At 74.0% G+C, this 56,474-nt stretch carries 49 protein-coding genes, 1 tRNA gene, 3 pseudogenes and 3 riboswitches (2 of these 56 running past the window's edge); of the genes and pseudogenes, 18 read left to right on the forward strand and 35 right to left on the reverse strand.

Annotation, left to right across the window (positions count from 1 at the left end):
* Positions 1-297, reverse strand: partial view of an aminoglycoside phosphotransferase family protein gene (locus tag KRR39_RS13200; RefSeq protein WP_254185120.1) — the start only. The gene continues 636 nt to the left of window position 1, outside the view; 297 of the gene's 933 nt are visible here — the first part of the coding sequence; it begins with the start codon at positions 295-297; the stop codon falls past the left edge of the window.
* A 69-nt stretch (positions 298-366) separates the two neighbouring features.
* A riboswitch (cobalamin riboswitch) is annotated at positions 367-545 on the forward strand.
* Between the two features lie 25 nt (positions 546-570).
* Between KRR39_RS13200 and KRR39_RS13205 the strand changes: the two genes are divergently transcribed.
* The 5 genes from KRR39_RS13205 to KRR39_RS13225 are packed head-to-tail and all read left to right on the forward strand — an operon-like array spanning position 571 to position 4,109.
* Positions 571-765: a CbtB domain-containing protein gene (locus KRR39_RS13205; RefSeq protein ID WP_216937515.1), complete on the forward strand. Its 195-nt coding sequence runs from the start codon at positions 571-573 to the stop codon at positions 763-765.
* Positions 766-770: 5 nt separating this feature from the next.
* Complete coding sequence (locus tag KRR39_RS13210) at positions 771-1,520, forward strand: CbtA family protein (RefSeq protein WP_216937517.1); 750 nt, start codon at positions 771-773, stop codon at positions 1,518-1,520.
* Positions 1,517-1,879 carry a hypothetical protein gene (locus KRR39_RS13215; protein ID WP_216937519.1) on the forward strand — a complete coding sequence of 121 codons (363 nt, stop codon included), beginning with the start codon at positions 1,517-1,519 and terminating at the stop codon, positions 1,877-1,879. The genes KRR39_RS13210 and KRR39_RS13215 overlap by 4 nt, the downstream gene beginning before the upstream one ends.
* Positions 1,876-3,375, forward strand: a complete 1,500-nt coding sequence (locus KRR39_RS13220; protein ID WP_216937521.1) for a cobyric acid synthase — start codon at positions 1,876-1,878, stop codon at positions 3,373-3,375. Before KRR39_RS13215 ends, KRR39_RS13220 begins: the two co-directional genes overlap by 4 nt.
* The gene (locus KRR39_RS13225; protein WP_216937524.1) at positions 3,372-4,109 is read left to right on the forward strand and encodes a cobalt-precorrin-6A reductase; all 738 of its coding nucleotides are present in this window, start codon (positions 3,372-3,374) and stop codon (positions 4,107-4,109) included. The genes KRR39_RS13220 and KRR39_RS13225 overlap by 4 nt, the downstream gene beginning before the upstream one ends.
* Here the strand turns inward: KRR39_RS13225 and KRR39_RS13230 are convergent.
* From KRR39_RS13230 to KRR39_RS13245, 4 genes and pseudogenes are all read right to left on the reverse strand, one after another.
* A complete protein-coding gene (locus KRR39_RS13230; RefSeq protein ID WP_216937526.1) occupies positions 4,060-4,956 on the reverse strand; it encodes a cobalamin biosynthesis protein in 897 nt (298 codons plus the stop codon). The two genes, KRR39_RS13225 and KRR39_RS13230, sit on opposite strands and share 50 nt — an antisense overlap.
* Position 4,957: 1 nt before the next feature.
* Positions 4,958-7,352: pseudogene (cobBC, locus tag KRR39_RS13235) on the reverse strand (bifunctional hydrogenobyrinic acid a,c-diamide synthase/histidinol phosphate aminotransferase CobBC).
* Complete coding sequence (gene cobO / locus KRR39_RS13240) at positions 7,346-7,942, reverse strand: cob(I)yrinic acid a,c-diamide adenosyltransferase (RefSeq protein WP_216937528.1); 597 nt, start codon at positions 7,940-7,942, stop codon at positions 7,346-7,348. The pseudogene cobBC and the gene cobO overlap by 7 nt, the downstream one beginning before the upstream one ends.
* Before the next feature lies 1 nt (position 7,943).
* Positions 7,944-9,866, reverse strand: a complete 1,923-nt coding sequence (locus KRR39_RS13245; RefSeq protein WP_216937529.1) for a magnesium chelatase subunit D family protein — start codon at positions 9,864-9,866, stop codon at positions 7,944-7,946.
* Between the two features lie 31 nt (positions 9,867-9,897).
* Positions 9,898-10,090, reverse strand: a riboswitch (cobalamin riboswitch).
* A gap of 85 nt (positions 10,091-10,175) precedes the next feature.
* Between KRR39_RS13245 and cbiE the strand changes: the two genes are divergently transcribed.
* Complete coding sequence (gene cbiE, locus KRR39_RS13250; RefSeq protein WP_216937531.1) at positions 10,176-11,393, forward strand: precorrin-6y C5,15-methyltransferase (decarboxylating) subunit CbiE; 1,218 nt, start codon at positions 10,176-10,178, stop codon at positions 11,391-11,393.
* Entirely contained in the window at positions 11,390-12,190 is an 801-nt protein-coding gene (locus tag KRR39_RS13255) for a cobalt-precorrin-4/precorrin-4 C(11)-methyltransferase (RefSeq protein WP_216937532.1), read from the forward strand. Before cbiE ends, KRR39_RS13255 begins: the two co-directional genes overlap by 4 nt.
* Here the strand turns inward: KRR39_RS13255 and KRR39_RS13260 are convergent.
* The 3 genes and pseudogenes from KRR39_RS13260 to KRR39_RS26140 form a co-directional block, all read right to left on the reverse strand.
* Entirely contained in the window at positions 12,147-13,649 is a 1,503-nt protein-coding gene (locus tag KRR39_RS13260; RefSeq protein WP_216937534.1) for a precorrin-2 C(20)-methyltransferase, read from the reverse strand. The two genes, KRR39_RS13255 and KRR39_RS13260, sit on opposite strands and share 44 nt — an antisense overlap.
* Positions 13,646-14,296: a precorrin-8X methylmutase gene (locus KRR39_RS24860; protein WP_254185735.1), complete on the reverse strand. Its 651-nt coding sequence runs from the start codon at positions 14,294-14,296 to the stop codon at positions 13,646-13,648. Before KRR39_RS24860 ends, KRR39_RS13260 begins: the two co-directional genes overlap by 4 nt.
* Positions 14,297-15,013: 717 nt before the next feature.
* A pseudogene (locus KRR39_RS26140) lies at positions 15,014-15,196 on the reverse strand (hypothetical protein); the annotation flags it as partial.
* Positions 15,190-15,335: riboswitch (cobalamin riboswitch) on the forward strand. Its footprint overlaps the pseudogene before it by 7 nt.
* 31 nt (positions 15,336-15,366) lie before the next feature.
* Here KRR39_RS26140 and cobN point away from each other — a divergent pair.
* Positions 15,367-18,972 carry a cobaltochelatase subunit CobN gene (gene cobN / locus KRR39_RS13270; protein ID WP_367303667.1) on the forward strand — a complete coding sequence of 1,202 codons (3,606 nt, stop codon included), beginning with the start codon at positions 15,367-15,369 and terminating at the stop codon, positions 18,970-18,972.
* The gene (cobF, locus tag KRR39_RS13275) at positions 18,969-19,724 is read left to right on the forward strand and encodes a precorrin-6A synthase (deacetylating) (RefSeq protein WP_254185121.1); all 756 of its coding nucleotides are present in this window, start codon (positions 18,969-18,971) and stop codon (positions 19,722-19,724) included. The genes cobN and cobF overlap by 4 nt, the downstream gene beginning before the upstream one ends.
* Here cobF and bluB read toward each other — a convergent pair.
* On the reverse strand, positions 19,694-21,442 hold the full coding sequence (gene bluB / locus KRR39_RS13280; protein ID WP_216937540.1) for a 5,6-dimethylbenzimidazole synthase: 1,749 nt from the start codon (positions 21,440-21,442) through the stop codon (positions 19,694-19,696). The two genes, cobF and bluB, sit on opposite strands and share 31 nt — an antisense overlap.
* Positions 21,443-21,446: 4 nt before the next feature.
* Complete coding sequence (lepA, locus tag KRR39_RS13285; RefSeq protein ID WP_216937542.1) at positions 21,447-23,363, reverse strand: translation elongation factor 4; 1,917 nt, start codon at positions 23,361-23,363, stop codon at positions 21,447-21,449.
* A gap of 87 nt (positions 23,364-23,450) precedes the next feature.
* Here lepA and KRR39_RS13290 point away from each other — a divergent pair, with 87 nt between their 5' ends.
* Together KRR39_RS13290 and rpsT are read left to right on the forward strand one after the other, a co-directional pair.
* A complete protein-coding gene (locus tag KRR39_RS13290) occupies positions 23,451-24,416 on the forward strand; it encodes a phosphotransferase (protein ID WP_216937544.1) in 966 nt (321 codons plus the stop codon).
* 178 nt (positions 24,417-24,594) lie between these two features.
* Complete coding sequence (rpsT, locus tag KRR39_RS13295; RefSeq protein ID WP_216937546.1) at positions 24,595-24,855, forward strand: 30S ribosomal protein S20; 261 nt, start codon at positions 24,595-24,597, stop codon at positions 24,853-24,855.
* Positions 24,856-24,933: 78 nt separating this feature from the next.
* On the opposite strand, the gene holA is transcribed toward rpsT, so the two are convergent.
* The gene (holA, locus tag KRR39_RS13300; RefSeq protein WP_216937548.1) at positions 24,934-25,920 is read right to left on the reverse strand and encodes a DNA polymerase III subunit delta; all 987 of its coding nucleotides are present in this window, start codon (positions 25,918-25,920) and stop codon (positions 24,934-24,936) included.
* 98 nt (positions 25,921-26,018) lie between these two features.
* Here holA and KRR39_RS13305 point away from each other — a divergent pair, with 98 nt between their 5' ends.
* The gene (locus tag KRR39_RS13305; RefSeq protein ID WP_216937550.1) at positions 26,019-27,449 is read left to right on the forward strand and encodes a serine/threonine-protein kinase; all 1,431 of its coding nucleotides are present in this window, start codon (positions 26,019-26,021) and stop codon (positions 27,447-27,449) included.
* Here KRR39_RS13305 and KRR39_RS13315 read toward each other — a convergent pair.
* From KRR39_RS13315 to KRR39_RS13325, 3 genes are all read right to left on the reverse strand, one after another.
* Positions 27,435-29,861, reverse strand: a complete 2,427-nt coding sequence (locus KRR39_RS13315; RefSeq protein ID WP_254185122.1) for a ComEC/Rec2 family competence protein — start codon at positions 29,859-29,861, stop codon at positions 27,435-27,437. The genes KRR39_RS13305 and KRR39_RS13315 overlap by 15 nt on opposite strands.
* A complete protein-coding gene (locus KRR39_RS13320; protein ID WP_216937553.1) occupies positions 29,861-30,817 on the reverse strand; it encodes a helix-hairpin-helix domain-containing protein in 957 nt (318 codons plus the stop codon). Before KRR39_RS13320 ends, KRR39_RS13315 begins: the two co-directional genes overlap by 1 nt.
* Positions 30,818-30,912: 95 nt before the next feature.
* Positions 30,913-31,773: a DegV family protein gene (locus KRR39_RS13325; RefSeq protein ID WP_216937555.1), complete on the reverse strand. Its 861-nt coding sequence runs from the start codon at positions 31,771-31,773 to the stop codon at positions 30,913-30,915.
* Between the two features lie 88 nt (positions 31,774-31,861).
* Here KRR39_RS13325 and KRR39_RS13330 point away from each other — a divergent pair, with 88 nt between their 5' ends.
* Positions 31,862-32,506 (forward strand): NAD(P)H-binding protein, encoded by a 645-nt coding sequence (locus KRR39_RS13330; RefSeq protein ID WP_216937557.1) that lies wholly within the window; start codon positions 31,862-31,864, stop codon positions 32,504-32,506.
* 24 nt (positions 32,507-32,530) lie between these two features.
* Here KRR39_RS13330 and leuS read toward each other — a convergent pair whose 3' ends face one another.
* The 4 genes from leuS to KRR39_RS13350 form a co-directional block, all read right to left on the reverse strand.
* A complete protein-coding gene (gene leuS, locus KRR39_RS13335; RefSeq protein WP_216937559.1) occupies positions 32,531-35,020 on the reverse strand; it encodes a leucine--tRNA ligase in 2,490 nt (829 codons plus the stop codon).
* Positions 35,021-35,204: 184 nt separating this feature from the next.
* Positions 35,205-35,669, reverse strand: coding sequence for a MarR family winged helix-turn-helix transcriptional regulator (locus tag KRR39_RS13340; protein ID WP_216937560.1), 465 nt, complete (start codon positions 35,667-35,669; stop codon positions 35,205-35,207).
* Positions 35,670-35,794: 125 nt separating this feature from the next.
* The gene (locus KRR39_RS13345; RefSeq protein ID WP_216937561.1) at positions 35,795-36,091 is read right to left on the reverse strand and encodes a hypothetical protein; all 297 of its coding nucleotides are present in this window, start codon (positions 36,089-36,091) and stop codon (positions 35,795-35,797) included.
* A gap of 10 nt (positions 36,092-36,101) precedes the next feature.
* Entirely contained in the window at positions 36,102-37,796 is a 1,695-nt protein-coding gene (locus KRR39_RS13350) for a sodium:solute symporter family protein (protein ID WP_216937562.1), read from the reverse strand.
* A 158-nt stretch (positions 37,797-37,954) separates the two neighbouring features.
* On the opposite strand from KRR39_RS13350, the gene galE reads away from it, so the two are divergent.
* The 3 genes from galE to KRR39_RS13365 are packed head-to-tail and all read left to right on the forward strand — an operon-like array spanning position 37,955 to position 40,292.
* On the forward strand, positions 37,955-38,923 hold the full coding sequence (galE, locus tag KRR39_RS13355) for a UDP-glucose 4-epimerase GalE (RefSeq protein WP_216937563.1): 969 nt from the start codon (positions 37,955-37,957) through the stop codon (positions 38,921-38,923).
* 38 nt (positions 38,924-38,961) lie between these two features.
* Entirely contained in the window at positions 38,962-39,723 is a 762-nt protein-coding gene (locus tag KRR39_RS13360; RefSeq protein ID WP_216937564.1) for an SDR family NAD(P)-dependent oxidoreductase, read from the forward strand.
* 59 nt (positions 39,724-39,782) lie between these two features.
* Positions 39,783-40,292, forward strand: a complete 510-nt coding sequence (locus tag KRR39_RS13365; protein ID WP_254185123.1) for a YflT domain-containing protein — start codon at positions 39,783-39,785, stop codon at positions 40,290-40,292.
* Here KRR39_RS13365 and KRR39_RS13370 read toward each other — a convergent pair.
* The 17 genes and pseudogenes from KRR39_RS13370 to KRR39_RS13450 form a co-directional block, all read right to left on the reverse strand.
* Positions 40,289-40,762: an SRPBCC family protein gene (locus tag KRR39_RS13370; RefSeq protein ID WP_216937565.1), complete on the reverse strand. Its 474-nt coding sequence runs from the start codon at positions 40,760-40,762 to the stop codon at positions 40,289-40,291. The two genes, KRR39_RS13365 and KRR39_RS13370, sit on opposite strands and share 4 nt — an antisense overlap.
* A 94-nt stretch (positions 40,763-40,856) precedes the next feature.
* Positions 40,857-40,930: transfer RNA gene (locus KRR39_RS13375), tRNA-Ala, on the reverse strand.
* Between the two features lie 93 nt (positions 40,931-41,023).
* Positions 41,024-41,290, reverse strand: coding sequence for a histidine phosphatase family protein (locus tag KRR39_RS13380; RefSeq protein ID WP_216937566.1), 267 nt, complete (start codon positions 41,288-41,290; stop codon positions 41,024-41,026).
* A gap of 34 nt (positions 41,291-41,324) precedes the next feature.
* Positions 41,325-41,675 (reverse strand): annotated as a pseudogene (locus KRR39_RS26145) (histidine phosphatase family protein); the annotation flags it as partial.
* Positions 41,672-42,052 (reverse strand): ribosome silencing factor, encoded by a 381-nt coding sequence (gene rsfS, locus KRR39_RS13390; protein WP_216937568.1) that lies wholly within the window; start codon positions 42,050-42,052, stop codon positions 41,672-41,674. The gene rsfS and the pseudogene KRR39_RS26145, both read right to left, overlap by 4 nt.
* A complete protein-coding gene (nadD, locus tag KRR39_RS13395; RefSeq protein ID WP_302053500.1) occupies positions 42,049-42,708 on the reverse strand; it encodes a nicotinate-nucleotide adenylyltransferase in 660 nt (219 codons plus the stop codon). Before nadD ends, rsfS begins: the two co-directional genes overlap by 4 nt.
* Before the next feature lie 21 nt (positions 42,709-42,729).
* Positions 42,730-42,876 (reverse strand): hypothetical protein, encoded by a 147-nt coding sequence (locus KRR39_RS13400; protein ID WP_216937570.1) that lies wholly within the window; start codon positions 42,874-42,876, stop codon positions 42,730-42,732.
* Between the two features lie 32 nt (positions 42,877-42,908).
* On the reverse strand, positions 42,909-43,529 hold the full coding sequence (locus KRR39_RS13405; RefSeq protein ID WP_216937572.1) for a CDP-alcohol phosphatidyltransferase family protein: 621 nt from the start codon (positions 43,527-43,529) through the stop codon (positions 42,909-42,911).
* A gap of 9 nt (positions 43,530-43,538) precedes the next feature.
* The gene (locus KRR39_RS13410; protein ID WP_216937574.1) at positions 43,539-44,735 is read right to left on the reverse strand and encodes a winged helix DNA-binding domain-containing protein; all 1,197 of its coding nucleotides are present in this window, start codon (positions 44,733-44,735) and stop codon (positions 43,539-43,541) included.
* Positions 44,736-45,974 (reverse strand): glutamate-5-semialdehyde dehydrogenase, encoded by a 1,239-nt coding sequence (locus KRR39_RS13415; RefSeq protein WP_216937576.1) that lies wholly within the window; start codon positions 45,972-45,974, stop codon positions 44,736-44,738. It abuts the gene before it with no gap.
* A gap of 13 nt (positions 45,975-45,987) precedes the next feature.
* On the reverse strand, positions 45,988-46,338 hold the full coding sequence (locus KRR39_RS13420) for a DUF8830 family protein (protein ID WP_216937578.1): 351 nt from the start codon (positions 46,336-46,338) through the stop codon (positions 45,988-45,990).
* 163 nt (positions 46,339-46,501) lie between these two features.
* Positions 46,502-47,626, reverse strand: coding sequence for a glutamate 5-kinase (proB, locus tag KRR39_RS13425; protein ID WP_216937580.1), 1,125 nt, complete (start codon positions 47,624-47,626; stop codon positions 46,502-46,504).
* Positions 47,623-49,176, reverse strand: a complete 1,554-nt coding sequence (gene obgE, locus KRR39_RS13430) for a GTPase ObgE (RefSeq protein WP_216937582.1) — start codon at positions 49,174-49,176, stop codon at positions 47,623-47,625. Before obgE ends, proB begins: the two co-directional genes overlap by 4 nt.
* A gap of 121 nt (positions 49,177-49,297) precedes the next feature.
* Entirely contained in the window at positions 49,298-49,555 is a 258-nt protein-coding gene (rpmA, locus tag KRR39_RS13435) for a 50S ribosomal protein L27 (RefSeq protein WP_216937584.1), read from the reverse strand.
* A 55-nt stretch (positions 49,556-49,610) separates the two neighbouring features.
* Positions 49,611-49,919 (reverse strand): 50S ribosomal protein L21, encoded by a 309-nt coding sequence (gene rplU / locus KRR39_RS13440; protein WP_216942632.1) that lies wholly within the window; start codon positions 49,917-49,919, stop codon positions 49,611-49,613.
* Positions 49,920-50,116: 197 nt separating this feature from the next.
* Positions 50,117-53,401, reverse strand: a complete 3,285-nt coding sequence (locus KRR39_RS13445; RefSeq protein ID WP_216937586.1) for an Rne/Rng family ribonuclease — start codon at positions 53,399-53,401, stop codon at positions 50,117-50,119.
* A gap of 233 nt (positions 53,402-53,634) precedes the next feature.
* Positions 53,635-54,375 carry a TIGR03936 family radical SAM-associated protein gene (locus KRR39_RS13450; RefSeq protein WP_254185124.1) on the reverse strand — a complete coding sequence of 247 codons (741 nt, stop codon included), beginning with the start codon at positions 54,373-54,375 and terminating at the stop codon, positions 53,635-53,637.
* 52 nt (positions 54,376-54,427) lie between these two features.
* Between KRR39_RS13450 and KRR39_RS13455 the strand changes: the two genes are divergently transcribed.
* Positions 54,428-55,651 (forward strand): CynX/NimT family MFS transporter, encoded by a 1,224-nt coding sequence (locus tag KRR39_RS13455; protein WP_216937590.1) that lies wholly within the window; start codon positions 54,428-54,430, stop codon positions 55,649-55,651.
* Positions 55,652-55,794: 143 nt separating this feature from the next.
* On the forward strand, positions 55,795-56,474 hold the 5' portion of the coding sequence (locus tag KRR39_RS13460) for a phospholipase D-like domain-containing protein (RefSeq protein ID WP_216937591.1). It continues 472 nt past the right edge of the window; only the first 680 of its 1,152 coding nucleotides appear in the window; the start codon lies at positions 55,795-55,797; its stop codon lies off the right edge, out of view.

A 56,474-nucleotide genomic window follows, 5' to 3' on the forward strand; every position in this document is an offset into this window, starting at 1 on the left:
GTCGGCGCGCAGCAGCTGGACCGCGCCGTCGCCGTGCCAGGCCCGGAGCCCGAGGTGCTCGTGCTCGGCCTCGTCGTGCGGGTAGGTCACCTTGAGCACGGCGGGCCGGCCGCAGGCGGTGCGCACCGGCACGACGAGCGCGCACTGGCCGTGCCAGGGCGGCCCGTCGTGCGTCAGCTGCCACTCCGAGACGAGCTCGTCCACCAGCCTCGGCAGTCCCGCGAGGTACGTCGCGAAGCGCTCGCCCCGGCCGGCGTACGCCGTGAAGGTCGGCGGGATCGCGAACGGCAGGGGCACCGGGCCATCCTGCCCGGTGGGCGACGACGCTCGTGGACGGGTGCTTCCCGGCGACCAGCGAGTGTGACAAGGTTCCCCCCAAGCTGCAGTTACGGGAAGTCGGTGTGAATCCGACGTGGTCCTCGCCACTGTGACCGGGGAGTCCCCTCCCACTTTTGCCACTGGTGTCCGTCTCGACGGGTGCTGGGAAGGCGGGAACGGGACGACGATCCGGAAGCCAGGAGACCGGCTGCAGCGTGATCTGTCCACGAGGTATGGAAGAAGGGGTCTCCCATGACCAACTCTGTTTCCGTCGCGCCCGCACCCGTCGTCGTCCCTGTCTGGGCCTGGGCCCTGGCCGCACTCGCGTTGCTCGCGATGTACGTCCTGCTCCAGGAGAACGGCGCGCTGCTCACCGCCGACCAGGCGATGTACGTCCACGAGATCACCCACGACGCGCGGCACGCCCTCGGCGTGCCCTGTCACTGAGCCCGATGCGGTTCCCACAGCTGCTGCGGGCCGGAGCGATCTCCGGCGCCGCGGCGGGAGTCGCCGCTGCCCTCGTGATGTGGCTGCACACCGAGCCCGTGATCCGTCGAGCCCTCGCCGTCGAGGACGCGCGGGCGCACGCCGGCGGCGCCCACCACCACGAGGAGGAGCTGGTCTCGCGCACCGCGCAGGTCTTCTTCGGCGCCTGCACGGCCGCCGTTGCGGGGTTGCTGTTCGGCCTGGTCTTCGCCGTGGTGTTCGCGAAGGCGCGGCACCGGTTGCCGGGGCTCACCGACCAGGGCCGCGCGCTGTGGCTGGGCGCGCTGGGCTTCGGCGTGTTCACGCTGCTGCCCGCGCTGGCGGTCCCGGCCAACCCGCCGGCGGTCGGAGACCCGGCCACGGTCACCCAACGGACGTTGACCTACGTGCTGACCGTGCTGGTCGGGCTGCTCGTCATCGGGCTCGTCTCGGGCCTCGACCACCTGCTCGGCTCGCGCGGGACGACTCCGCCGGTCCGGCTGGTCACGGACCTGGTCGGCGCCGCCGTGCTGGTGGTGGTGGCGCTGTGGCTGCTGCCCGCGAGCCCGGACCGCATCCCCGCGGACGTGCCGGCGGACCTGATCTGGGACTTCCGGGTCGCGTCGCTGGCCCAGCTGGGCACGATGTGGCTCGTGCTGGCCGCCCTGTTCGGCCTGCTGGTCAGCCGCCGCGCGGGCGTCGTCGCCCGCGAGGCGGAGCCCGTCCTCACACCGTGACCCGGCCACGCGTGCGGGTGTGCCGGGACTGCTGCTGCGGTACGTCGCGCAAGCACCCGGGCGTCGACCACGACGCGCTGCTCGACCTGCTCGTGACCTCGACGACGGGGGTGGCCACGGTGGACGTCTCGCCCTGCCTGCTGGCGTGCGAGAAGTCCAACGTGGTGGTCGTCCAGCCCGGGCCGACCGGGCGGCGGGCGGGCGGTCGGCCGGTGTGGCTGCGTGAGGTCCTCGACCGCACCTCGGTCGAGGCGATCGCGACCTGGCTGGAGGCGGGCGGGCCGGGCCTGTGCGACGGACCGGCGTCGTTGCGGCCGCTGGTGACCACGCCGGGCGTGCTCGGCGAGGCCGTGCTGTGACCGGGTCGCTGCTGGTCTGCGGCACGACCTCGGACGCCGGCAAGAGCGTGGTGACCACCGGGTTGTGCCGGGCGTTCGCGCGCCGCGGCCTGCGGGTCGCGCCCTACAAGGCGCAGAACATGTCGAACAACTCGATGGTGACTGCCGACGGCGCCGAGATCGGGCGCGCCCAGTGGGTGCAGTCGGTGGCGGCGCGGGCCGAGCCCGAGGCGGCCATGAACCCGGTGCTGCTGAAGCCGGGCAGCGACCGGCGCAGCCACGTGGTCGTGATGGGCCGGCCGTTCGGGCACCTCGAGGCGAACGAGTTCGCGGGCGGCCGGACGGCCCTGGCGGAGGCTGCCTTCGCGGCCTACGACGACCTGAGCGGACGCTACGACGTGGTCGTGTGCGAGGGCGCCGGCAGCCCCGCGGAGATCAACCTGCGCCGGCACGACTACGTCAACATGGGGCTCGCCCGGCACGCCCGGATCCCCACGGTCCTGGTCGGGGACATCGACCGCGGCGGCGTCTTCGCCGCGATGCACGGGACGCTCGCGCTGCTCGACGCCGCGGACCAGGCGCTGATGGCGGGCTTCGTGGTGAACAAGTTCCGGGGCGACGTGTCGCTGCTGCGCCCCGGTCTGGACACCCTCGAGCGGTTGACCGGGCGGCCGGTGCACGGGGTGCTGCCCTGGCTGCCGGACCTCTGGCTGGACTCGGAGGACGCGCTGGCGCTGCGGGACCGGGCCGCCTCGGCGCCGGACACCGGCGGCGTGACCGACCGGCTGCGGGTGGCGGTGGTGGTGCTCCCCCGCATCTCCAACTTCACCGACGTCGACGCGCTGTGCCTGGAGCCCGGTCTCGACGTGGTGTTCGCCGACGGCCCGCGGGCCCTCGCGTCCGCCGACGTGGTGGTGCTCCCCGGCACCCGTTCCACCCTCGAGGACCTCGCCTGGCTGCGGACCCGGGGGCTCGCCGACGCGCTGGTCACGCACGCCGCGCGCGGCGGCGCCGTGCTCGGCATCTGCGGCGGCTTCCAGATGCTGGGCCGGGAGATCTCCGACCCCCACGGCGTCGAGGGCACGCCGGGTGCGCGGGCCGACGGGGTCGGGCTGCTCGACGTGCGCACCGTGTTCACGCCCGAGAAGGTGCTGCGGCTGCCGACCGGGTCGGCGCTGGGGGTGCCGGCATCCGGGTACGAGATCCATCACGGCCGGGTGGTCGTCGAGGCGGGCGAGGCGTTCCTCGGCGGCGCCCGCTCCGGCCCGGTGTTCGGCACCATGTGGCACGGCAGCCTGGAGGGCGACGCGCTGCGCCGGGCCTGGCTCGCCGAGGTCGCCGACGGCCTCGCCGTGCCGTTCGCCGCCGGCGAGCAGAGCTTCGCCGCCGTCCGCGAGGCCCGCATCGACGCGCTCGCCGACGCGATGGAGGAGCACCTCGACCTCGACGCGCTGCTCGACCTCGTCGCCTCGGGGGCGCCCGTCGGCCGGCCGGTCGTGCGCGGCGGTCTCGCGTGAGGCTCCTGCTGCTCGGGGGCACCGGGGAGGCCCGGTCGCTCGCCGAGGCGCTGGTCGCCGACGGCGTCGACGTCGTGTCGTCGCTGGCGGGGCGGGTGCGGCGGCCCCGGCTGCCGGTGGGGCGGCTGCGCGTCGGCGGCTTCGGCGGCGTCGACGGGCTGCGCGAGGAGGTGCTGCACTACGACGCGGTCGTGGACGCGACGCACCCGTTCGCGGCGACGATCTCCGCCAGCGCCGCGACCGCGTGCCGCGCGACCGGTGTCCCCCTGCTGCGGCTGGCCCGCCCCGGCTGGTCCGGGCACCCGGACGCCGGGGCGTGGCACTGGGTGGGCTCGCACGAGGAGGCGGCCGGCACGGCGGCGTCCCTGGGCTCCGCGGTCTTCCTCACCACCGGGCGGCAGACCCTCCCGCGGTTCGAGGCCGCGCTGGCCGGGCACCGGGTGCTGGTGCGCGTCGTGGACCCGGTCGACCAGCCCGTGCCGGCGGCCTGGACGGTGCTGCTGGCCCGTGGCCCCTACACGCGTGCGGACGAGGGCCGGCTGATGCGCGAGCACGGGATCGACGTGCTGGTGAGCAAGGACTCCGGCGGCGAGCAGACCCGCGCCAAGCTCGACGTCGCCGCCGGGCTCGGCGTCGCCGTCGTCGTCGTACGTCGACCCACGGCGCCGGAGGGCGTCCCGGAGGTCAGCGACGTCCCCGGCGCCGTGCGATGGCTCCGAGCACGGCGAGGCTGAGCGCCGCCGCGCCGACCCGGTCGGCCAGCACCACCGCCCTGCCGATGTCACCGGGCGCCGGTGGCCGACCGTCGCCGAGGAACCCCCGGTCCTGGACCTCCTCGCCGTAGCGGTTCCGCCCGCCGAGCCGCAGGCCGAGCGCTCCCGCGAACGCCGCCTCCACGGGACCGGCGTTCGGGCTCGGGTGCCGGCCGGCGTCCCGTCTCCAGGCACGCAGCGCCGGGCCCGGGGCCCCGGTCGCCGCGAGCAGCGCGGTGACTCGCGCGGGCACCAGGTTCGCCGCGTCGTCCAGGCGGGCCGAGGCCCAGCCGAAGCGCAGGTAGCGCGGGCTGCGGTGCCCGACCATCGCGTCGAGCGTGTTCACCGCCCGGTAGCCCAGCAGCCCGGCCGGCCCGGCGACCGCGCCCCACAGCAGCGGCGCGACCACGGCGTCGCTGGTGTTCTCGGCGACCGACTCGACGGTGGCCCGCGCGACCTCGTCCGGACCGAGCCGGGACGGGTCCCGTCCCACCAGGTGCGTCACCCGCTCGCGGGCGGCCGGCAGGTCCCCGGCCTCCAGGTGGGCGGCGACCGCGGCGGCCTCCCGGGCCAGGGACCGGCCGCCGAGCACCGTCCAGGTGCAGAGGGCGGTCACCAGCGTGCCCTCGCGCAGGGTGCGTGCGAGCAGGACCGTCCCGCCCACCACCACCAGGCTGTGCAGGCCGCCGGCGGCCCGGTGGTCCGCGTAGGTCCGGGACTCCACCGCCAGCGCGAAGCGGCCGAAGCCGGCCACCGGGTGGAAACGCCGCGGGTCGCCCAGCAGCCGGTCCGCGGCGCAGCCGAGCACCAGCCCCGCGACCCGTCCCACCTCAGACCGTCACGGCGAGGCGACCGAGCGCGTCGTCCAGGGCGTCCGTGGTCGCGGGCTCCCGCACCGCGAGCCGGACCCACTCCGGGCCGAGCCCCGGGAAGGTGTCGCCGCGCCGGACCGCGAAGCCCCCGGCCCGCAGCCGGTCGCGCAGCCCGAGCGGCCCGCGCACCAGCACGAACGGGGTGGCCGGCGTGCCCACCACGTCGAGACCGTGGCCGGCCAGGGTCGCCACCAGGTGGTCGCGCCAGCCGCCGACCAGCACCGCCCGGCGGGCGGCCTCGCGCAGCGCCTCCTCCCCGCAGCAGGCGACCATCGCGGCCGCCGCCGGGGTGGAGACGGACCACGGCGGCTGCTGCCGGGCCAGCTCGCGCACGAGGGCCGGGTCACCGGCGACGTACCCGGCGCGCAGGCCCGGCAGGGACCAGGTCTTGGTCAGGCTGCGCAGCACCACGAGCCCGGCGACCCGGCTGCCGGCCAGCGACTCCGTCTCCCCCGGTACGGCGTCCATGAAGGCCTCGTCCACGACCACCACGCGACCCGGCCGGACCAGCCGCTCGAGCAGCGCGCGGGGGTGCAGGACACCGGTCGGGTTGGTGGGGTTGCCGACGACCACGAGGTCCGCGTCCTCGGGGACCTGCGCAGGGTCCAGGGCGAACCCGTCCTCGGCGCAGAGCAGCACCCGCGTCACCTGGTGACCGGCCGCCCGCAGCGCCGCCTCCGGCTCGGTGAACTGCGGGTGCACCACGACCGGCCGGCGCCACCGGCGCATCCGGGCCACCAGGGTGAAGGCCTCCGCGCCGCCCGCCGTCGGCAGCACCTCGTCGGTGCCGCGGCCGTGCCGGCCGGCCAGCGCCGCGCGCGCCGCGGACGGGTCGGGGTAGGACGCGAGGTCGTCGAGGGACCGGCGCAGCGCCCGGTCGAGCCAGTCGGGCCGGGCGCCCGGGTGCACGTTGACCGCCAGGTCCACCAGCCCCGGGCCCACCTCGCGGTCCCCGTGGTGGTGCAGGTCGGGCACCGGCGCGGGGTCCGTGGCGGCGAAGCCCCACGCGGCGGCGGCGAACCGGGCCGCGAGCCGGGGGAAGCCGGCCCAGTGCGTGTGCAGGTACGACGCGTGCAACGTCGCGCCGGCGAAGCCGGCCGGCTGCTCGCCGATGGTCCAGGCCGGGGCGCCGCTCGCCGGGACCACGGTGGTGCGGTGGAACTCGTGGCCGGTCACCCGCTCCCCCGCCCGGGTGAGCAGGCTGTCGTGCGCCTTGCCGGTGCGGTAGCCCAGCGTGAGCCCCGGTGTCATCGCGCCCGACGCGGCCAGGGCCGCGCTCATCGGCGACCCGTCGACGCTCTCGCAGAGGTAGAGCAGCCCGGCGCACTCCGCGACGGTCGGGACCCCGTCCCGGACCGCCTCGCGCACGGCGGCCAGCAGGGTGGTGTTGGCGCCGAGCTCGGCGGCGTGCACCTCGGGGAAGCCGCCGCCGAGGTAGATCGCCGCCGTGCCCGCCGGCAGCGCGAGGTCGGTCAGCGGGTCGAAGACCTCGACCCGGCAGCCGGCGGCCCGCAGCAGCTCGTCGGTCTCGGCGTAGCGGAAGGTGAACGCGCGGCCGCCGGCGACGGCCACCACGGGTGAGCCGGGGCTGACCGGCCGGGCCGCCTGGCCGAGCGCGGCGGCCGGGTCCCAGGGCTCGGCGCTCAGGTCGCGGGCCGAGCGGGCGATCTCGAGGACCGCGGTGAGGTCGACGTGGTCCGCGACCTGGGAGGCCAGCCGGGCCAGGGCGGTCTCGGCGTCGGGGCGCTCGCCCGCGGGCACCAGCCCGAGGTGCCGGGACGGCGCGGAGATCCCGTCGTCCCGGTGCAGCACCCCGAGCACCGGGATGCCCAGCCCCTCCACGGCTGCCTGCGCCTCGGCGGCGTGCCGCGCCGAGCCCGCCTTGTTGAGCACCACGCCGGCGATCCGGACCGCGGGGTCGAAGGTGGCCATCCCGTGCACCATCGCGCCGACCGACCGGGCCGCGTGCGAGATGTCCACGACCAGCAGGACCGGCGCGTCGAGCTCGGCGGCGACGTGGGCCGTGGAGGCGAACCCGCGGCGGCCGAGCGCTCCGTCGTACAGCCCCATCACGCCCTCGACCACGGCGACGTCGGCCGGGACCGGGGTCGCCGCACCGTGCAGGAAGAGCGGCAGCACGAGGTCCTCGCCGACCAGGTGTGGGTCGAGGTTGCGGCCCGGCCGGCCGGTGGCCAGCGCGTGGTAGCCCGGGTCGATGTAGTCCGGGCCGACCTTGTGCCCGGACACCTCGTGCCCGGCCGCGCGCAGCGCCGCCATCAGGCCGGTGGCGACCGTGGTCTTGCCGTGCCCCGAGGCGGGGGGCGGCGACCACGAGCCGCGGGATGCTCACCATTCGATGCCCCGCTGGCCCTTCTGGCCCGCGTCCATCGGGTGCTTGACCTTGGTCATCTCGGTGACCAGGTCGGCCACCTCGACGAGCTTGGGGTCGGCCCGGCGCCCGGTGATCACCACGTGCTGGTGGCCGGGCCGGTTCGCCAGCGTCTCCACCACGTCGTCGACGTCGATCCACCCCCAGTTGACCGGGTAGGTGAACTCGTCGAGCAGCAGCAGGTCGTGCTGCTCGCTCGCGATGCGGCGCTTGATCTCGGCCCAGCCCTCGGCGGCCGCGCGGGCGTGGTCGTCCTCCTCGCCCTGCTTGCGGGCCCACGACCACCCGGAGCCCATCTTGTGCCACTCGACCGTGCCGAATCCGTCGGGCAGCTGCTCGAAGGCGGTCTGCTCGCCGAGCCGCCACTTGGCGGACTTCACGAACTGGAACACGGCGATCGACCAGCCCTGGTTCCACCCGCGCAGCGCCAGCCCGAAGGCCGCGGTCGACTTCCCCTTGCCGTCTCCGGTGTGCACCACCACGAGCGGCCGGTTGCGCCGCTGCCTGGTGCTCAACCCGTCGTCGGGGATCACGAGCGGCTGTCCCTGCGGCATCTCAGGCCACCTTTCGCTTGATGTGGCTGGTGATCGCGTCGGCGCTGACCTCGCCGACCGGGACGTGCTCGGTGCCCAGCCGCTCGGCGAGCCGGACCGCGAGCCCCATCCGCAGCCGGCCGGTCTCGCAGTCGATCACCACGCCGTCGACCCCGTCGGCGGCGAGCCGGTCGGCTGCCTGCCCGGCCCGGGCCACCGCGTCCGGACCGTGCGTCGCCCGCCCGTCGGTGACCACCACCAGCAGGGCCCGGCGACGCGGGTCCTTGAGCCGTTCGCGGTCGATCGTGCGGGACGCCTCGAGGAGGCCCTCGGCCAGCGGCGTGCGGCCGCCCGCGGGCAGCGACGCCAACCGTCGCGCGGCCAGGTCCACCGAGCCGGTCGGCGGCAGGACCAGGTGCGCCTGGCCGCCGCGGAAGGTGATCAGCCCGACCTTGTCGCGCCGCTGGTAGGCGTCGAGCAGCAGCGAGAGCACGGCGGCCTTGACCTGCTCCATGCGGCGCTGCGCCGCCATCGAGCCGGACGCGTCGACGCAGAGCAGGACGAGGTTGGACTCGCGGCCCTCGCGCAGCGCGTGCCGCAGGTCGTCGGGCCGGATCCGGCCGGGGTGCTGGGCGGCCGCGCGCAGGGTGGCGGGCAGGTGCACCGGCCCCGCGGGGAGACGGGTGGCGCCGACCGTCCGCCCGCTCGTCGTGCGGGCACGGGAGCGGCGGCCGGCCTCCCCGGTCCCGGTGCCGCGCGCGGCCAGCAGCCGGGCCCGGTAGGGCTCCCCCGCTTCGGCGACCGACGTCGGCGCCGGACCCGCGTCCGCTGGCCCGGGGTGCGCGTCCCCCTCTGCGCCGGCGTCGCCCTCGGGCGGCCCCTCCGGTGGACCGTCGGGTCCGCCCTCCGGCGGCTCCGGGTCGTCCGGGCCCTCCTGCTGGTCGGGCGGCAGGGTGTCCTCGATGGTCCGGTCCTCCAGCCCCGGCTCGTCGAACGGGGACCGGCGACGCCGGTGCGGGATCGCCAGCCGGGCGGCCACCCGGACGTCCTCGCGGGTGACCGCCGTGCGGCCGCACCAGGCGGCGTGGGCAGAGGCGGTGCGGGCGGTGACGATGTCGGCGCGCATCCCGTCCACCTCGAACGCCGCGCACACGCGGGCGATGTCGAGCAGGGCCTCGTCGTCGAGCAGCACGTCGGGCAGCAGGGCCTGTGCCTTGAGGATCCGCTCGGCCACCGCCCGCTCGTCGTCCTCGTAGCGCGCCGCCATCGCGGCCGGGTCGGCGTCGTAGGCCAGCCGGCGGCGCACCACCTCGACGCGCGTCTCCGGGTCGCGGGGTGCGGCGATGTCCACGCTGAGCCCGAACCGGTCGAGCAGCTGCGGGCGCAGCTCGCCCTCCTCCGGGTTCATCGTGCCGACCAGCACGAAGCGCGACGCGTGGCTCACCGAGACCCCGTCCCGCTCCACGGTCGAGCGGCCCATCGCGGCGGCGTCCAGCAGCAGGTCGACGAGGTGGTCGTGCAGCAGGTTGACCTCGTCGACGTACAGCAGACCGCGGTGTGCGCGGGCCAGCAGCCCCGGGTCGTACTCCGTCACGCCGTCGCTCAGCGCCCGGCCGAGGTGCAGCGAGCCGATCACCCGGTCCTCGGTCGCCCCCACCGGGAGCTCGACCAGCCGGGCGGCCCGGGTGACACCGGTGACGCCACCGCCGTGCACGCCGTCCGGGCAGGTGGGGTCGGGCGCGGCCGGGTCGCAGGAGAACCGGCAGCCCTCCACGACCGGCACGTCCGGCAGCAGGGAGGCCAGGGCCCGCACCATCGTGGACTTGGCCGTGCCCTTCTCGCCGCGCACGAGCACGCCGCCCACGCCGGGCGAGACCGCGCTCAGGGTGAGCGCGAGACCGAGGTCGTCGGCACCGACGACCGCGCTGAATGGGAAATGTCGCACTGATCCTCCACAGGCTCCCGCTGGGATGGTTCCGTGGCACAGGACCAAGGCCGGTCTTCGGACTTCCTGATCAACACCGGTCCGATCGCCTTCCCGGACTCACGTCCAGTGGCTGCGCTCTCGCGCCGATCGGCGGCTCCCAGGTCACCGCAGCGGGCCTGTGTCGGACTCTCACCGACTTCCCGATTATCCCCGTGAGGGGCACCTCGGTCTTTGACTGCCGGGGTGATCGTAGCGCGCGCCGGCCGGTTGTCGAGGGGCCGTCTCGCCGGCGCGCCCGGCCCGGCGGATGCCCTACTGTTGCCGCCCATGACTGCTCTGGCGACCCCGCGCGTGACCGTGGTCGGTCTCGGCGCCGACGGCTGGGAGGGGCTCGCCCCGGGCGCCCGGGAGCTGGTCCTGGACGCCGAGGTGCTGCTCGGCGGGCCCCGCCAGCTCGCGCTCGTCCCGGCCACCGACGCGGTCCGCGAGCCGTGGCCCTCGCCGCTGCTGCCGGCCCTGCCGCGGCTCCTCGCGACGTACGACGGGAGGCGGGTCGTCGTGCTCGCCTCGGGCGACCCGCTGCTGTCCGGGATCGCGACGAACCTCGTTGCCCTGCTGGGATCCGAGCACGTGGAGGTGCACCCGGGCATCTCGTCGGTGTCGCTGGCCCGGGCCCGGATGGGCTGGTCGGCGGAGTCCACCGACGTGGTCACGCTCGTGGGCCGCGAGCACGACGCGGTGCGGCGGTGCTTCGGACCCGGCCGGCGGCTGGTGGTGCTGTCCTCGGACGGCGCCACCCCCTGGGCGGTCGCCGCGATGCTGGTCCACGACGGCTACGGCGACAGCACCCTCAGCGTCCTGTCGGACCTCGGGTCCCGCTCCGAGGCGCGGACCGACGCGACGGCGTCCACGTGGCGGCACGTCGAGTCGCCGGCCCTCAACGTCGTCTGCGTCGAGCTGGTCGCCTCCCCCGACGCGCTCGTCCTGCCGCCGCTGCCCGGGCTGCCGGACGAGGCCTACGAGCACGACGGTCAGCTGACCAAGCGGGACCTGCGCGCGCTGGCCCTCTCCCGGCTGGCGCCGAACCCCGGCGAGCTGCTGTGGGACGTCGGCGCCGGAGCCGGCTCGGTCGGCATCGAGTGGATGCGCACCGACCCACGGTGCCGGGCGGTCGCCGTGGAGTCGTCGCCGGAGCGGGCCGCGCGGATCGGCCGCAACGCCACCCGGCTCGGGGTGCCGGGACTGGAGGTGCGCAACGGGTCCGCCCCGGAGGCGCTGGCCGGCCTGCCCGGCCCGGACGCGGTCTTCGTCGGCGGCGGGGCGACGGTCCCGGGCGTGCTGGACACCTGCTGGGACCGGCTGCGTCCGGGGGGCCGGCTGGTCGCGCACGCGGTCACCCTGGAGACCGAGGCGGTGCTGGCGTCCTGGTGCAAGCGGGCCGGCGGCGAGCTGACCCGGGTGTCGGTCGAGCAGGCCGAGCCGCTGGGCTCGTTCACCGGCTGGCGCCCCGCACGCCCGGTCGTGCAGTGGGCGGTGGCCCGGTGACGGTGCACTTCGTCGGGGCCGGCCCGGGTGCCGCCGACCTGCTGACCGTCCGCGCCGTCACGCTGCTGCGCGAGGCGCAGGTGTGCGTGTTCGCGGGCACCTACGTCGACGACGCGGTGCTCGCGATGTGCGGCCCGGGCACGCGTCGGGTCGACACCCAGCACCTCGACCTGGACGCGATCACCACCGCCCTCCTCGAGGCGCACGCGGCGGGCCTCGACGTCGTACGCCTGTGCTCGGGGGACCCCTCGCTGTACTCCGCGCTCACCGAGCAGACCCGGCGCCTCGACACCGCGGGCGTGCCCTGGGACGTGACCCCGGGCGTGCCCGCCTACGCCGCGGCGGCCGCGGCCCTCGGGGTCGAGCTCACCGTCCCGGAGCTGGTCCAGACCGTGGTGCTCACCCGCACGCAGGCCCGGTCCACGTCCATGCCGGAGGCCGAGTCGCTTGGGTCGACGGCCGCGATCGGGGGCTCCCTGGTCCTGCACCTCGGCATCACCCGGATCCGCGCCCTGGCCGCGGAGCTCGCCGACGCCTACGGCCCGGACTGCCCGGTGGCCGTCGTGGCGTTCGCGTCGCAGCCGCGGGAGGTGGTGGTCCGCGGCCGGCTCGACGACATCGCCGACCGGGTGGAGCCGCTGGGCCTGCGGCACACGGCGGTGATCATCGTCAGCCGGGCGCTGACCGCCCGCTCGGACGCCGCCTGCGTCGCCGAGTCGCACCTGTACGACGCGGCCCGGGACCGTCCCGGCGTCACCGCACCGAGCGACGTGTCCAGACCCGGCCGCCCGGGCTGACCGTCGTACCGCTGGAGCCGACGATCAGCAGGCAGCGCATGTCGATGGTGGCGGGGTCGAGGTCGCCCAGCGTGCTCACCTCGAGGGTCTCGCCCGCGCGACCCACGTCGCGTCCCACCACCACGACCGTCCCGGGATCCCTGTGCTGCAACAGGATCCTCTGCATCTCGGCGACCTGCGTGGTCCGGGAGCGGGACGCCGGGTTGTAGACGGCGAGGACCAGGTCGGCCTCCGCCACCGCCGCCAGCCGGCGCTCGATCACCGGCCACGGCTTGAGCCGGTCGGACAGGCTCAGCACCGCGAAGTCCCCGCCGAGCGGCGCGCCGGCCCGCGCGGCGACGGCCTGCACGGCGGTCATCCCGGGCAGCACCCGGACGGGCACCCCGGCGTACCGCTCGTCCTCGGCCGCCTCGAAGACCGCCGACGCCATCCCGAACACGCCGGCGTCACCGCCGGACACCACCGCGACCCGCTCCCCGGACCGGGCCAGCCCGAGGGCGAACGCGGCCCGGTCGACCTCGACGCTGTTGCCGCTCGAGTGCCGGTGCAGGCCCGGCCGCTGGGGCACCCGGTTCACGTAGGGCGCGTAGCCGACCACGTGGTCGACCTCGGCCAGGGCCGCGGCCACCTCGGGGGTGAGCCAGTCGTCGCCGGCCGGGCCGAGGCCGACCACGAGCAGCTCCCCCGGCACCGCCAGGCCGGTCGCGGCGGGCCGTGGCTCCTCGTAGCGGGCGGCGTCGCCGGCGGTGTCCCCGGCGACGACGATGATCGAGAAGTACGGCACCGTCGTGGGATCCACCTCCGCGACCGGCAGCACGACCTGCCGGCCGGTGGACGCCCGCTCGACGTACGACGCGTCGCCGAGCCGGCCCGCGGCCTCGAGGGCCCGGCGGACCGCGGGGAAGGTGCGGCCGAGCTTCATGATCACCGCGCCCTGGGTGTCGGCGAGCCGGCGGGCGAGCTCCGGCTCGGGCAGCGTCCCGGGCAGGATCGTCAGGACGTCGGTCTGCCGCACCAGCGGGCTGGACACCGCCGCCGAGGCAGCCGCCACCGAGGTCACGCCGGGCACCACCTCGGTCTCGAAGCGGCCGGCGAGCCGGTCGTGCATGTACATGTAGGACCCGTAGAACAGCGGGTCGCCCTCCGCGAGCAGCACCACGTCCCGGCCGGCCTCGAGGTGCGCGGCGAGCCGGGCGGCGGACTCCTCGTAGAAGTCCGCCATCGCGCCGGCGTAGCCGCCCGGGTGCTCCGCGGTCCCGGTGGTCACCGGGTAGACGAGCTGCTCCTCGACCACGCCTGCGGGGATCAGGTCGGCGGCGATCCCCCGCGCGATCGAGCTGCCGTGCCGACCGGCGTGGTAGGCGACCACGTGGGCGTCACGGATCAGCCGGGCCGCCTTGAGGGTGATCAGCTCGGGGTCGCCGGGGCCGAGCCCGACGCCGTACAGCCGGCCGCTCACTCCGCGTCCCGGGCGAGCGCGTTCAGCGCCGAGGCGGCCATCGCGGAGCCGCCGCGCCGGCCGTGCACCACGAGGTAGGGCACCTGGCCGGGGTGGGCGGCGAGCGCCGCCTTGGACTCGGCCGCCCCGATGAAGCCCACCGGCACGCCGATCACCGCCGCGGGCCGTGGGCCGCCGGCGTCGATCATCTCCAGCAGGTGGAACAGCGCGGTCGGGGCGTTGCCGATCGCCACCACCGCGCCGGCCAGGCGGTCCTCCCACAGCGACACCGCGGCTGCGGACCGGGTGGTGCCCCAGGCGCGGGCGAGGTCGGGCACCCGCGGGTCCCGCAGCAGGCAGACCACGTCGTTGTCCCGCGGCAGCCGGGCCCGGGTGACGCCCGAGGCGACCATGTGGGCGTCGCAGAGGATCGGCGCCCCGGCCTGCAGCGCCGCCCGCGCGGCCTGCACCAGCTCCGGGTGGATCCGCAGGTCGCGGGTGAGGTCGGTCTGCCCGCTGGCGTGCACCATCCGGACCGCGACCTTCTCGGCGTCCGCGGGGACCCCGGAGAGGTCGGTCTCCTCGCGGATCGTCGCGAACGACGCGCGGTAGATCGCGGCCCCGTCCCGCTCGTAGCCGTAGGTGCGCGGGGGCGGCTGGACGGTCATCGGTCCTCCAGGTCCGGCAGCAGCAGGCTGCGCCAGGGGGTCACCACGACCTCGGTGCCGGCCCGGTCGAGCACCTCGGCGGCGGCCCCGGGCGACAGCACCCCGTCGGGTACGTCGACGTGCTCGACGACCCGGCCGTCGTGCTGCGGGTGCCGACCGTACGACGGACGCCCGCTCGTCACGTGGCTGCGCGCGTCGCGGGTGCCGTCGAGCAGGGGGGGTGTCCAGCTCGTCGACGTGCCAGGCCGCCGTCGCCCCCGTCCCGCGGGCCAGCAGGAAGCGTTTCGTCAACGTGTGAAGGGCTCTGGCGGTCTCGTCGATCGTCAGCACGTCGCCCCACTGGTCGGACCCGGCCCGCAGCTGCACGGTCCGGCCGTCCAGGGCGACGGCCGCCAGGTCCGACGTACGCCCGACCAGGTCGCCGCGGCCGTCGTCGAGGGTGAACAGGAACCGGCCGGCCAGGTCGGCGCACTCCGGGTCGGCCAGCAGCAGCCGGTCGAGCTCCTGCGCGACGGGCCGCAGGTCGGCCCGCCCCCCGGCTCGTCCGGACAGCGGCGAGACCATCACGTTGCGGACCAGCTCGTGCGAGGTCGAGGGCAGCAGACCGGCCGCCCGGACCGCGGCCACGAAGCCGTCCGGCAGCTCTCCCTCGGTGTGCGGGACCGCCCGGACCTGCACGTTCGCCCGCTTGGTCAGGTGCAGGTCGCCGTCCCCGTAGGTCGCGGACAGCGCCACCAGAGCGGCCAGCGCCTCGGTGCCCAGGACCCCGCCGACGAGCCGGATCCGCACCAGGGCCCCGTCGTCCGCGAGCCATGGACGGGTGACCCCGGGGCACCGGTCCGGGCGCAGCCGGGGGGTCGTCTGGTCGAGCACGGGCACAGGATGGCACACGGTCGGCACCCGGTTCGCAGGGTCTATGCTGACGGCTTCGTCGTCGTGACCTCAGGAACCCGGTGTGACTCCGGGGCGGTTCCGCCACTGTGATGCGAGCTCGACCAGAGCCCGCCAGCCAGACACTGACCTCGATGACTCCTCACGAGCTGGAGCGAGAACTCCACGAAGGAGCATCAGTGCCCCGCATCGCCCTGCTGTCCACCTCGGACACCGACCTGCTGTCCGCCCGCGCGTCCGGTGCCGACTTCCTGCTCGCCAACCCGGGCCGCTCGTCCCACGCCGAGATGGCCGGGCTGGAGCACTGCGACCTCGTCGTCGCCCGCATCCTGGGACGCCCCGAGGACCTGTGCAGCGGGTTCGAGCGGATCCGCGACGCCGGCGTGCCGATGGTCGTGGTGGGCGGCGAGCGCGAGCCGAGCGCCGAGCTGATGGAGCGGTCGACGGTGCCGGTCGGCACCGCCGTGCAGGTGCACCGCTACCTCGCCGAGGGCGGGCCGGCCAACCTGGCGCAGCTGCACGCGTTCGTCTCGGACACCGTGCTGCTCACCGGTGACGCGTTCGAGCCGCCGGTGGCGCTGCCGTCCTGGGGGGTGCTGCCCCGCGCGTCGACGGCGACCGGTCCGCGGGTCGGGATCCTGTTCTACAAGGCGCACTTCGCCTCCGGCAACGACGCGTTCGTGCACACCCTCGCCGACGCGGTCGACGCCGCCGGTGGCGTCGGGGTGCCGGTCTACTGCTCCTCGCTGCGCGGGGCGCCGGCGGAGCTGCTGGCCGAGCTGGGCACGCTCGACGCGCTGGTCGTCACCGTGCTCGCCGCCGGCGGGACCAAGCCGGCGACCTCCAGCGCCGGCGGGGACGACGAGGCCTGGGACGTCGAGGCCCTCTCCGCCCTCGACATCCCTGTGCTGCAAGGGCTCTGCCTCACCTGGGACCGTGCGACGTGGGCGGCGTCCGACGACGGCGTCTCCCCGCTGGACGCGGCGACCCAGGTGGCCGTCCCCGAGTTCGACGGCCGGATCATCACGACGGCGTTCTCGTTCAAGGAGACCGACGAGGAGGGCCTGCCGCGCTACGTCGCCGACCCGGAGCGCTGCCGTCGGGTGGCGGGCATCGCGGTGGCGCACGCCCGGCTGCGGCACACTCCCCCGGCGGAGCGGCGGATCGCGCTCGTGCTGTCGGCCTACCCCACCAAGCACAGCCGGGTCGGCAACGCCGTCGGCCTGGACACCCCGGTGTCGGCGGTGCGCCTGCTCCGGGCGATGGCGGCGCGGGGCTACGACCTGGGCGAGGGCCTGCCCGGTCTGGACCGCAAGGACGACGCCGAGGCCGGCAACGCCCTGATCCACGCGCTCATCGACGCGGGCGGTCAGGACGAGGACTGGCTCACCGCCGAGCAGCTGTCCGGCAGCCCGGTGCGGATCCCGGCAGCGACGTACCGGAGGTGGTTCGCCGAGCTGCCGGCCGGGCTGCGCGAGGGCATGACCCGGCACTGGGGCGAGGCACCCGGCTCGTTGTACGTCGACGGGGACGACCTCGTGCTGGCCACCCTGCAGGCCGGCAACCTGGTGGTGCTGATCCAGCCGCCCCGCGGCTTCGGGGAGAACCCGGTCGCGATCTACCACGACCCGGACCTGCCGCCCAGCCACCACTACGTCGCGGCCTACCGGTGGCTGGAGAACGAGTTCGGCGCCGACGCGGTCGTGCACCTGGGCAAGCACGGCTCGCTGGAGTGGCTGCCCGGCAAGACCCTCGCCCTGTCGGACGGCTGCGCGAGCGACGCCGCGCTCGGGAACCTGCCGCTGGTCTACCCGTTCCTGGTCAACGACCCGGGTGAGGGCGCCCAGGCCAAGCGCCGCGCGCACGCCACGATCGTGGACCACCTGGTCCCACCGATGGCCCGGGCCGAGGCCTACGGCGACATCGCCCGGCTCGAGCAGCTGATGGACGAGCACGCCAACATCGCGGCGATGGACCCCGCCAAGCTGCCGGCGATCCGCGCGCAGATCTGGACGCTGATCCAGGCGGCCCGGCTCGACCACGACCTCGGGCTTGGTGATGCAGCCGCACGACCCAGCGACTCAGCGTTCGACGACTTCCTGCTGCACGTCGACGGCTGGCTGTGCGAGATCAAGGACGCCCAGATCCGGGACGGACTGCACGTCCTCGGGGACCCGCCGGTGGGCGAGGCACGGGTCAACCTGGTGCTCGCGATCCTGCGGGCCAACCAGGTCTGGGGCGGTCAGGCCAACGCCCTGCCGGGGCTCCGGTCGGCGCTGGGCCTGAAGGACTCCACCACGGGCTCGGGACAGGCGAGCACCGCGGAGGTGGACGCCGCCGAGGCGCTGGCCCGGGCGCTCGTGCTCGCCATGGAGGCCGGGGGCTGGGACGCCGCGGCCGCCCCGTCCGTCGTCGCCGAGGCCCTCGGGCACGACGAGGTCGTCACGGCGGTGCTCGAGTTCGCCGCCATCCAGGTCGTCCCCCGGCTGGCGCGCACCACCGACGAGCTCACCGCGGTGCTGCACGCCCTCGACGGCGGCTACGTCCCGGCGGGTCCGTCCGGGTCGCCGCTGCGTGGGCTGGTCAACGTGCTGCCGACCGGCCGGAACTTCTACACCGTCGACCCCAAGGCGGTGCCGTCGCGGCTGGCCTACGACACCGGCCTGGCGATGGCAGCCTCGCTCGTGGACCGCTACGTGACCGACACCGGCGGCTACCCCCGGTCGGTCGGCCTGTCGGTGTGGGGCACCTCGGCGATGCGCACGTCGGGCGACGACATCGCCGAGGTGCTGGCGCTGATCGGCGTCCGGCCGCTGTGGCAGGAGGAGTCCCGCCGCGTCGGGAGCCTCGAGGTCGTCCCGCTGGCCGAGCTCGGCCGCCCGCGGATCGACGTGACGGTGCGGATCTCGGGGTTCTTCCGGGACGCGTTCCCGCACGTCGTCGCGATGCTCGACGACGCGTTCACGATGGTCGCGGAGCTCGACGAGCCCGACGAGGACAACTACGTGCGCGCCCACACCCGGGCCGACCTGGCCGAGCACGGCGACCGGCGCCGCGCGACCACCCGGATCTTCGGCTCCAAGCCCGGGGCGTACGGCGCCGGCCTGCTGCCGCTGATCGAGTCCGGCAGCTGGCGCACGGACGAGGACCTGGCGGAGGTCTACACCGCCTGGGGCGGCTTCGCCTACGGCCGCGGCCTCGACGGCGTGGCCGCCGGTGACGACATGCGCGCGAACTACCGGCGGATCAACGTCGCGGCCAAGAACACCGACACCCGCGAGCACGACATCGCCGACTCCGACGACTACTTCCAGTACCACGGCGGCATGGTCGCGACGGTCCGCTCGCTGACCGGGACGGCTCCCGCGGCGTACATCGGCGACTCGACCTCGCCGGACGCCGTCCGCACCCGCTCGCTGACCGAGGAGACCGCCCGGGTCTTCCGGTCCCGGGTGGTGAACCCGCGGTGGATGTCCGCGATGCGGCGGCACGGCTACAAGGGCGCCTTCGAGATGGCCGCGACCGTCGACTACCTCTTCGGGTACGACGCCACCGCGGCGGTCGTGCCGGACTGGATGTACGAGTCGCTGGCGCAGAGCTACGTCCTCGACCCGGAGAACCAGGCGTTCCTGCGCGAGGCCAACCCGTGGGCGCTGCACAGCATGGTGGATCGGCTGTCCGAGGCGGCCGAGCGCGGGCTGTGGGCCGAGCCGGACCCGGACACCATGGACGCCATGCGGCAGGCCTACCTCGACGTCGAGGGAGACCTCGAGGACCGCCGGTGAGACGGCTGCGGGTGATCGGGATCGGTCCCGGCGGCCCCGACCAGCTGACCGTCGAGGCGGTCGCCGCGCTCAACGAGGTCGACGTCTTCGTGGTCCCCGTGAAGGACCGCGGGGTCGACGACCTGGTCGCGGTGCGCGAGGAGATCTGCCGCCGGCACGTCACCGGCGCGCACCGGATCGTGGAGGTCCCCGACCCGCCCCGGGACCGGTCCCCCGCCGACTACGAGGCGACGGTCTCCGCCTGGCACGAGGCGCGCGCGGTCGCCGTCGAGACGGTGCTCGCCGGCCTCGGCGCGGACCAGGTCGCCGGCCTGCTGGTCTGGGGCGACCCGTCGCTCTACGACAGCCACCTGCGGATCGTCGAACGGATCCTGGCGCGCGGCGTGCTGAGCTTCCCCTACGACGTGGTCCCGGGAGTGAGCTCCGTGCAGCTGCTGGCAGCCCGGCACCGGATCGTCCTGCACCGGGTCGGGGAGCCGGTCACGATCACCACCGGCCGGCGCCTGCTCGGCACCGTCGAGGGCGGCGCCGACAACCTGGTGGTGATGCTCGACGGCGACCTCACCTGCCGGCGGCTGTCCGGCGACTGGGAGGTCTGGTGGGGCGCCAACCTCGGTACGGCGGCCGAGGTGCTCGTCCACGGGCCGCTGCGCGACGTGCTGCCCCGGATCGAGGAGCTGCGCGCGCGGGCGAAGGCCGAGCGCGGCTGGGTGATGGACACCTACCTGCTGCGGCGCTGCCCCTCGGGCTGAGCCGGGCCCTGCGGCGTCGTGCGGCCGATGCCGTGCCGCAGCGCCAGCGCCTGGAACAGCAGGGACGAGGCCATCGCGGCGCCGACGCCCTCCCCCGCCCGCAGCCGCAGGTCGAGCAGCGGCTCGAGGCCGAGGTGCTCCAGGGCGGTCGCGTGCGCCCGTTCGCGGCTGCGCTGCCCGGCCACGAGGTAGGCCGCCACCCCCGGCTCGAGCGCCACCGCCACCAGGGCCGGCACGGTCGTGGCCAGGCCGTCCAGCACGGTCACCGCGCCGCCGGCGGCCGCGCCCAGCACCGCGCCCACCAGGACGCACAGGTCGGCCCCGCCCAGCGACGCGAGCGCCTGCCCGGGCCGGGCGGTCAGGTCCCCGTGCTCGCGGCGGGCCCGGGCCAGGGCGCCCTCGACGACGGCGCGCTTGCGGTCCAGCATCGCGCTGTCGGAGCCGGCGCCCAGCCCGACGACGTCACCGGCGTCCAGGCCGAGCAGCGCGGCGGCGAGGGCGGCCGCCACCGTGGTGTTCCCGATGCCGACCTCGCCCACGGCCAGCACCCGGTGCCCCGCTGCGACCTCGGCGCCGAGCAGGCGGCCACGCTCGACCAGCCCGTCGGCCACGGACCGGGACAGCGCGTCCCGGTCGAGCAGGTCTCCGGTGCTCGTGCCCGCGTCGACGACCCGGAACCCGAGCCCGGCCGCGTGGGCCGCCACCGCACCGGCGGACACCCCCGCGGCCGCCGCGGACAGCACGTCGTCGGTGACCGAGTCGGGGAAGGCGCTCACCCCCAGGCGCGAGACCGGGTGCCGGGCCCCCACCAGCAGCAGCTCGCCGCCGGAGACCCCGGCGCGGCCGACGGCCTCCAGCCGGTCGACGTACCGGTCCAGGACGCCGAGGGACCCCGGCGGGGTCAGCAGCGTGTCCCCCTCGTCGCGGGCGCGCACCACCGCGACCCGGTCCGGCGCGCGCAGGTGCGAGACCGGCGGCGCGGCCGTCGCACCGGTCTCCTGCCACCGCTCGTGGAGCACGACCTCCTCCAGCGGCTGCCGCCGCGACCAGCCGGCGCGCTCCAGCCCGGGCGCCGGCGGGCGCTCGTCGGGCCAGCCCAGGCACAGCCAGCCGAGCGTCACGACCCCCTCCGGCAGACCGAGGAGGTCGGCGAGCTCGTCGGGGTCGAAGAGCGTCACCCAGCCGAGGCCGAGACCCTCGGCCCGGGCGGCCAGCCAGAGGTTCTCGATCGCGCACGCGCAGGACCAGAGGTCGGCGTCGGGGAAGGTCGCCCGGCCCAGCACGCCCGCGGCGGGCGTCCTCCGGTCGCACGCGACGACCACGCCGTACGGCGCCTCGCGGATCCCCTCCAGCTGCAGGTCGAGCAACCGGCGCCCGGCCTCCGGCTCGAGCTCGCGGGCCTGCCGGAGCCGCTGCTCGTCGGCCATCCGAGCGGCCCGCTCGCGGGTCTCGGCCGCGGTCACCACGACGAAGCGCCACGGCTGGCTGTGCCCGACCGACGGGGCGCGGTGGGCGGCGGTGAGCACCCGCTCGAGGATCGCGGGGTCCACCGCGTCCGGGCGGAACCTGCGGATGTCGCGGCGGGCCGCGATCACGTCGTGCAGCGCGTCGCGGGCCGCCTCGGGGAACGCCCAGGCGCCCACGTCCGCGGCCCGCTCGGCCGCGGAGGTCCGGTCGCCGATCAGCGGGACGGGGCGCGGCCAGCCCTGGGACGGCATCCGGCTACTTCTTGGTCTTCTCCGCGCCGGCGCCGTCGGAGGACAGCGCGGCGATGAACGCCTCCTGGGGGACCTCGACGCGGCCGACCATCTTCATCCGCTTCTTGCCCTCCTTCTGCTTCTCGAGGAGCTTGCGCTTGCGGGTGATGTCGCCGCCGTAGCACTTGGCGAGCACGTCCTTGCGGATCGCGCGGATCGTCTCGCGGGCGATCACCCGGGCGCCGATCGCGGCCTGGATCGGCACCTCGAACTGCTGACGCGGGATCAGCTCGCGGAGCTTGCCGGCCAGCGAGACGCCGTACCCGTAGGCCTGGTCGCGGTGCACGATCGCGCTGAACGCGTCGACCGTCTCGCCCTGGAGCAGGATGTCGACCTTGACCAGGTCGGCGGCCTGCTCGCCGGTCGGTTCGTAGTCCAGCGACGCGTAGCCCTTGGTGCGCGACTTCAGCTGGTCGAAGAAGTCGTAGACGATCTCGCCCATCGGCAGCGTGTAGCGCATCTCGACGCGGTCCTCGGAGAGGTAGTCCATGCCCTCGAGCTGGCCCCGCTTGGTCTGGCAGAGCTCCATGATCACGCCGATGTAGTCGCTGGGGCTCAGGATCGTGGCCTTGACGACCGGCTCGCGGACCTCGGCGATCTTGCCGTTGTTGGGGTACTCGCTCGGGTTGGTCACGACGATCTCGCTGCCGTCCTCCATGACCACGGTGTAGACGACGTTGGGCGCGGTGGAGATCAGGTCGAGGTTGAACTCGCGCTCGAGCCGCTCGCGGACGATCTCCATGTGCAGCAGGCCCAGGAAGCCGCAGCGGAACCCGAACCCGAGCGCGCCGGAGGTCTCCGGCTCGTAGGCCAGCGCCGCGTCGTTGAGCTGCAGCCGCTCGAGCGCGTCGCGCAGCGTGGGGTAGTCGTCGCCGTCGATCGGGTACAGCCCCGAGTAGACCATCGGGTTGGGGTGCTTGTAGCCACCGAGCGCCTCGGTCGCGCCGTGGTGCTGGCTGGTGACGGTGTCACCGACCCGGGACTGGCGGACGTCCTTCACCCCGGTGATCAGGTAGCCGACCTCGCCGACCCCGAGGTCGCCGGCCTTGACCGGCTCCGGGCTGATCACGCCCACCTCGAGCATCTCGTGGACCACACCGGTGCTCATCATCTTGATCCGGTCCCGGTGGGTCAGCTTGCCGTCGACCACCCGCACGTAGGTGACCACGCCGCGGTAGGTGTCGTAGACCGAGTCGAAGATCAGCGCGCGCGGCGGGGCGTCGGGGTCGCCCACCGGCGCCGGGGTCTGGGCGACGATCTCGTTGAGCAGGTGCTCCACGCCGAGGCCGGTCTTCGCGGAGACCTGCAGCACGTCGGACACGTCACAGCCGATGATGCCGGCGAGCTCCGCGGCGTACTTCTCCGGCTGCGCGTTGGGCAGGTCGATCTTGTTCAGCACCGGGATGACGTGCAGGTCGGCGCCGAGCGCGAGGTACAGGTTGGCCAGCGTCTGCGCCTCGATGCCCTGGGCGGCGTCGACGAGCAGCACGGCCGCCTCGCAGGCCTCGAGCGAGCGGGACACCTCGTAGGTGAAGTCGACGTGCCCCGGGGTGTCGATCATGTTCAGCACGTAGCTGCCCGGCTCGGCCGCGGCGTCGTTGTCGTCCGCCACCGTCCAGGGCATCCGCACGGCCTGGCTCTTGATCGTGATGCCGCGCTCCCGCTCGATGTCCATGCGGTCGAGGTACTGCGCCCGCGCGGCCCGCGCATCGACGACGCCGGTGAGCTGGAGCATCCGGTCGGCGAGCGTGGACTTGCCGTGGTCGATGTGCGCGATGATGCAGAAGTTGCGGATGATCGCGGGATCGGTCTGGCCCGGCTTGGGCGCGGACTGGGAGATGGGCACGGGCGACTCTCGGTAGCTTGCGGGGATCACGGTCATTCTCCCACAGCACCGGCGGAGATCCGGACGGCCGCGACCCCGGCGAGGTGCGTGACGCGGTGCCGGTCGGCGGACACAATGACGGCCATGCCCCTCACCGCCCGCGGCCCCCGGGACCCGTCCAGCCTGGAGCCCGTCCCGCACGGCCGCACGGCACGGCGCCTGGACTGGCTGCTGCTGCCGCCGATGACCCGCCGACTGGTCGAGGACCTGTTCGGGACCACGGTCGTCGAGGCGGTCTCCGTGGAAGCGGGCTACACGCCGGGGCTCGCCTCGGTGCTCACCGGCGCCGACGGTCGGCGGATCTTCCTCAAGGCCGCCAGCAAGAAGGCGCAGCGCCCGTTCGCCGACGCCTACCGCGAGGAGATCCAGAAGCTCCGCAGCCTGCCCTCCGGGCTGCCCGTCCCCCACCTGCTGTGGAGCCACGAGGACGACCTGTGGGTGCTGCTGGCCCTGGAGTACGTCGACGGGCACAACCCCGTGCGGCCCTGGCAGCGCGCGGAGCTCGACGCCTGCCTGGACACCCTCGAGCTGGTCGCGCAGACCTTGACGCCCCCGCCGATGCGGCTCGCGCCGTTCGGCGAGGAGTTCGCCGACTTCCTCGACGGCTGGGACCACGTCCGGGCCACCGCCCCCGACTGGCCGCACCTCGACGAGGCGGTCGCCCTCGCCGGCCGCTACGCCGCAGCCTCGGCCGGCAACACCCTGGTGCACACCGACGCGCGCGACGACAACCTGCTGCTCACCGCGGGCCGGGCCTACCTGTGCGACTGGAACTGGCCGGTGCAGGGAGCCGCCTGGATCGACACCGTCTGCCTGCTGATGTCGGCGTTCGGGGACGGCCTCGACGCCGACGCGGTGCTCGCCGAGCGCCGCCTGACCCGGACCGTGGACCCCGACGACATCGACAGCCTGCTCGCGCTGTTCTGCGGCTACTTCCTGGCCCGTCGCGACGAGCCGGCGCCGCACTCGTCGCCGTACCTGCGGGTGCACCAGGACTGGAGTGCCGAGGTGGCCTGGGCGTGGCTGGCGCAGCGCCGCGGCTGGACCTGACCGGGCGGCCGGGCTCCCGCTGCGCGCCGCGATTTGGGCGCTCGCGCGGGCCGCTGGTAAGGTTCTGGCTTGCGTGTTCGGGCGTCTCTGCGCCCTCCGGCTCCTGGTTCACCGGGAGCGAGCACCGACTGACTCAGCACTGACCCAACCGACGAGAACGACGATCGAGGCCTGCCCCGTGGCGAACATCAAGTCCCAGATCAAGCGCAACCGACAGAACGACGCTGCGCACGAGCGCAACAAGTCCGTGAAGTCCGCGCTGAAGTCTGCCGTGCGCCGCTTCCGCGAGGCTGCCGACGCCGGCGACGCCGACCAGGCCAAGACGCTGGCCGCTGCGGCCGGCCGCAAGCTGGACAAGGCCGCCTCCAAGGGCGTCATCCACAAGAACCAGGCTGCGAACAAGAAGTCCGCGATCAACAAGCGGGCCGCGTCGCTCTGACGCTGCACCCCTCGCACACCTTGCACGAGGCGCCACTCCCCCGGGAGCAGGCGCCTCGTTCGCGTTCCGGACCCGTGCTCAGCGTCCGCCGCCGTGCGCCCCGGTGATGGTCAGCACCATCCGCTCCAGGGAGTACGCCGCGTCGCCGGCCTGGCCCTTGACGTCCGCGTCCGCCCGCGCGACGGCGGTGATCGCCGTGGCCAGGCCGAGGTCGTCCCAGCCGCGGGCCTGCTCGCGCAGCACCCGGATCTTCCAGGGCGGCACCCCGGCCTCCCGGGCCAGGTCGGCCTCCCGCAGCCCCCGCGGCGCCGACTTGAAGCGGGCGAGCCCCCGCAGGCCGGTCGCGAAGGCGCTGGTGACCAGCACCGACGCCGTCCCGTTGTCCAGCGCCCAGCGCAGCTCCTCCAGCGCGACCGCGGTCCGGCCGTAGAGCGCGGCGTCCGCGATCGCGAACGACTTGACCTCGGCGCGGCCGCCGAAGTACTTGCGGACCACGGACTCCGTCAGCGGCTCGCCGGGGAAGTCGCTGGCCAGCTGGCTCGCGGCCCCGGCCAGTGCCCGCAGGTCCTGGCCGATCGCCTGCACCAGCAGGTCGGCGGCGTCCTCGGCGATCCGGCCGCCGTGGCCGCGGACCTCCGCGGACACGAAGCGGGAGAACTCCGAGGGCTTGAGCGAGGCGGACTTCACCTCGGTGACGCTCGCGACCTTGCGCAGCTTGGTGAGCAGGCCGGAGCCCTTCTGGCCCCCGGAGTGCACCAGGATCAGGCCGATGTCCTCCGACGGCGCGGCGGCGTAGTCCAGCAGGCCGGCGTGGGTCTCCTCGGGCAGGTCCTCCAGCCCGCGCAGCACGACGCAGCGGATCGACGAGAACAGCGAGGGGGCGGCCAAGTCGCCGAGCACCCCCATCGTGACCTGGTCGGCCGTGGTCTCGCTGACCTCGGACTCCGGGTCGAAGGCGTGCACCGCCACGACGGCCGCCGAGATGGTGCGCTGGTTGAGGAACTCCTCGGGGCCGGTCACCAGCGTGACGTGCCCCAGGATGTCGGAAGCTCGAGGTGTCGCCATGGTGGCGCCAGCCTGCCACACGCGACCGACACGAGTACGCCGCCACCGGGTGGGTACGGTCGCCACGACAACCGAGCCGACCCGACCGAGAGGACACGATGCAGCCCGAGTTGATCGGAGGCCGCTACCGCGTGCTGTCGGCCATCGGCCAGGGCGGGATGGGGACCGTCTGGCTGTGCCAGGACGAGACCCTGCGCCGCGAGGTGGCCGTCAAGCAGGTCGGCCTGCTGCCGGGCGAGTCGGTGACCGACTCGGCCCGCGCGTTCCGCGAGGCCCGCTCCTCGGCCGGCCTCAGCCACCGCAACGTGGTCACCGTCTTCGACGTCGTCGAGGAGGCCGGCGCCATCTGGCTGGTGATGGAGCACGTGCCCGGCCGCTCCCTGTCGGAGATCATCAAGCAGGACGGCCCGCTGGAACCCACGGTGGTCGCCGACATCGGCGCCCAGGTCGCCGCCGGCCTGGCCGCCGCGCACCGGGCCGGCACCATGCACCGCGACGTGAAGCCCGGCAACGTGCTGGTCCGCGAGGACGGCGTCGTGAAGATCAGCGACTTCGGCATCGCCCGCTCGGCCGGCGACCCGGCGCTGACCCAGTCCGGCTTCCTCACCGGCACCCCCAGCTACTTCTCCCCCGAGCTCGCCCGCGGCGCCGAGCCCGGCTCCGGCACCGACGTCTGGGCGCTGGGCGCGACGTTGTACGCCGCCGTCGAGGGCCGCTCGCCCTACGAGCAGCGGACCAACCCGGTCGCGGTGCTGCACGACATCACCTCCGGCCAGCCGCCGCGACCGCGGCGCGCGGAGTTCCTCGAGCCGGCGCTGCTGCGGATGATGGACCGCGACCCGGACTCGCGCTGGTCGATGGACGACGCCGCGCACGGCCTGCGCCGCCTGGCGGACGCGCACAGCACCGGTGGCACCCGCGAGCAGACCGCCGGGGTCGCCGCCCCGACCACCCAGGTCGAGCGCCCCGCCCCCGAGCCGGTGCGGGAGCCGGTGCCCGCGGCCGCCCCGGTCGACCCGCCCGGCCCGTCGTACGACGGGGGTCCGGGACGGCGCAGCCGCGGCCCGGTGTACGCCGTGCTGGCGGCGGTCGCGCTGCTCCTCGTCATCGGGGGCGTCGCGTACGCCGCGTCCCAGCGGTCCGGTTCCGACCCCAGCGCCGGACCCTCGGCCGGGGCGAGCAGCCCGGCCGGCTCGCCGTCCGCCTCGAGGAGCCCGAAGAAGTCGAGCACCCCCTCGCCCAGCGCGCAGGACACGCCGTCGCAGGCGCCCAGCACGCCCGCCGCCTCGCCGACGCCCACGCGCTCGACGACGCCGGCGACGGGCGCCGGGCTGGCGGCCCAGAAGTCGTTCCTCACCGACTACTTCGCCCAGGGCCCCGGCGGCACCGACGCGGGCTGGGCGCTGCTCACCCCCGCTACCAGGGCGTCGTCGGCCGCGGCTCCTACGACGGCTTCTGGCGCACGATCAAGTCGGTGTCCGTGGGTGACGTGCGCCCCGCCGGCGACGGCGCCGTCACCGCGACCCTGACCTACACGAAGACCAACGGCCGCACCACGACCGAGCAGCACCTGATCCAGCTCGAGAAGTCCGGCGACGGCTACCTGATCGACGGGGACGGTCCCGCCTGAGCTCACCGGCTCCGGGTCCCCCGGGCGGTGACCCCGAGCCGGCCGTCGCGGACGGTGACCGCGACGTCGCCGTCCTCGTCGGTGCGCTCGACCCGCATCCCTGCCCGGCGCAGCAGCGCGAGCGTCGCCACGGCCGGGTGGCCGTAGTCGTTGTCCCGGCCCACCGACACCAGGGCGAGCCGGGCCCCGAGCCCGTCGAGCAGGTCCGGGTCCTGGTAGCGGCTGCCGTGGTCCGCCCCTTGAGCACGTCGACCCGCAGCCCCGGCAGGGACGCGTCCAGCCGCTGCTGCGCCTCCGGCTCCATGTCGCCGGACATCAGCACCCGCACGCCGTGCACCTCGACGAGCAGTACCAGGCTGGCGTTGTTCGCCGCCGAGCCCTCCTCGCCGTGCTCGCCGCCTGACGCGACGGAGACCGGGCCGACCACCTGCCAGGTCAGCTGCCCGACGCGGCGGACCTCCCCGTAGGCGGGGACCCGCACCGGCACCCGCGCGGCGGCCGCCCGGCGACGTACGTCCGCCGCGCCGTAGGCCGGGTCCTCGGTCGCGGTCACGTCGACCTCCCCCACCCGGCGTCCGTGCAGCACCGCAGCGAGGCCGTCGACGTGGTCGGCGTGGAAGTGCGTGAGCACGACGACCGGCAGCTGCTGCACGCCGAGCCGGTCCAGGCAGGCGGCCATGGCCGGCGGGTCCGGGCCGGTGTCCACGACCACCGCGGCTCCCCCGCCGGCGTTCAGCACCAGGCCGTCGCCCTGCCCGACGTCGCAGGCCACCAGCACCCACCCCCGGGGCGGCCAGCCCGGGCTGGGCAGCGGGCGGAGCATCACCACGACCAGCAGCAGGCTGAGCGCCACCGACCAGCGGGGGCGGCGGAGCACCGCACCGGCGCCGAGGCCGACGACCACGCAGAGCAGGCCCAGGACCAGCACCGGCACGACTCCCGGCGCCCAGTCCAGCACCGCGGTGGGCAGCCGGGCCAGGTGCGTCGCGACGGTGATGATCCAGGAGGCGCAGAGCCCGGCCAGCCACCCGCAGGCCCGTCCGGCCGGCTCCACCACCAGCACCAGCACGCCGCCCAGCAGCCCCAGGACCGTCGCCGGCCCGACGACCACGGCGACCACGAGGTTCGCGACCACCGCGACCAGGCTCACCTGCCCGGAGATCGCCGCCACCACCGGCGTGCAGGCCAGCTGCGCGGCGAACGGGACGGCCAGCGCCTCGGCGGCCCAGCGGGGCAGCCAGCCGCGCAGCGCGTCGCGGAAGGGTGGGCCGAGGAACAGGATGCCCGCCGTGGCGAGCGCGGACAGCGCGAAGCCGACCGACCGCGCCAGCCACGGGTCGAGGAGCAGCAGCACCAGCACCGCGACCCCGAGCGCCCGGACGCCGGTGTCCCGCCCGCGGGCGCCGAGCCCCAGCAGGGCCACCGACCCCATGGCCGCCGCCCGCAGCACGCTCGGCTCGGGGCGCGCCAGCAGCACGAAACCCGCCACCCCGAGGACGCCCACCAGCACCAGGCCGCGGGCACGCACGCCCGCCCACCGGGCCAGCACCAGCAGGAAGCCGACCACCAGCGTCAGGTTCGTGCCCGAGACCGCGGCGAGGTGGGTCAGCCCGCACGTCCGGAAGTCCTCGACGACCCCGGCCGACATCGACCGGTCGTCGCCCACCACCAGGGCCGGCACCAGGGCCCGGGCGTCCGGCGGGGCGTCCGCTACCGACGCCCGGATGCCGGCCCGGACCCGCGCGGCGGCGGCGAACAGCTCGCCGGGACGGTGCAGCACCCGGGGCGGCCGGCCCACTGACAGCACGCCGGCCAGGTCGGGGCCGTCCGGAGGGGCGAGCCGGCCGGTGCCGGTGACCACCGACCCGAGCTCGACCCGATGCCAGCTCTCGTCGGCGACGACCAGCACCGGCACGCCGGTCCGGTAGCGGTGCCCGCGGCCGACCACGTCGGAGACCGACAGCCGGGTGAGCACGAACGACCCGAACCGGCCGTCGCGCAGCACCGGGTCCGTGGTCACCCGGCCGGTGACGGTGACGACGGCGGCCTGCTCGGCCAGCCGGGCCACCGGGCCGTGCTGGTCGCCCTCGACCCGCAGGGCGGTCACGCCCCCGACCGCGCAGGCCGCGAGCAGGCAGGCGAGCAGCGTCCGCACCGGTCGCCCGCCCCGCCGGCGGGTCGCGACGAGCACCACGCCCAGCACCGCGAGGACGCCCACGCTCCAGCCCGGCAGCCCGAGCACGGCCAGCCCGCCGGCCCAGGCGGACACCGCCAGGACCAGCGCACGGAGGTCGGGAGGGAGCGCCGGCATCAGAGGGTGACGAAGGGGGCGATCTCGGCGAGCGTCGCGTCCCCGATGCCGGACACCTCCAGGAGCTCGTCGACGGAGGTGAAAGCGCCGTTCTCGGTGCGGAACGTCAGGATCGAGCGAGCCGTCACCGGGCCGATCCCGGGCAGCAGCTCCAGGTCGGCCTGGGTGGCGCTGTTCAGGTTCACCAGCGGGGTGGCGGTCGAGGAGCCGCCGGCCGAACCCCCGGCCGGGACACCGGCGGCCGAGGCGGCGACACCCGGCGGAGCAGGCCTCCCGACCACGATCTGCTCACCGTCGGCCAGCACCCGGGCCAGGTTCAGCGCGCCGGTGCGGGCGCCGGGCCGGGCACCGCCCGCTGCCTCCAGGGCGTCGACGACCCGGGAGCCCAGCGGGAGCGTGGCGATGCCCGGCCGGCGGACCTTGCCGGTGACGTCGACGACGATGCTGCCGGACGGCGTCGCCCCCGCGGCCCCGGCAGCGGAACCTGCGGTGGGACCGGCGCCGCCCGTCGTCGGAGGGGTCGGAGGGGAGGACGCGGGCGGGCCGGCCGTCGGTGCCGGGACCGCGGCGAGCGCCGAGGGGGACGACGCGACCACCGGCAGGGACGTCTCGCGTCCTCCCGCCCGCAGCGCCCACCACGCGCCGGCCGCCAGGGCGGCGGCGACCACCAGCGCCAGCACCGCCAGGTGCGCGGAGGTCAGGCCGACCCGGCCCTGCAGGGTCGGCGGCAGCCGGTCGTGCGCCCAGCCGCCCACCGACGACAGCCGGCCGACCGGCCGGTGCGCGTGCCGACCCGGGACCCCGTCAGCGGGGAGCCCGCCGGACCCGCCCGTGGGCCGGTGGACCGGGGTGCCCACGGCGTCCGGACGGATCTCGGCGAGCTCCGCGCTCAGCAGCTCGAGCCGTCGCCGTGCCACCGCGGCGACCTCTTCGTTGGCTGACCTGCGTGAGCGCATGAGGAGAACCTAGGAAGACCCCGACCGATCGGGAAGGCGCACGTCCGCGGCCTGTGGACGGGCGCCGGGCGCGGCCGCCTGTGGACGGTTCCGGGTCAGCGCGGGGCGACGACGACCGCGACCATGCCCGGCCCCACGTGCGCCCCGATCACCGCGCCGACCTCGCCGACCGAGACCTCCCGGGCCGACAGGTTCGCGGCGAGCCGGCGGCCGAGGTGCTCGGCGAGCACGCCGGCCCGGTCCGGATTCGCGAGGTGCGCGACCGCCACGTCCACCTGCCGGTCGGCGGCGGCCGCGACGGCCAGCTCCTCCAGACGGCTCAGAGCACGGGCCGCCGTACGCACCTTCTCGCGGGGACCGATCCGCCCGTCCACGATCTCCAGCAGCGGCTTGACCGCCAGCGCCGAGCCGAGCAGCGCGGCGGCGGCGCCGATCCGGCCGCCGCGGCGGAGGTACTCCAGGGTGTCGACGTAGAACAGCGACGTGGTCGCGTCGGCGCGGGCCAGCGCCGCTCCGGCCGCCTCCTCGGCCGAGCCGCCCCGCTCGAGCACCTCGGCGGCGGTCAGCACGGCGAACCCGGTGGCCATGCCCAGTTGGCGGGTGTCGACCACCCGGACCGGCAGGGAGGCGTCCCGGGCGGCCAGCTGCGCGGACTCGAAGGTGCCGCTCATCTCCCCCGACAGGTGCACCGACAGGACCTCGTCGAAGCCGTCCGCACGGGCCTTCTCGAAGGCCTCCAGGAACACCGCCGGCGTCGGCCGCGACGTGCTCACCGGGGTCCACTCACGCAGCGCGGCGGCCATCGTCTCGGCCGTCACGTCGGGGTCGACGCCCTCGTCGTGGGACCTCGCCCCGATGACCACCTGGAGAGGCACCACGCGGATGCCGTGGCGCTCGATCACGTCGCGCGGCAGCATCGCCGTGGAGTCGGTCACCAGGGCGACGGTCGCAGACATGCGGAAAGGCTAGCCGTCGACGAGGGAATCACCTCGGGGCGCGCACCGTTGGGACCGGTAGTTCCACCCGCCAACGAGAAGGAGACCCATGCGCGTCGTCATCGCCGGAGGTCACGGCCAGATCGCCCTGCTGCTCGAGAGGGTGCTCGCGGACCGCGGCGACTCGCCCGTGGGCATCGTGCGCAACCCCGACCACGTCGCGGACGTGGAGGCCGCCGGCGCCGAGGCCGTCGTGCTCGACCTCGAGGACGCCGACGTCGCCGCCGTCACGGACGTGGTGAAGGGGGCGGACGCGGTCGTCTTCGCGGCCGGCGGGGGGCCGAACAGCGGCGTCGCCCGCAAGGAGAGCGTCGACAAGGGCGCCGCGGTGCTGCTCGCCGACGCCGCCGAGCAGGCGGGCGTCCGACGCTACGTGATGGTCTCCTCGATGGGCACCGACAAGGCCGACCCGGACAGCCAGGACGTGTTCCAGGTGTACCTCCGCGCCAAGCTGGCGGCCGACGACGACCTGCGGGCGCGGGACCTCGACTGGACCGTCGTACGCCCGGGGCGGCTGACCGACGACGCGGGCGCCGGCCGCATCCAGGTCGGCACGCTGGAGCGCGGCGAGATCCCGCGCGCCGACGTCGCCGCGGTGCTCGCCGCGGTGCTGGTCACGGACGCCACCATCGGCAGCACGTTCGACCTGCTCGCCGGGCACCAGACGATCGACGCGGCGCTCGCCGGCCTCTGAGGGAGGCCGGCGGTCCCGTCCGGGTCAGCCGGTGACGATGTTGACCAGCTTGGGCGCCCGCACGATCACCTTGCGGACGTCCTTGCCGTCCAGCGCCCGCTGGACGTGAGCGTCGGCCATCACCAGCGCCTCCAGGTCGGCCGCGGTGATGTCCGGGCTGACCTCCAGCCGGGCGCGCAGCTTGCCCTGTACCTGCACGACGGCAGTCACCGAGTCCTGCACCAGCAGCGCCGGGTCGACCGTCGGCCAGCCCGCCCGGGCGACGGTCGGCTCGTGGCCCAGCCGCGCCCACATCTCCTCGGCGGTGTACGGCGCCACCAGGCTCAGCAGGATCGCGACCGCCTCGGCGGCCTCGCGCACGGCCGGGTCGGCCGGGCCGCAGCCCGAGTCGATCGCCTTGCGGGTGGTGTTGACCAGCTCCATGGTGCGGGCGACCAGCACGTTGAACCGTTGGGTCTCGACCAGCTGCTCCGCGTCGGAGACGGTGCGGTGGGTGGCCTGCCGCAGCCCGACGTCGCCGCCCTCGGCGGGCGTGCCGGGCTCCGAGCCGACGTCCCCGGACAGCCGCCAGGCGCGCTGCAGGAACTTCACGGAGCCGCCGGGCGACATGTCGGCCCAGTCGATGTCGGCCTCGGGCGGGCCGGCGAACACCATCGTCAGCCGGATCGCGTCGACGCCGAACTCGTCGATCATCTCGCCCAGGTTGACGCCGTTGCCCAGGGACTTGCTCATCCCGCGGCCCTCGTTGATGACCTCGCCCTGGTTCAGCAGCCGGGAGAACGGCTCGACGAAGTCGACCAGGCCCATGTCGTGCAGCACCTTGGTGAAGAACCGGCTGTACAGCAGGTGCAGGATCGCGTGCTCGACGCCACCGACGTACTGCGCCGCCGGCATCCAGTTGCGCACCGCCTTGGGGTCGAAGGGGCCCTCGGTGTAGTGCGGGGAGCAGTAGCGGAAGAAGTACCAGCTGGAGTCGACGAACGTGTCCATCGTGTCGCTGTCCCGCTTGGCCGGGCCGCCGCACTGCGGGCAGTCCACGTTGACCCAGTCCGCGGCCGCGGCCAGCGGGGAGACGCCCTTGGGCTTCAGGTCGGCGCCGCTCAGGTCGGGCAGCTCGACCGGCAGCTGGTCCTCGGGCACCGCGACCTCACCGCAGGCCCCGCAGTGCACGATCGGGATCGGGGCGCCCCAGTAGCGCTGCCGGCTCAGCAGCCAGTCCCGCAGCCGGAAGTTCACGAAGCCCTTGCCGACGCCCTTCTGCTCCAGCCAGCTGATGATCCGGGCCTTGGCCTCGTCCACCGGCAGGCCGTCCAGCGAGATCTCGTCGTTCGCGGAGTTGATGGCCGGTCCCGAGCCGGTGAACGCCTCGCCGCCGGCCTCCTCGAACCCCTCGGGCGGCTGCACCGTGCGGATGACCGGCAGGCCGAACTTCTTGGCGAACTCCCAGTCCCGCTGGTCCTGGCCGGGCACCGCCATGATCGCGCCGGTGCCGTAGTCGGCCAGCACGTAGTCGGAGGCCCACACGGGGATCCGCGCGCCGGTGACCGGGTTCACGGCGGTGACGCCCAGGTCGACGCCGGACTTGGGCCGGTCGGTGGCCAGCCGGTCGATGTCGGTGGCCTTGCGGACCTCGACCAGGTAGTCCTCCAGGGCCGCGCGCCGCTCCGGGGCACAGAGCTCGGCGGCCATCTTCGCGTCCGCGGCGACCACCATGAACGTGGCGCCGAAGACGGTGTCGGGCCGGGTGGTGAACACCCGGATCGGGTCGCCGTGGTAGTGCGGCGCGTCGACCGCGAAGTCGATGTGCGCGCCCTCCGAGCGACCGATCCAGTTGCGCTGCATGGCCAGCACCTTCGACGGCCAGGTGGCCTCCAGCGGCTCCATGTCGTCCAGCAGCCGCTGGGCGTAGTCGGTGACCTTGAAGTACCACTGCGACAGCTCGCGCTTGGTGACCTCGGCGCCGCAGCGCTCGCACATGCCCGCGACCACCTGCTCGTTGGCCAGCACGGTCTGGTCGTTGGGGCACCAGTTGACCGGGGAGAACTTGCGGTAGGCCAGCCCCCGCTCGCGGAACTTCAGGAACAGCCACTGGGTCCAGCGGTAGTACTCCGGGTCGGAGGTGTTCAGGCGGCGGGACCAGTCGAAGGAGATGCCGTAGCGCCGGAACGACTCGGCCTGCGTCTCGATGTTGGCGTAGGTGAACACCGCCGGGTTCTCGCCGCGCTTGATCGCGGCGTTCTCGGCGGGCAGCCCGAAGGAGTCCCAGCCGATCGGGTTCAGCACGTCGTAGCCGCGCTGCCACCAGTAGCGCGCGATCACGTCGTGCAGCGCCATCACCTCGGCGTGGCCCATGTGCAGGTCACCGCTCGGGTAGGGGAACATCGTCAACGCGTAACGGCGCTCCTTGGACCCGTCGTCGGCCGCCTGGAACGGGTTCAGGTCGTCCCAGACCTTGCGCCACTTGTCCTGCGCGGCCGTCACGTCGTAGTGCTGGTCGTGGTCCTGGTCGTCCATGGTCTCGTCTTCCCGTCCTGCGTGCTGCTCGGCCTGGGGGCACAAAAAAACCCCTCAGGAACGAGGGGTAGCCGCGTCGTCCTGCCCGCGAGGGGCACCGGTCAACGCGGCTTGCCAAGAAGAAGTGTCGTGCGCATGCGAAGAGCCTAGCGCACCGGCTGGCGGCGTCGCAGCCGCGTTCTGCTCAGCGACCGGTGCCCACGGCCTCGTCGAGGACCGCCTCCAGCCGGACCAGGGCGTGCGCCAGGCCGGCGTACGTCTCGCGACCCAGTGCCTGCGCCCACTCGTGCTCCAGGCGCACCATGGTCTGCCGGATCACCCCGACGGCGGCCCAGCCGCGCTCGGTGAGCCGGACCACCCGGGTCCGCCGGTCGTCGGGGTGCGCCTCGCGGACGAGGTAGCCCCCGCTCTCCAGCTGGTGGAGCAGGTGGTTCATCGCCTGCTTGGACGCCGACGTGCGCACCGCCAGCACCCCCGGCCGCTGGCCGTCCGGCCCCGGGTGCTGGAACACGCCCAGGTGGGCGGGCAGCACGTCGTCGAAGCCGGCCCTGTGCAGGCTGGCCATCACCTCGTGGCGCACCAGTACCGCAGGTCGGCGCAGCAGCGCGCCGACCGGTGGCAGCGCGACGTCGTCCATCTCGATCGTCATCTGTCCCCCCCGGACAAGACTTTCCTCCAAGACCCCCCGGCCTCGAGACGAGTGTGCCCCCCCTCAGGGGCGTTTTATAGCGGTTTTTACCGAACCATTGCCCAGCGCGTACGACGTCCGCGCGGTCAGTGCGCGGCGGGACGCCCGTCGTCCGCGTCGGCCGGCTGCTCCGTGGGCACGACGACCGGACGCAGGCGGGCCCACAGCAGGAACAGCGCGGCCACCACGGCCATCCCCAGGCCGGCATAGAGGTTGACGTTGACGCCGCCGGACTTGGCGAGCTCCGCCTCGCTGGGCCCGATGATCCCGGCGATGATGAGGACGACGCCGTAGATGCCGATCAGAGAGGCGATGAAGACGCGGATGTCGAAGGCGCCCGCCTTGTGCGGGGCCCCGGAGTCGTGGTCGTGCGTGCCGGACATGGTGGCTCCCTTACCAGAAGACGATGTTGAGGATGATGACGAGGACCGCCGAGACCGCAGCGAGCTGCTTCGGCTTCTGCCACCAGGACAGCGACCCCTCGTTCGGGTCGTGGAAGTCGGACTTCGGGGTCAGCGAGTAGACGAGCCCGCGCAGCTCCGACTCCGGCTTGGGCGCCGTCACCAGGCTGACCAGGACGCTGACCACGATGTCGACGCCGAACGCCGCACCGGCGGCCGCGAAGCTCGCGCCCTGGCCCTGCAGGCCGATCGCGCCGATGGACATCGGGCCGAGCGCGTCCTTGCTGAGCACGCCGATCAGCACCGCGGCCAACGTGCCGCTGACCAGGCCGGTCCAGCCGGCCGTCGGGGTCATCCGCTTCCAGAACATGCCGAGGATGAAGGTGGCGAACAGCGGGGCGTTGAAGAACCCGAACAGCGTCTGCAGGTAGTCCATGATGTTCGAGTAGTTCGCCGCGAAGAACGCCGTGCCGATCGCGATCAGCGTCGCCGCGACCGTGGCCAGCCGCCCGATCCGCGTGTAGTAGTCGTCGGGCTTGTCCTTCTTCACGTAGGTCTGCCACAGGTCGTAGGAGAAGACCGTGTTGAAGGCCGAGATGTTCGCGGCCATGCCGGCCATGAACGACGCGAGGAGACCGGCGATCGCGACGCCCAGCATGCCGTTGGGCAGCAGGTCGCGCATCAGGTAGAGGATCGAGTTGTTGTAGTCGGGCGTCGCGCCCTTCGCCGGCGAGGACAGCTCGGTGACGATGACGCCGGCGATCATGCCGGGCAGGATCACGATGAACGGGATGAACATCTTCGGGAAGGTGCCGATGATCGGCGCGCGCTGGGCGGCCGACATCGAGCTCGACGCCATGGCCCGCTGCACCTCGACGAAGTTCGTCGTCCAGTAGCCGAAGCTCAGCACGAAGCCGAGGCCGAACACGATGCCGACCACCGACCAGAACGGGCTGTCGATGCCGGTCAGGTTGGTGCCGGGCCACGAGTTCAGCCGCAGCGACGCGTCCGACATCTTGTTGATCTGGTCGGTGAGGCCGCTGTAGCCGCCCACCTTGTGCAGCCCGACCAGGGTCAGCGGCAGCAGCGCGGCGACGATCACGAAGAACTGCAGGACCTCGTTGTAGATCGCGGCGGACAGCCCGCCCAGGGCGGTGTAGGTGAGCACGACCGCGGCGGCGACGAGGAGCGCCACCCACAGCGGCCAGCCCAGCAGCACCTCGACGATCTTGGCCAGCAGGTAGAGGTTGATGCCCGCGATCAGCAGCTGCGCGAGCGCGAAGCTCAGCGCGTTGACCAGGTGCGCGGTCGGTCCGAACCGCCGGTTCATGAACTCGGGGACCGAGCGGACCTTCGAGCCGTAGTAGAACGGCATCATCACGACGCCGAGGAACAGCATCGCGGGCACCGCGCCGACCCAGAAGTAGTGCACCGTCGGCAGCCCGAAGCTCGCGCCGTTGGCGGACATGCCGATGATCTCGACCGCGCCGAGGTTCGCGGAGATGAAGGCCAGCCCGGTCACCCATGCCGGCAGCGAGCGCCCGGAGAGGAAGAAGTCGATGCTGCTGGACACCGACCGCTTCGCGAGGATGCCGATCCCCAGCACGAACACGAAGTAGGTGGCGATCAGGAGGTAGTCGACCCAGTTGGCGTCGAGTCGGAGCTGGGTATCCGCCGCAAGAATCATGGGTCTCCTCATTTCCGGACTGAACCGACAGCACGGTACTCCCCCGTACGTGTACTTCCCATGCGCCCCTCTGTGCGCGGGTCGTGTCGCTCCGGGCCGCGGTCCGGAGCGGCTAGGGTCGGCTGCTGACGAGACGCTCGCGGGAGAGGTGGACGCAGATGTCCTGGTTGGTGACGGGCGGTGCCGGCTACATCGGCGCCCACGTGGTGCGGGCCTTCGCGGAGCAGGGCCTGACCTCGGTCGTCCTCGACGACCTGTCCAGCGGGCACCGCGGCTTCGTGCCCGAGGGCGTGCCGTTCGTGCAGGGCAGCATCCTCGACACCGGCCTGGTCGCCGCGACCCTGCGCGAGCACGCCGTCGAGGGCGTGGTGCACGTCGCCGGCTTCAAGTACGCCGGGGTCTCGGTCCAGAGGCCGCTGCACACCTACGACCAGAACGTCACCGGCACCGTCAGCGTGCTGCGCGCGATGGCCGACGCCGGCGTCGACAAGGTGGTGTTCTCCTCCAGCGCCGCGACGTACGGCACCCCGGACGTGGACACCGTCACCGAGCGCACCCCGACGAACCCGGAGTCGCCGTACGGCGAGTCCAAGCTGATCGGCGAGTGGCTGCTGCGCGACCAGGCCACCGCGGCGGGGCTGCGGCACACCTCGGTGCGCTACTTCAACGTGGTGGGCTCGGGGACCGACGAGGTCTACGACACCAGCCCGCACAACCTGTTCCCGCTGGTGATCGAGGCGCTCCTCGAGGGCCGCACGCCCCGGATCAACGGCGACGACTACGCCACCCCCGACGGCACCTGCGTGCGCGACTACGTGCACGTCGCCGACCTGGCGGTCTCCCACGTCGCCGCCGCCCAGGCACTGCTGGCCGGTACGTCGCTGGAGCCGGTCTACAACCTCGGCAGCGGCGACGGGCTGTCCGTCCGGCAGATCATGGACGCCATGGCCCGGGTCACCGGCGTGGACTTCACGCCCGAGGTGCACCCCCGCCGTCCGGGCGACCCGGACCGGATCGTCGCCTCCGGCGAGCTCGCGGCCCGCGACCTCGACTGGCGGATGCGGCACACCGTCGACGACATGGTCGCCAGCGCCTGGCGGGCCCGCCGGGCCGCGCACGCCGGCTGACCCGCACCTCCTCCGCCCCTCCTGCGAAAGGCTCACCCATGACCGTGCTCGACCTGTTCCGTCTCGACGGCAAGGTGGCGATCGTGACCGGCGCCTCCTCCGGCCTCGGCGTCGCGTTCGCCCAGGCCCTGGCCGAGGCCGGCGCCGACGTGGTGCTCGGCGCCCGCCGGGTCGAGAAGCTCGAGGAGACCCGCGCGCTCGTCGAGGCCACGGGGCGCCGGGCGCTGGCCGTGCAGACCGACGTCGCCGACCCGGACGCGTGCACCGCGCTGGTCGAGGCGGCGATGCAGGAGTTCGGCCGGGTCGACGTGCTGGTCAACAACGCCGGGATCGGGACCGCCGTACCCGCCACCCGGGAGACGCCCGAGCAGTTCCGCCAGGTCGTCGACGTGAACCTCAACGGCTGCTACTGGATGGCGCAGGCGTGCGGCCGGGTGATGCAGCCGGGTTCCAGCATCGTGAACATCAGCAGCGTGCTCGGCCTGACGACCGGGGGCCTGCCCCAGGCGGCGTACTCCGCGACCAAGGCCGGGCTGATCGGCCTGACCAGAGACCTGGCCCAGCAGTGGACCGGGCGCAAGGGGATCCGGGTCAACGCCCTGGCCCCGGGGTTCTTCGCCTCGGAGATGACCGACACCTACCCCGAGGGGTACCTCGACCAGGCGATCGGCCGGGTGCCGGCCGGCCGCAAGGGCGAGGGTGTCGAGCTCGCCGCGGCCCTGGTCTTCCTGGCCAGCGACGCCGGCGGCTACGTCACCGGCCAGACGCTCGCGGTCGACGGCGGGATGACGATCGCCTAGCGCGCGCCCGGCTCGCCTGGGCCGTGCCCGGTCTTGGCCGGCGGTGGGATGATGAGGGCATGAGCAGCCAGCAGAACATGCGCGCCCTCAAGTCCGGGCTCACCCTCGAGTACCCGCAGTCCCTGGGGGTCTACGACAAGTACGAGCAGGCCCAGAGGTCGGTGGACTTCCTCTCCGACCACGAGTTCCCGGTCGAGAACTGCATGATCGTGGGCACCGAGCTCAAGCAGGTCGAGCGGGTCACCGGACGCCTGACCACCGGACGCGTCGCCCTGGGCGGTCTCCTGTCCGGCGTCTGGATGGGCCTGTTCATCGGCCTGATCTTCTCGTTCTTCGGCACCGGCGGGGCCACGGCGATCATCCTCTCGACGGTGGCCTTCGGCGCGCTGTTCGGCGTGATCTGGGCACTCGTCGGGTACGCCGCGACGCGGGGTCACCGTGACTTCAGCTCCGTGAGCCGGATCGTGGCCACCCGCTACGAGGTGCTCGTCGAGCACAAGCACGCCGCCGCGGCCCGCGAGCTCCTCGCCCAGCTCCCGGGCCACACGGCGTCGCAGCAGCAGTTCTAGGTCAGCTGCCGCTCTCCACCTCGGCCAGCCGGCCGAGGCTCTGCTCCAGGTCGGACTTGCTGACCAGGGGGGAACTTGATCTTCGCCAGCAGGTCGGGATCGGTCACCTTGCTCCAGTCGTAGGTGAGCGACACCTGCGTGCTGCCCGACCCGTCGGGCTGGAGCTCCCAGAGCCACTCCCAGCCGGGCGGCTCGGCGCCCGCCGGTGCGGTCTTCCAGCCGATCATCTTGTCGTGGTCGAAGGCGCTGACGAAGTTGTCGGTCTGGTACTCGCCGCCCATGTGGTCACCGGTCATGTTCATGGTGAACTTCTGGCCGACCCGCTCCAGCCGGTCGCCGTGGTGCAGTCCGCGCATGAAGCCCGAACCGTCGAGATCGGTGTGCCGGTGCGGGTTCGACAGCACGTCGAAGATCTCCTTCGCCGAGGCCGGGATCTCCCGCTGGACAGTGATCGAGTTGTCGTTGCTCATGTCCTACCGCTACCCGCTCGGGCGCACGCCACACCCGTCCGGCCCGGGACGGGAGAAGGCCGGCCCCTGGGGGAACCGGCCTTCTCGTCCTCGGTGGAGCTGAGGGGATTCGAACCCCTGACCCCCCTCCATGCCATGGAGGTGCGCTACCAGCTGCGCCACAGCCCCGCCGCCCCGAAACTGCCAGGGCAACTCGGGAATCTTAGCCAACGCGGGTGGCGGATGCGAAATCGGGTCGCGACCCGGCGCGTGCCGCGGGCGTCACAGGTCGGTGAGGCCGCCGCCGGCCGGTCCCGCGGCCTGCTGGTTGTAGGCCTCCAGCCGCAGCCGGGCACCCGGTGAGGCCTCCGCGACCGTCACCCAGCCGCAGTTGTCGACGCCGCGCAGGGTGGCGGCGAGGTCGGCCGGCCACCCGAGCAGCCCGAGCAGGCCGACCTTGAGGCAGGCGCCGTGGGTGACCACGATCCCGGTCTCCCCCGGGTCGAGCGCCGCCAGGCACTCGCTCAGGGCGGGCACCATCCGGGCCACGACCTCGGTGTCCCCCCTCGGCGCCCTCGACCGGGTGCAGCCGGTCGCCACGCACCCAGGAGTCGTGCGCGACCGGGAAGGTCTCGGCGAACTCGGCCATCGTCATGCCCTGGCGGGCGCCGACGTCGAACTCGCGCAGCCGCTGGTCGGTCTTCGCGTCCAGCCCGGTCGCCTGCTCGACGTACCCGCAGGTCTGCCGGGCGCGGGCCAGGTCGGAGGTCCACAGCGCGGCCGGCCCCAGCCCCGCGAGGTACGTCGCGGCCGCGGCCGCTTGGGCGTGGCCGAGGTCGTCGAGCTCGATGTCGGCGTGTCCCTGGGCGCGACCCGACTCGTTCCAGGCGGTCCGGCCGTGCCGGAGGAGGACCAGGCGTCGACCCTGCGTCACTGGCCCCGGCCGGAGGTGACGGTGTCCGGCAGCGCGATCAGCGGGCAGTCGCGCCAGAGCCGCTCGAGGGCGTAGAACGACCGCTCCTCCTCGTGCTGGACGTGCACGACGATGTCGGCGTAGTCGATGAGCACCCAGCGGCCGTCGCGCTCGCCCTCCCGGCGGACCGGCTTGGCGCCGATCTCGCGGAGCGCGTCCTCGATCGCGTCGACGATCGACTTGACCTGCCGGTCGTTGGCGGCCGAGGCCAGCAGGAAGGCGTCGGTGATGACGAGCTGCTCGGAGACGTCGAAGGCCATGATGTTCTCGGCCTGCTTGTCCGAGGCTGCCTGGGCCGCGGTGCGGACCCACTCGAGGGCACGGTCTGTTGCGGTCATGATGCGGGTGGTCCTAGCTTCGAGGTGGGTGGAGCAGAGGTGTAGAGGGCGTACTTGGTGATGTACTGCACGACCCCGTCCGGCACGAGGTACCAGACCGGTTCGCCCTTCATGGTGCGCGCCCGGCAGTCCGTCGACGAGATCGCCAGGGCCGGGATCTCCAGGATGGTGACCTTGTCGGCCGGCATCCCGCTCAGCGTGGAGCGGTCCAGCGTGAACCCCGGCCGGGTGCAGCCGACGAAGTGCGCGAGGTCGAACAGCTCGTCCGCGTCGCGCCAGGTGAAGATGTCGCCGAGGGCGTCGGCCCCGGTGATGAAGTACAGGTCGGCGTCCGGGAGCTCCTTGCGCAGGTCCCGCAGCGTGTCGATCGTGTACGTCGGACCCTGCCGGTCGATGTCCACGCGGGACACCCAGAAGCGCGGGTTCGACGCGGTGGCGATCACCGTCATCAGGTAGCGGTCCTCGGCCGGCGACACCTGCCGGGACTGCTTCTGCCAGGGCTGCCCGGTGGGCACGAAGACGACCTCGTCGAGGTCGAAGAACGACTGCACCTCGCTGGCCGCGACCAGGTGGCCGTGGTGGATGGGGTCGAAGGTGCCGCCCATCACGCCCACGCGCCGGCGGGGACGCTCCCCCGTGGTGTCGGCGTCAGTCACGCGTCATCGTCGTCAGCAACGTCAGGAGTGGTCGCGGCCGCCGCCGAAGGCGAGCAGCCCGCCCAGCAGGGCCAGGAGGAGCACGAACACGCCGACGCCGACGAGCCAGGGGTTGATGCCTGCCCCGGCTTCGGTGGCGGCGAGGGCGACGAGGGGCGTGAGCGACATGGACCGAACTCTACCGTGCCGCCGGGGCGCGGCTAGCGCGGTGGGACCGGCAGCCCGATCCGGCCGAGCCGGACCAGCGAGACGCTCTTCATCACCAGCAGCGCGGTCGCGATGACCGCCCCGAGCCAGACCCAGCCGGTGACCAGCAGCAGCACCGCGAACAGCGAGGAGTTCACCGCCTTGCCGGGCTTGGACCAGTTCCACAGCCACAGCGGACGGTCGATCACGTAGAAGTAGTTCGGGCTGCGCACCGGCCAGGCCAGGAAGGCCAGCGACAGGAAGCAGTCGACGACCATGAACTCCGCGAGGTAGATGAACACGGGTACGGCGAACTCCGGCTGCAGCCACACCAGGCCGATGTAGAACGCCGCGGCGCAGAACCGGTCGGACAGGATGTCGAGCACCGCGCCGATCCGGGTCTCGCAGCCCCGGATCCGGGCGACGAACCCGTCCAGGCTGTCCCCCGCCCAGTAGACGACCAGCGCCACCACCAGCAGGGTGAGGCTGCCCTGCTGGGCCGCCAGCCCGGAGAGCACGACGGAGATCGCGGTTCGGACGAAGGTGATGACCGTGGCGGAGGTGCCCACCCGCTCCTGGCCGGGGTCGGTCCAGACATCCAGGGTGGACGGGTCGACGTCCGCAGCCACTGCCATGCCGGGAGCCTAGTCTCCGGGGCCCGGTGCATCGCGCAGGAGGGCGGTGGACAGGGGGCTGGGGAACCGGACGGTGAACCGGGTGTCCCCCAGCAGGGCGGCCAGGTCGGCTGCCCGGGCCAAGACCTCGGCGCGCCGCTCGGCGCCGACGTCGACCAGCAGCCGGGTCCGGACCTCGCCGTCCGGGGCCTGCACCCAGCCGCCGACGACCTGCCCGTCGACCCACACCGTCGGGCCGGCGTTGCCCATCCGGTCGAACGTCTCGGCGCAGGCGTCGGGGAGGTACCAGCCGCGCTCCTTCCAGCCCATCGTGGTCGGGTCGAGCCCCGGCAGCAGCGCCACCCACGGCTCGACCGGCCCGACCGGCTCCTCGTCCCCGGCCGCGACGAACGCCGGCCCGCCGTCGACGAGCACCTCCACCGCCCCCGCGTCGGCGAGGGCGGCCTTCGTGGTCGCCACCGTCCAGCCGGTCCACCACTGCAGGTCGGCGGCGGTGGCCGGGCCGAACGCCCGCAGCCAGCGCGACGCCAGCCCCTCGGCGGCCTCCCGCTCGGTCAGGTCGGCCAGTCCCCCGTCGAGCCAGGAGTCCATCGCGGCGTAGGTGTAGGCCCCGTTGATCCAGGTCCCGGTCGGCCGGGTGCGGACGATCTGGCCCTCGAACCCGAGGTTCAGCAGCACCCGGGTGTGCGCCGAGACCGACGCCGACCACCTCTTCCCGGGCGCCATCACGATCTTGCGGGTCAGCGCCGGCACCTTGGTGCCCAGCGACCGGGCGGTCAGCGGGCCGTGCTGGTGCAGGGCGTCGAGCACCTGCCGGCGGGCGTCGGCGAGCCACGCGTCCGGGTCCTCGACCCCGTTCTGGGCGAGCAGCTTCGCGGTCCGCCGGTGCTCGGGACCGACGAGCCTGCGGGTCGCGGCCGCGTGCATGAGGCGTACGACGTCCGGGCGGGCCACCCACAGCGTGCGGCGCATCGCGTGGTGGCGCACGACGGCGCGGTCGACGTACAGCGCCCGCTCGACGGCCTCGACCGACGGGTGCACCATCCGCTGCATCGCGGACAGGTGCACGGTCACCGGGTCGGTCGAGTGCAGCGCGACCACGGCGTCGGCGATCGCCGCCACGTCGTCGGTGCGCCGCGACGGGAGCAGCAGGTGCCGGCGCGCGAGCCGGGCCCGTCGCTCGTCGGTGCCGATCCGGCGCGGCATCTAGCGGACGTGGCCGTCGCCGGTGACGACGTACTTCGTGGAGGTCATCTCGGGCAGCCCCATCGGGCCGCGGGCGTGCAGCTTCTGGGTGGAGATGCCGATCTCGGCGCCGAACCCGAACTCGCCGCCGTCGGTGAACCGGGTCGAGGCGTTCACCACCACGGCGGCGGAGTCGACGGCTGCGGTGAACCGGCGGGCGGCGTCCAGGGAGCCGGTGACGATCGCCTCGGTGTGGCCCGAGGAGTACGTCCGGATGTGGCGTACGGCGGCCGCCAGGTCGGGCACCACGGACGCCGACAGGTCGAGGGAGAGGTACTCCGTGCGGTGGTCGTCCTCCGTCGCCGGCAGCACGCCGTCCTGGGCGGCGAACGTCGCGTCGCCGTGCACGGTGACCCCGGCCTCCTGCAGGGCCCGCACCACCCGGGGCACGAACGCGTCCGCGACCGCAGCGTGCACCAGCAGCGACTCTGCGGCGTTGCAGACCGACGGGCGGTCCGTCTTGGCGTTCAGCACGATCGCCAGTGCCATGTCCAGGTCGGCGTCCCGGTCGACGTACACGTGGCAGTTGCCCACGCCGGTCTCGATCACCGGCACCGTCGACTCCTCGACCACCGAGCGGATCAGGCCGGCGCCGCCGCGCGGGATCAGCACGTCGACGAGCCCACGGGCCCGCATCAGCGCCTTGGCCGACTCGTGGCCCTCTCCCGGCACCAGCTGCACGACGTCGGCCGGCAGGCCGGCCCCGGCCGCCGCGTCGCGGAGCACGCCGACGACCGCCTCGTTGGAGCGCCGGGCGCTGGAGGAGCCGCGCAGCAGCACCGCGTTGCCGCTCTTCAGGCAGATGCCGGCCGCGTCGGCGGTGACGTTGGGGCGGGCCTCGTAGATGATCCCGACCACGCCGAACGGCACCCGCACCTGGCGCAGCTCGAGACCGTTGGCGAGCGTCGAGCCGCGCACCACCTCGCCCACCGGGTCCGGCAGGGCGGCGACCTCGCGCAGCCCGTCGGCCATCGCGGCGACCCGGCCGGCGTCCAGGCGCAGCCGGTCGACGAGCGACTCGGAGGTGCCGGCCTCCCGGGCGGCGGCGACGTCCCCGGCGTTGGCGGCCAGCACGTCGTCGGTGGCCGCGACCAGGGCGCCGGCCATCGCGTGCAGCGCGGCGTCCTTGGTGGCCCGGGTGGCCAGCGCCAGCTCGTGGGCGGCCTCACGGGCCCGGACGGCCACGGCCTCGAAGGTCATGCCTCCAGGGTAGTCAGAACGGCAGCGGAGTCACGTCGTGCAGGTCGACGATCACGTGGTACTCCATGCCGCGGGACAGGAAGACGGTGCGCTCGAGGACCTCGAGGCCGACGACCTCCCAGCGCGGCAGGCCGGCCGACTCCCGGTGCTCGTTCCACACCCGCAGCGCGAGCGAGGAGGCGTCCAGGAGGCTCTCGGCCTCCTCCCAGTACTGGATCTCGGCGCGCCCGCCGGCGTACTTCAGGGAGTGCAGGAACGGCCGCTGGTCACTGAGCCTGCGCAGCGCGTTGCGGACGATCAGGGGCTCGACCTCTTCGCCCGCGACGGTCACGGTCACGTGCCAGAGCCGACACAGCTCGCTCACCAGCCCACTCCTTGCACGGTCCCGAAGATCCCAGGTCACAGCCCCTCCGCCGGCCCCGTGGGGCCCCGGCGGGACTCCACCAGTCTGCCGCCCGCCGGGCCGCGACGTCCGAGGATTGCCGAAAATCACGGCCGCCCCGGAGTGCCGGTGTGGACCGGTCCGGTCAGCCGCGCGGGAGCAGCACCAGGTCGTCGCGGTGCACGACCTCGCGCTCGTAGGAGGCACCCAGCTCGCGGGCCAGGTCGTGGGTGGAGCGGCCGAGCAGCGCGGGCAGCTCGTCGGCGTCGTAGTTGACCAGCCCGCGGGCCACCGGCACGCCGTCCGGGTCGACCAGGTCCACCGGGTCTCCCCCGACGAAGCTGCCGCTGACCCCGGTGATGCCGGCGGGCAGCAGCGAGGCGCGCCGCTCGGTCACCGCGCGGACCGCCCCGGCGTCCAGCGAGATCCGGCCCTGCGCCTCGGTGGCGTGCGCGAGCCACAGCAGCCGGGTGGGGCGCCGCCGACCGGTCGGGTGGAACAGCGTGCCGACGTGGTCGCCGGCCAGGGCCCGGTCGGCCAGCGCCGACGCGGTCAGCACGACGGGGATGCCCGCGCCGGTGGCGATCCGGGCCGCCTCCACCTTGGTCTGCATGCCTCCGGTGCCGACCCCGGACGAGCCGCTCCCTCCGGTCCGCACGGCGTCCAGGTCGGCGTCGGAGACCACCTCCCCGAGCATCGTCGCGCCCCCGTTGGCCGGGTTGCCGTCGTAGAGCCCGTCGACGTCGCTGAGCAGCAGCAGCAGGTCGGCGTGCACCAGGTGCGCCACCAGGGCGGCGAGCCGGTCGTTGTCGCCGAACCGGATCTCCGAGGTGGCGACCGTGTCGTTCTCGTTGACGACCGGCAGCACGCCGAGCTCCAGGAGCCGCGCGAACGTGCGGTAGGCGTTGCGGTAGTGGCTGCGCCGGGTCATGTCGTCGACGGTGAGCAGCACCTGGCCGGCGACGACGCCGTGCCGGGCGAACTCCTCGTTGTAGCGGTGCACGAGCATCCCCTGGCCCACCGAGGCGGCGGCCTGCTGGGTGGCCAGGTCCCCCGGCCGGCGGGACAGCCCGAGCGGCGCCAGGCCGGCGGCGATCGCGCCCGACGAGACGAGCACCACCTCGGCGCCCCGGGCCCGGACGCCGGCGAGCGCGTCGACCAGCGCCCGGACCCGGTCCGGGTCGATGCCCCCGTCGGCCGTGGTGAGCGAGGAGGACCCCACCTTCACCACGACCCGCGAGGCCCGGGCGACCTGCTCGCGCACGGTCACTCCTCGACGTCCTCCGACGCGTCGAGCCCCGGGTCGTCCTCCGTCCAGCCCCAGTCGGGGTCGTTGCGCTGCACCACGGTGTCGTCGGGGTCGATCACGCCGATCCGGCGGGCGACGTCGGCCCGGGTCTCGTTCTCCGCGCGGTTCGGCATCGCGGCATCGATCTCCCGGCGGCGCACGGCCGCGGGACGCTCGGTCTCGAGCCGGGCGTCGTCGCCGCGGCGGCCGAGCAGCTCGGCGCCGGTGCTGACCATCGGCCGGAAGTCGAACACCACGGCGTTCTCGGCCTCGCCGATGAGGACGGTGTCGCCCTCCTCCGCGCCGAGGGCGAGGAGCTTGTCCTCGACGCCGAGGCGGTTGAGCCGGTCGGCGAGGAAGCCGACCGCCTCGTCGTTGGTGAAGTCGGTCTGCCGCACCCAGCGCTCGGGCTTCAGCCCGCGGACCCGCCAGCCCTCGCCGGTCTGCCGGACGGTGAACTCGGGTCCGCTCTGGCTGCCGCGGGGACGGATCACGATGCGGGTGGCCTCGACGACCGGCTTCTCGGCACGGGCCCGGGCCACCACCTCGGCCATCTTGAAGGAGAGCTCGCGCAGCCCCTCGTGGCTGGTGGCCGAGACCTGCATGACCTCGAGCCCGCGGGCGTCGAAGTCCTCCTTGACGATGTCCGCGAGGTCCCGGCCGTCGGGCACGTCGACCTTGTTGAGCACCACCAGCCGGGGACGGTCCTCGAGACCGCCGTACGACGCCAGCTCGCGCTCGATCACGTCGAGGTCGGAGAGCGGGTCGCGGCCGGGCTCCATCGTCACGGTGTCGATGACGTGCACCAGCGCCGCGCACCGCTCGACGTGCCGCAGGAAGGCGTGGCCGAGGCCGCGTCCCTCGCTGGCCCCCTCGATGAGGCCGGGTACGTCGGCCACCGTGAACGTCGTGTCGCCGGCGGTGACGACTCCGAGGTTCGGCACGAGGGTCGTGAACGGGTAGTCCGCGATCTTCGGGCGGGCCCGCGACAGCGCCGCGATCAGGCTGGACTTGCCGGCGCTCGGGAAGCCGACCAGGCCGATGTCCGCGACGACCTTGAGCTCCAGCGTCACGGTCAGCTCGTCACCGGGCTCGCCCAGCAGCGCGAAGCCGGGGGCCTTGCGCTTGGAGGACGCCAGCGCCGCGTTGCCCAGGCCGCCGTGACCGCCCTCGGCGATCACCATCTCGGTCCCGGGGCCGACGAGGTCCGCGAGGACGGTGCCGTTCTCGTCGTTGACGACCGTGCCGTCGGGGACCGCCAGCACCAGGTCGTGGCCGTGCGCGCCGTTGCGGTTGCTGCCCGCGCCGTGCCCGCCGTTCTCGGCCTTGCGGTGCGGGCTGTGGTGGAAGTCGACGAGGGTGGTGACGTCGGAGTCGACGCGCAGGATCACGCTGCCGCCCGGACCGCCGTTGCCGCCGTCGGGACCGCCGAGCGGCTTGAACTTCTCACGGTGGACCGAGGCGACGCCGTTGCCGCCGCTTCCGGCGGCGATGTTGAGCGTCACCCGGTCGACGAACGTCGGAACGGCCATCGGTGACTCCTTCGGTGATGCGGGGTGGTGCTGGGGTGGTGCCGGGGGGAATGACGAAAGGGACGCCCTGCCGTGTCAGCAGGGCGCCCCTCCGCGCTTCTGTACTAGATCCCGGCCGAGGTCACTCGGCGGTCGGGAGGATGTTGATCACGCGGCGTCCGCGCTTGGTGCCGAACTCGACGTTGCCGCCGACCAGGGCAAACAGCGTGTCGTCACCGCCGCGGCCGACGCCGCTGCCCGGGTGGAAGTGGGTGCCCCGCTGGCGGACGATGATCTCGCCGGCGTTCACGAGCTGACCGCCGTAGCGCTTCACACCGAGCCGCTGGGAGTTGGAGTCCCGACCGTTCTTGGTCGAGGCTGCGCCCTTCTTGTGTGCCATGAGTTCAGTCCTTTGTGCGGAAGAGTTGCCGGAGGGAGAGGCGACGACCCGGAGGTCAGGCGCTGATCTCGGTGACCTTGACCTGGGTGTACTTCTGACGGTGACCCTGGCGCTTGCGGTAGCCGGTCTTGTTCTTGTACTTCAGGATGGTGATCTTCGGGCCCTTGGTGGCACCGAGGACTTCCACCGTCACGGTCGCCTTCGCCAGCTGGTCGGCGCCGGCGGTGACCTTCTCGCCGTCTACGAGCATGAGGACGGGCAGACTGACGGAGTCACCCACCTCGTGGGCAACCTTGTCGATCTCGATGACGTCGCCGACAGCAACCTTCTGCTGCTGGCCGCCACTGCGCACGATCGCGTACACCACGGACTCACTCTCTTCTTCGGACTACAACGTTGGGTTGCGCGCTCCGGCCAGGCTCACAGGTCTCACCGCGAGGGGAGAGCATGGAAGTGGCGCCGTACACGCACGACGGCGCAGTGATGCGCCGAGGGTCAAGTCTACGGACGGCGGCCCAGCGGGTCAAAACGACGCCGCGGGCCGGTCCTCCGCCGACCGGGCTACCGCTTGCGCGAGCGCCTGCTCTTGACCGGGACGTGCACGGCCCCGTCGGAACCGTCGGCACCCTCGGCCCCGTCGGGACTGGTCGAGTCGGTCGTCTCGCTCCCGGTCTCGGTCCCCGCGGCGATCCCGGCCGGCGGACCGGCGGGACGCCGGGCGACCCGGCGGCGGGAGGAGGTGACCAGCCGGGGGCCGGCCGGTACGACAGGCTCCGCGGCCGGCTCCGGCGCCGGCTCGGGCGCCTTCTCCGGCTCGGGCTCGGGCTCGGGGGTGCTCTCGACGATCGGCTCGGGGGTCACCGGCGTGGCGGTCAGCGCGTGGGCGTCGACGGCCTCGGCCGGCACCGGGCTCGAGGTGGCGGTGGAGTCGGTCACCGGGGCGTCCGCGGGAGCGTCGGCCGGCGCACTGTCCTCGACGACCGGCGCGGGCACCGGCTCGGGCACCGTCTCGGGCACGACCTCCTCGGTCGGCCGCGGCTCGTGCCGGGCCATCGCCGCGATGTCCTTGGGCGACGGCGACGACTTGGTCGCGCCTCCCCCGTTGCCACCGTTGGCACCGTGCGAGGCGTTGCCGTTCCCGGTGTCGGGACCGTCCTCGCCGCCGCCGCGACGGCCGCGACGGCCGCGCCGGGGCTCGTCGTCCTGCTGCTTGGAGGGCTCGACGGGCTCGTGCTGGATGACCACGCCGCGACCCTGGCAGTGGTCGCAGTTCTCGCTGAACGACTCGACCAGGCCGGTGCCGATCCGCTTGCGGGTCATCTGGACCAGGCCGAGCGAGGTCACCTCGGCGACCTGGTGGCGGGTGCGGTCCCGGCCCAGGCACTCCACGAGGCGGCGCAGGACCAGGTCCCGGTTGCTCTCGAGGACCATGTCGATGAAGTCGATGACGATGATGCCGCCGATGTCGCGCAGCCGGAGCTGGCGGACCATCTCCTCGGCGGCCTCGAGGTTGTTCTTGGTCACCGTCTCCTCGAGGTTGCCCCCGGAGCCGGTGAACTTGCCGGTGTTCACGTCGACGACGGTCATCGCCTCGGTGCGGTCGATGATCAGCGAGCCGCCGGAGGGCAGCCAGACCTTGCGGTCCAGGCCCTTGGCGATCTGCTCCTCGATCCGGTAGTCGGCGAAGACGTCGTCCCCGGAGTACCGCTCGAGGCGCTCGGCGAGGTCCGGGGCGACGTGCTCGACGTAGGAGTCGACCATGTCCCAGGCCTCGTCGCCGGAGACGACCAGCTTGGCGAAGTCCTCGGTGAACAGGTCGCGGACGACCTTGAGGGTGAGGTCGGGCTCGCCGTACAGCAGCGCCGGGGCGTTGCCCTTCTCGACCTTGCTCTCGATGTCGGCCCAGCGGGCGGTGAGCCGCTCGACGTCGCGGGTGAGCTCGTCCTCGGAGGCCCCCTCGGCCGCGGTGCGGACGATCACGCCGGCGCTGTCCGGGACGATCTCCTTGAGCAGCGCCTTGAGCCGCGAGCGCTCCGTGTCCGGCAGCTTGCGGGAGATGCCGCTGGTCGTGCCGTCCGGGACGTAGACCAGGAACCGGCCCGGGAGGCTGACCTGGCTGGTGAGCCGGGCGCCCTTGTGGCCGATCGGGTCCTTGGTGACCTGGACCAGGATCGGCTGGCCGGACTTGAGGACCTGCTCGATCTTGCGCGGGCCGTTGCCGGCGCCGAGCGCGTCCCAGTTGACCTCGCCGGCGTACAGCACGGCGTTGCGGCCCTTGCCGATGTCGACGAACGCCGCCTCCATCGAGGGCAGCACGTTCTGCACCCGGCCGAGGTAGACGTTGCCGATCAGCGAGGTCTGCGACTCGCGGGCGACGTAGTGCTCGACGAGCACCTTGTCCTCGAGGACCGCGATCTGGGTCAGGTCCTTGCGCTGCCGGATCACCATCACCCGGTCGACCGCCTCGCGGCGGGCCAGGAACTCGGCCTCGCTGACGATCGGTGCGCGCCGGCGGCCGGCCTCGCGGCCCTCGCGGCGGCGCTGCTTCTTGGCCTCCAGGCGGGTGGAGCCGTGCAGGCTGGTGATCTCGTCCTCGGCGTTGCGCGGCTTGCGCACCCGGGTGACGGTCTTCTCCGGGTCGTCCGGGCCCCCGTCACCCTCCTCGCCGGCGCGACGACGGCGACGGCGCCGGCGGGTGCCGTTGCCCTCGCCCTGGTCGTCGTCCTTGGCGGCCTCGGAGCCGCCGCGGTTGTTCTGCCCGCCGCCCCGCTGGCCCGAGCCGCGGCCGCGACCGGACCCGGTGTCGTTCTGCTCGCCGCTCTCCGTGTCGTCGTCCGACGTCTCGTCGTCGGAGGTCTCGGAGTCCTCGGAGTCGTCGGCCCCGTTGCCGCCCCCGCTGCCGCCGCGGCGACGGCGCCGGCCGCCACGACGACGGCGCCGGCGGTTGCCGCCCTGCTCGTCGTCGGTGTCGTCGGTGTCCTCGTCGGTGCCGGTGTCGGCCCGGTCGTCGTTCTCGTCGGTGGTCTGGTCGGCGTCCCGGTCGGACCGGGCCTCGGGACCGGTGCCGGCGTCCTGCTGCTCGGTCGGGGCGTCCTCGGTGCCGGCGGGACGGGTCGCGCGGGAGCGGGAGCGCGACCGGGTGACCTTCTTCACGACCGGGGCGGTCTGCTCGTCGGCGGCGTCGGCCTCGACCTCGGCCGTGGTCCCGGTGGTCCCGGTGGCCTCGGTGGCCTCGGCGCTGGTCTGCTCGAGGGTCCCGGCAGCGGCCTCGTCGGCCGCGGGGGCCGAGGTGGCGCGCCGGCGGCGCCGGGTCGTCGTGGTGACCGGGTCGGGGGTCTGGAAGAGCAACGCGGTGGCGGTGGCCGGCGCGTCGGCGGCGGGCGCCTCAGCGGCGGGGGCGTCCGTCGTCTCCTCGGCGACCTCGTCGGTCGGCTCCTCGAGCGGCTCGTCGACCGGTGCGGCGGGGTCGGCGACGGCGGTCTTCCTGCTCGCGGCGCGCTTGGCCGGGGCCCGCTTCGCGGCGGTCTTCTTGGCGGCCGGGGCGCGCTTCGCGGCGGCCTTCCTGGCGGTCTTCCTCACCGGTGCGCCGTCGGCTTCGGTGGCCTCGCCGGTGCCGATCGTCTCGGCGGGAGCCACCTCGGCGGCGGTCGCGGCGGGCTGGGCGTCCGGCAGCGCGAGCTGCGCGTCGGCGGGGGCCTCGGCGGCCTTGGTGGTCACGGTCTTCTTCACCGCACGCTTGCGGGTGACCTTCTTGGCGACCGGCTTGGCCGGCGCCGCGGGTGACTCGGTGGGGTCCCCGGGACCTGCTTCGGTGGCGGGGGTGGTGCTGTCGTTGTCGTCGAGCATGTGCTCTCCTCGGCGCCCGGGACACCGACGAGTCGGCGTCCGCACGGGTGCTGTGTCAGTCGCCAGGCCGGACGAGCCGACCGGGCGTGAAGCCTGCGGATGGGGCCCGCCAGCGGTGCGGGAGCACCGTGCCGAGCAACGGCGACGTCTTCCGAGTCATTCGTCGAACGGGCTGCCCACCGGCACTGTCCGCGGTCACCGACGTCCTACGAGGAGCTGCTGTCACTAGCGCCTCACGCCGTGTCGCGGTGGAGTGCCAACGGATCGCCCACCGTGCCGAACTGCGTATCCAGGGGGCCTTGGGCGAGTCGCTCGTGCAACGGAGCGGCATCGGCCTCGAGCCCCACCAGGGTGCGGAGTCCGGCGAGGACGTCGTCGGGTCTCACGGACGGGGTTCCGTGTCGTAAAACCATGTCGAGTATCGCACACTCGCCCTCGATTCCCGGTCCCGCCGCGGACTGCAGCGACACGACGGCGGCGCGGCAGTCGAAAGTGCGCAGCCCCTTCTTGGTCATCCGCTCGACGAGCACCTCCTCGGCGGCGAGGAAGGCGGTCACCCCCTCGGCGCCCTGGTCGGGCGTCATCGACGGCACGGTCGTCCGCCACACGCTGGCCTCGAGCAGGTCCGAGAGCGAGCCGCCCGGGGACTCCACGACCTGCAGCAGGTCGAGCCCCGGCGGCAGCGCCTCGTCGAGCGCGGCCAGCACCTCCGCCGGGTCGGTGACCTCGGCGAGCCCGATCTCGAGGTACTCCGCCTCGCTGGCTGCCCCGGTCGGGGAGGCTCCCGCGTAGGAGATCCGCGGGTGCGGGTTGAAGCCGGAGGAGTAGGCCATCGGGATCCGGGCCCGGAAGACCGCCCGCTCGAAGGCGCGGGAGAAGTCGCGGTGGCTGGTGAACCGCAGCCGTCCCCGCTTGGCGTACCGGAAGCGGAGCCGCTGGACGGGAGGGGCCTGTTGCTCGGGTTGCTCACGCACGGGGCGCACCCTACCGGCGCGGGTGCGGGGCCCCGTGCGGGAGGATGTCGCGGTGATCGACGACGCCACCGCCCCCGCCCACCCCGACACCCGCGCCCAGCGGGTCCTGGTGGTCGTCGGCATCGTGGTCGTGGCCTTCAACCTGCGGCCCGCCGCGGTGAGCGTCGGTCCGGTCCTCGACGAGATCATCACCGGCCTCGGCATGACCAGCACCACCGCGGGCGTGCTGACGACCCTGCCGGTGCTCTCCTTCGCCGCGTTCGGCGCGCTCGCGCCCTGGCTCGCCCGGGTCCTCGGGCTGCACCGGATCACGCTGCTCGCCCTGGTCTCGGTGGTCGTCGGGCTCGCGCTGCGCTCCCAGACGGCCAACGTGCCGCTGTTCCTGCTGCTCTCGCTGGTCGCGCTGGCCGGCATGGCGACCACGAACGTGCTGCTGCCCTCCCTGGTCAAGCTGCACTTCCCGGACCGGGTCGGCCTGATGACGTCGATCTACACCACCTCGCTCGCGGTCGGGCTGACCCTCTCCTCGGTGCTGACCGTCCCGCTGTCGGAGCACTTCGGGTCGTGGCGGTGGGGGCTGTTCGCCTGGGCGGTCACGGCGCTGGTCGCGGCGCTCCCCTGGATCGGTCTGGTCCGGCACGACAGCGCCCCCGACGTGGCCGCGCGGGGGATCTCGCTCGGCGCCGTCGCCCGCACCCGGCTCGGCTGGGGCATGGCGCTGTTCTTCGGGTTCCAGTCGCTGCAGGCCTACTCGGTGTTCGGCTGGTTCGCGCAGGTCTACCGCGACGCCGGCTTCTCCCCCGGCACCGCCGGGCTGCTGCTCGGCGTGATCACCGCGATGAGCATCCCGCTGTCGTTCTGGTTGCCCTCCTGGGCGGCGCGGATGGAGCACCAGACCTGGCTGATCGTCGGCTTGGTGCTCTGCTACCCCGTCGGGTACGTCGGCCTGATCGTCGCGCCGGTCGCCGGCGCCTGGTTGTGGGCGGTGCTCGTGGGCGTGGCGGCCTCGGTGTTCCCGGTGGTGCTGACCCTGATCGGGCTGCGGGCCCGCACCGCGGAGGGCACGGCGGCGCTGTCCGGCTTCACCCAGTCGGTGGGCTACCTGATCGCGGCGATCGGCCCGTTCGGGATGGGCCTGACCTACGAGCTGACCGGCGGGTGGACCGTGCCGCTGATCGGGCTGATCGTGCTGGTGGTCCCCCAGCTGCTCGCCGGGCTGATGGTCGCCCGGCCCTCCTACATCGAGGACGCGATCGGCGTGCGCACCGCCGGCTGACCGGTGCCGTACGGTGGTCGACGCAAAGTAAAGGAAACCGACGGGCGGCCGGGTACGACGGCCGCCCTCCGCACGTGCACCTGTCGACCCGAGGCTGCCTCCCGGTCGCGTCACGCGCAGACCAGACACGGGAGATCCTCCACATGCTCAGACGACTCGGCGTCGCCCTGGCTTTCGTCCTGCTCACCACCGGAGCGACCGCGGGCAGCGCTGCCGCGTGGCAGCCGGACCCGGGAGCGCACTTCAACGACCCCTGGGGAAGGACCGCCGCCCAGGCGCGGCTGGTCAGGACCTTCGTGGCGGCCGTGAACCACGCGCACCGCGGCTCGACGATCAGGGTCGCGGCGTACTCCAACGACCGCAAGGACATCGCCGACGCGCTGATCAGGGCGCACCGGCGCGGCGTGCACGTGCAGATGCTGCTCAACGACAACTTCACCTCGCGGCAGACCAGGCGGATCCAGCGCGCGCTGGGCAGCGACGTGTCGAAGGCCAGCTTCCTGCGGATCTGCGTGCGCTCCTGCCGCGGGAAGCGCGGCAACCTGCACTCGAAGTTCTACCTGTTCTCGCAGACCGGCACGACGCGCTGGACCACGATGATGGGGTCGGCGAACCTGACCGGCAACGGCGTGAAGATCCAGTGGAACGACATGTACACCGTGAACGCCAACCGGCCGATGTACGACGTCTACTCCCGGGTCTTCGACCAGATGAAGCGGGACCGTCCGCTGCCGCACCCGTTCCGCACCGCCACCGTGCGCGGCGCCTACACGACCAACGTCTACCCGCGCTACGACACCACCCGCAGCGACGACCCGATCAT

The sequence above is a fragment of the Nocardioides panacis genome (assembly GCF_019039255.1).
Lineage (GTDB): Bacteria > Actinomycetota > Actinomycetes > Propionibacteriales > Nocardioidaceae > Nocardioides_B > Nocardioides_B panacis.

Bases quoted from the DNA above. Each gene is read 5' to 3' on its own strand.
- KRR39_RS13205 (WP_216937515.1), top strand. From the start codon at position 571: ATGACCAACTCTGTTTCCGTCGCGCCCGCACCCGTCGTCGTCCCTGTC.
- KRR39_RS13210 (WP_216937517.1), top strand. From the start codon at position 771: ATGCGGTTCCCACAGCTGCTGCGGGCCGGAGCGATCTCCGGCGCCGCG.
- cobO (WP_216937528.1), bottom strand. From the start codon at position 7,942: ATGCCGCAGGGACAGCCGCTCGTGATCCCCGACGACGGGTTGAGCACC.
- cbiE (WP_216937531.1), top strand. From the start codon at position 10,176: ATGACTGCTCTGGCGACCCCGCGCGTGACCGTGGTCGGTCTCGGCGCC.
- KRR39_RS24860 (WP_254185735.1), bottom strand. From the start codon at position 14,296: ATGACCGTCCAGCCGCCCCCGCGCACCTACGGCTACGAGCGGGACGGG.
- bluB (WP_216937540.1), bottom strand. From the start codon at position 21,442: ATGCCGTCCCAGGGCTGGCCGCGCCCCGTCCCGCTGATCGGCGACCGG.
- lepA (WP_216937542.1), bottom strand. From the start codon at position 23,363: ATGACCGTGATCCCCGCAAGCTACCGAGAGTCGCCCGTGCCCATCTCC.
- KRR39_RS13290 (WP_216937544.1), top strand. From the start codon at position 23,451: ATGCCCCTCACCGCCCGCGGCCCCCGGGACCCGTCCAGCCTGGAGCCC.
- holA (WP_216937548.1), bottom strand. From the start codon at position 25,920: ATGGCGACACCTCGAGCTTCCGACATCCTGGGGCACGTCACGCTGGTG.
- KRR39_RS13305 (WP_216937550.1), top strand. From the start codon at position 26,019: ATGCAGCCCGAGTTGATCGGAGGCCGCTACCGCGTGCTGTCGGCCATC.
- KRR39_RS13315 (WP_254185122.1), bottom strand. From the start codon at position 29,861: ATGCCGGCGCTCCCTCCCGACCTCCGTGCGCTGGTCCTGGCGGTGTCC.
- KRR39_RS13320 (WP_216937553.1), bottom strand. From the start codon at position 30,817: ATGCGCTCACGCAGGTCAGCCAACGAAGAGGTCGCCGCGGTGGCACGG.
- KRR39_RS13325 (WP_216937555.1), bottom strand. From the start codon at position 31,773: ATGTCTGCGACCGTCGCCCTGGTGACCGACTCCACGGCGATGCTGCCG.
- KRR39_RS13330 (WP_216937557.1), top strand. From the start codon at position 31,862: ATGCGCGTCGTCATCGCCGGAGGTCACGGCCAGATCGCCCTGCTGCTC.
- leuS (WP_216937559.1), bottom strand. From the start codon at position 35,020: ATGGACGACCAGGACCACGACCAGCACTACGACGTGACGGCCGCGCAG.
- KRR39_RS13340 (WP_216937560.1), bottom strand. From the start codon at position 35,669: ATGACGATCGAGATGGACGACGTCGCGCTGCCACCGGTCGGCGCGCTG.
- KRR39_RS13345 (WP_216937561.1), bottom strand. From the start codon at position 36,091: ATGTCCGGCACGCACGACCACGACTCCGGGGCCCCGCACAAGGCGGGC.
- KRR39_RS13350 (WP_216937562.1), bottom strand. From the start codon at position 37,796: ATGATTCTTGCGGCGGATACCCAGCTCCGACTCGACGCCAACTGGGTC.
- galE (WP_216937563.1), top strand. From the start codon at position 37,955: ATGTCCTGGTTGGTGACGGGCGGTGCCGGCTACATCGGCGCCCACGTG.
- KRR39_RS13360 (WP_216937564.1), top strand. From the start codon at position 38,962: ATGACCGTGCTCGACCTGTTCCGTCTCGACGGCAAGGTGGCGATCGTG.
- KRR39_RS13365 (WP_254185123.1), top strand. From the start codon at position 39,783: ATGAGCAGCCAGCAGAACATGCGCGCCCTCAAGTCCGGGCTCACCCTC.
- KRR39_RS13370 (WP_216937565.1), bottom strand. From the start codon at position 40,762: ATGAGCAACGACAACTCGATCACTGTCCAGCGGGAGATCCCGGCCTCG.
- rsfS (WP_216937568.1), bottom strand. From the start codon at position 42,052: ATGACCGCAACAGACCGTGCCCTCGAGTGGGTCCGCACCGCGGCCCAG.
- KRR39_RS13400 (WP_216937570.1), bottom strand. From the start codon at position 42,876: ATGTCGCTCACGCCCCTCGTCGCCCTCGCCGCCACCGAAGCCGGGGCA.
- KRR39_RS13405 (WP_216937572.1), bottom strand. From the start codon at position 43,529: ATGGCAGTGGCTGCGGACGTCGACCCGTCCACCCTGGATGTCTGGACC.
- KRR39_RS13410 (WP_216937574.1), bottom strand. From the start codon at position 44,735: ATGCCGCGCCGGATCGGCACCGACGAGCGACGGGCCCGGCTCGCGCGC.
- KRR39_RS13415 (WP_216937576.1), bottom strand. From the start codon at position 45,974: ATGACCTTCGAGGCCGTGGCCGTCCGGGCCCGTGAGGCCGCCCACGAG.
- obgE (WP_216937582.1), bottom strand. From the start codon at position 49,176: ATGGCCGTTCCGACGTTCGTCGACCGGGTGACGCTCAACATCGCCGCC.
- rpmA (WP_216937584.1), bottom strand. From the start codon at position 49,555: ATGGCACACAAGAAGGGCGCAGCCTCGACCAAGAACGGTCGGGACTCC.
- KRR39_RS13445 (WP_216937586.1), bottom strand. From the start codon at position 53,401: ATGCTCGACGACAACGACAGCACCACCCCCGCCACCGAAGCAGGTCCC.